The organism is Pseudomonas sp. 8 R 14, assembly GCF_900005955.1.
GTDB lineage: Bacteria > Pseudomonadota > Gammaproteobacteria > Pseudomonadales > Pseudomonadaceae > Aquipseudomonas > Aquipseudomonas marginalis.
The window spans coordinates 112,152-169,822 of sequence record NZ_CVTH01000087.1 but is presented as its reverse complement, the minus strand read 5'-3'; the positions used below and the strand labels follow the sequence as shown (position 1 = coordinate 169,822).

The 57,671-nt window shown below is 61.3% G+C and carries 51 protein-coding genes and 1 pseudogene (2 of these 52 cut by a window edge); 26 read left to right on the top strand and 26 right to left on the bottom strand.

Annotated elements, in window-relative coordinates; all coding sequences use genetic code 11:
• On the bottom strand, positions 1 to 487 hold the 5' portion of the coding sequence (deoC, locus tag BFQ01_RS26355) for a deoxyribose-phosphate aldolase (protein ID WP_065927543.1). Its footprint begins 197 nt before the window's first position; the window shows 487 of its 684 coding nt (coding positions 1-487); its start codon is at positions 485 to 487; its stop codon lies off the left edge, out of view.
• A gap of 128 nt (positions 488 to 615) precedes the next feature.
• Here deoC and deoR point away from each other — a divergent pair, with 128 nt between their 5' ends.
• Positions 616 to 1,374: a DNA-binding transcriptional repressor DeoR gene (gene deoR, locus BFQ01_RS26350; RefSeq protein WP_065927542.1), complete on the top strand. Its 759-nt coding sequence runs from the start codon at positions 616 to 618 to the stop codon at positions 1,372 to 1,374.
• On the opposite strand, the gene BFQ01_RS26345 is transcribed toward deoR, so the two are convergent.
• From BFQ01_RS26345 to BFQ01_RS33490, 5 genes and pseudogenes are all read right to left on the bottom strand, one after another.
• Positions 1,371 to 2,417, bottom strand: a complete 1,047-nt coding sequence (locus BFQ01_RS26345) for an aldose 1-epimerase family protein (protein ID WP_065927541.1) — start codon at positions 2,415 to 2,417, stop codon at positions 1,371 to 1,373. The genes deoR and BFQ01_RS26345 overlap by 4 nt on opposite strands.
• A complete protein-coding gene (fucP, locus tag BFQ01_RS26340) occupies positions 2,414 to 3,745 on the bottom strand; it encodes an L-fucose:H+ symporter permease (RefSeq protein ID WP_065927540.1) in 1,332 nt (443 codons plus the stop codon). Before fucP ends, BFQ01_RS26345 begins: the two co-directional genes overlap by 4 nt.
• 26 nt (positions 3,746 to 3,771) lie before the next feature.
• Entirely contained in the window at positions 3,772 to 4,692 is a 921-nt protein-coding gene (gene rbsK / locus BFQ01_RS26335) for a ribokinase (RefSeq protein WP_065927539.1), read from the bottom strand.
• Positions 4,693 to 4,891: 199 nt separating this feature from the next.
• Entirely contained in the window at positions 4,892 to 5,617 is a 726-nt protein-coding gene (locus tag BFQ01_RS33495) for a methyl-accepting chemotaxis protein (RefSeq protein WP_370671277.1), read from the bottom strand.
• A 132-nt stretch (positions 5,618 to 5,749) separates the two neighbouring features.
• Positions 5,750 to 6,505, bottom strand: a pseudogene (locus BFQ01_RS33490) (MCP four helix bundle domain-containing protein); the annotation flags it as partial.
• A gap of 136 nt (positions 6,506 to 6,641) precedes the next feature.
• On the opposite strand from BFQ01_RS33490, the gene BFQ01_RS26325 reads away from it, so the two are divergent.
• Positions 6,642 to 7,850: a multidrug effflux MFS transporter gene (locus tag BFQ01_RS26325; protein WP_065927537.1), complete on the top strand. Its 1,209-nt coding sequence runs from the start codon at positions 6,642 to 6,644 to the stop codon at positions 7,848 to 7,850.
• Positions 7,851 to 7,950: 100 nt separating this feature from the next.
• Positions 7,951 to 8,808: an SDR family oxidoreductase gene (locus BFQ01_RS26320; protein ID WP_065927536.1), complete on the top strand. Its 858-nt coding sequence runs from the start codon at positions 7,951 to 7,953 to the stop codon at positions 8,806 to 8,808.
• Positions 8,809 to 8,965: 157 nt separating this feature from the next.
• On the opposite strand, the gene xerC is transcribed toward BFQ01_RS26320, so the two are convergent.
• Together xerC and BFQ01_RS26310 are read right to left on the bottom strand one after the other, a co-directional pair.
• Positions 8,966 to 9,880, bottom strand: a complete 915-nt coding sequence (gene xerC, locus BFQ01_RS26315) for a site-specific integrase (RefSeq protein ID WP_027605855.1) — start codon at positions 9,878 to 9,880, stop codon at positions 8,966 to 8,968.
• A 108-nt stretch (positions 9,881 to 9,988) separates the two neighbouring features.
• Complete coding sequence (locus BFQ01_RS26310; RefSeq protein ID WP_065927535.1) at positions 9,989 to 10,801, bottom strand: M949_RS01915 family surface polysaccharide biosynthesis protein; 813 nt, start codon at positions 10,799 to 10,801, stop codon at positions 9,989 to 9,991.
• 400 nt (positions 10,802 to 11,201) lie between these two features.
• On the opposite strand from BFQ01_RS26310, the gene arnC reads away from it, so the two are divergent.
• From arnC to BFQ01_RS26255, 11 genes are all read left to right on the top strand, one after another.
• Positions 11,202 to 12,239 (top strand): undecaprenyl-phosphate 4-deoxy-4-formamido-L-arabinose transferase, encoded by a 1,038-nt coding sequence (arnC, locus tag BFQ01_RS26305; RefSeq protein ID WP_065927534.1) that lies wholly within the window; start codon positions 11,202 to 11,204, stop codon positions 12,237 to 12,239.
• Positions 12,236 to 14,227, top strand: a complete 1,992-nt coding sequence (arnA, locus tag BFQ01_RS26300; protein WP_065927533.1) for a bifunctional UDP-4-amino-4-deoxy-L-arabinose formyltransferase/UDP-glucuronic acid oxidase ArnA — start codon at positions 12,236 to 12,238, stop codon at positions 14,225 to 14,227. Before arnC ends, arnA begins: the two co-directional genes overlap by 4 nt.
• A complete protein-coding gene (gene arnD, locus BFQ01_RS26295) occupies positions 14,227 to 15,111 on the top strand; it encodes a 4-deoxy-4-formamido-L-arabinose-phosphoundecaprenol deformylase (protein WP_065927532.1) in 885 nt (294 codons plus the stop codon). The genes arnA and arnD overlap by 1 nt, the downstream gene beginning before the upstream one ends.
• Positions 15,108 to 16,763 (top strand): lipid IV(A) 4-amino-4-deoxy-L-arabinosyltransferase, encoded by a 1,656-nt coding sequence (gene arnT, locus BFQ01_RS26290; RefSeq protein ID WP_065927531.1) that lies wholly within the window; start codon positions 15,108 to 15,110, stop codon positions 16,761 to 16,763. The genes arnD and arnT overlap by 4 nt, the downstream gene beginning before the upstream one ends.
• Positions 16,760 to 17,107 carry a 4-amino-4-deoxy-L-arabinose-phosphoundecaprenol flippase subunit ArnE gene (arnE, locus tag BFQ01_RS26285; protein WP_065927530.1) on the top strand — a complete coding sequence of 116 codons (348 nt, stop codon included), beginning with the start codon at positions 16,760 to 16,762 and terminating at the stop codon, positions 17,105 to 17,107. Before arnT ends, arnE begins: the two co-directional genes overlap by 4 nt.
• Positions 17,104 to 17,517, top strand: coding sequence for a 4-amino-4-deoxy-L-arabinose-phosphoundecaprenol flippase subunit ArnF (gene arnF, locus BFQ01_RS26280; RefSeq protein WP_065927529.1), 414 nt, complete (start codon positions 17,104 to 17,106; stop codon positions 17,515 to 17,517). Before arnE ends, arnF begins: the two co-directional genes overlap by 4 nt.
• Entirely contained in the window at positions 17,514 to 18,893 is a 1,380-nt protein-coding gene (locus BFQ01_RS26275; RefSeq protein ID WP_065927528.1) for a UDP-glucose dehydrogenase family protein, read from the top strand. Before arnF ends, BFQ01_RS26275 begins: the two co-directional genes overlap by 4 nt.
• A gap of 3 nt (positions 18,894 to 18,896) precedes the next feature.
• A complete protein-coding gene (locus BFQ01_RS26270; protein ID WP_065927527.1) occupies positions 18,897 to 20,519 on the top strand; it encodes an ArnT family glycosyltransferase in 1,623 nt (540 codons plus the stop codon).
• Between the two features lie 239 nt (positions 20,520 to 20,758).
• Positions 20,759 to 21,469, top strand: a complete 711-nt coding sequence (locus tag BFQ01_RS26265; protein WP_065927526.1) for an HPP family protein — start codon at positions 20,759 to 20,761, stop codon at positions 21,467 to 21,469.
• Between the two features lie 141 nt (positions 21,470 to 21,610).
• Positions 21,611 to 22,714: an enoyl-CoA hydratase/isomerase family protein gene (locus tag BFQ01_RS26260; RefSeq protein WP_065927525.1), complete on the top strand. Its 1,104-nt coding sequence runs from the start codon at positions 21,611 to 21,613 to the stop codon at positions 22,712 to 22,714.
• A gap of 3 nt (positions 22,715 to 22,717) precedes the next feature.
• Complete coding sequence (locus BFQ01_RS26255; RefSeq protein ID WP_065927524.1) at positions 22,718 to 23,869, top strand: acyl-CoA dehydrogenase family protein; 1,152 nt, start codon at positions 22,718 to 22,720, stop codon at positions 23,867 to 23,869.
• 97 nt (positions 23,870 to 23,966) lie between these two features.
• Here BFQ01_RS26255 and BFQ01_RS26250 read toward each other — a convergent pair whose 3' ends face one another.
• From BFQ01_RS26250 to BFQ01_RS32655, 5 genes are read right to left on the bottom strand one after another with little or no spacing between them, the layout of a single operon-like run.
• Positions 23,967 to 24,740, bottom strand: coding sequence for an enoyl-CoA hydratase (locus BFQ01_RS26250; protein ID WP_065927523.1), 774 nt, complete (start codon positions 24,738 to 24,740; stop codon positions 23,967 to 23,969).
• A gap of 11 nt (positions 24,741 to 24,751) precedes the next feature.
• Positions 24,752 to 25,879 (bottom strand): acyl-CoA dehydrogenase, encoded by a 1,128-nt coding sequence (locus BFQ01_RS26245; protein ID WP_065927522.1) that lies wholly within the window; start codon positions 25,877 to 25,879, stop codon positions 24,752 to 24,754.
• 12 nt (positions 25,880 to 25,891) lie between these two features.
• Positions 25,892 to 27,076, bottom strand: a complete 1,185-nt coding sequence (locus BFQ01_RS26240) for an acetyl-CoA C-acyltransferase (protein WP_065927521.1) — start codon at positions 27,074 to 27,076, stop codon at positions 25,892 to 25,894.
• Positions 27,077 to 27,088: 12 nt separating this feature from the next.
• Positions 27,089 to 27,856, bottom strand: coding sequence for an SDR family NAD(P)-dependent oxidoreductase (locus tag BFQ01_RS26235; RefSeq protein ID WP_065927520.1), 768 nt, complete (start codon positions 27,854 to 27,856; stop codon positions 27,089 to 27,091).
• Complete coding sequence (locus BFQ01_RS32655; protein ID WP_159440246.1) at positions 27,856 to 28,011, bottom strand: hypothetical protein; 156 nt, start codon at positions 28,009 to 28,011, stop codon at positions 27,856 to 27,858. Before BFQ01_RS32655 ends, BFQ01_RS26235 begins: the two co-directional genes overlap by 1 nt.
• Positions 28,012 to 28,056: 45 nt before the next feature.
• Between BFQ01_RS32655 and BFQ01_RS26230 the strand changes: the two genes are divergently transcribed.
• From BFQ01_RS26230 to BFQ01_RS26215, 4 genes are all read left to right on the top strand, one after another.
• Positions 28,057 to 28,950, top strand: coding sequence for a bestrophin family protein (locus BFQ01_RS26230; RefSeq protein ID WP_065927519.1), 894 nt, complete (start codon positions 28,057 to 28,059; stop codon positions 28,948 to 28,950).
• A 71-nt stretch (positions 28,951 to 29,021) separates the two neighbouring features.
• Positions 29,022 to 30,080 (top strand): tetratricopeptide repeat protein, encoded by a 1,059-nt coding sequence (locus BFQ01_RS26225; protein ID WP_065927518.1) that lies wholly within the window; start codon positions 29,022 to 29,024, stop codon positions 30,078 to 30,080.
• Between the two features lie 111 nt (positions 30,081 to 30,191).
• Positions 30,192 to 31,694, top strand: a complete 1,503-nt coding sequence (locus BFQ01_RS26220; protein ID WP_027605874.1) for an ATPase domain-containing protein — start codon at positions 30,192 to 30,194, stop codon at positions 31,692 to 31,694.
• Entirely contained in the window at positions 31,691 to 33,361 is a 1,671-nt protein-coding gene (locus tag BFQ01_RS26215) for a response regulator (RefSeq protein ID WP_065927517.1), read from the top strand. The genes BFQ01_RS26220 and BFQ01_RS26215 overlap by 4 nt, the downstream gene beginning before the upstream one ends.
• A 62-nt stretch (positions 33,362 to 33,423) precedes the next feature.
• Here BFQ01_RS26215 and BFQ01_RS26210 read toward each other — a convergent pair whose 3' ends face one another.
• The 5 genes from BFQ01_RS26210 to BFQ01_RS26190 all read right to left on the bottom strand — a co-directional run bounded on the left by BFQ01_RS26210 (position 33,424) and on the right by BFQ01_RS26190 (position 39,991).
• On the bottom strand, positions 33,424 to 33,801 hold the full coding sequence (locus tag BFQ01_RS26210; RefSeq protein WP_057703059.1) for a response regulator: 378 nt from the start codon (positions 33,799 to 33,801) through the stop codon (positions 33,424 to 33,426).
• 78 nt (positions 33,802 to 33,879) lie between these two features.
• On the bottom strand, positions 33,880 to 35,073 hold the full coding sequence (locus BFQ01_RS26205; protein WP_065927516.1) for a hybrid sensor histidine kinase/response regulator: 1,194 nt from the start codon (positions 35,071 to 35,073) through the stop codon (positions 33,880 to 33,882).
• Positions 35,067 to 35,666, bottom strand: a complete 600-nt coding sequence (locus BFQ01_RS26200; RefSeq protein ID WP_065927515.1) for a chemotaxis protein CheB — start codon at positions 35,664 to 35,666, stop codon at positions 35,067 to 35,069. Before BFQ01_RS26200 ends, BFQ01_RS26205 begins: the two co-directional genes overlap by 7 nt.
• A complete protein-coding gene (locus BFQ01_RS26195; RefSeq protein ID WP_174562736.1) occupies positions 35,663 to 36,493 on the bottom strand; it encodes a CheR family methyltransferase in 831 nt (276 codons plus the stop codon). The genes BFQ01_RS26200 and BFQ01_RS26195 overlap by 4 nt, the downstream gene beginning before the upstream one ends.
• Entirely contained in the window at positions 36,494 to 39,991 is a 3,498-nt protein-coding gene (locus BFQ01_RS26190; protein WP_065927514.1) for a response regulator, read from the bottom strand.
• 219 nt (positions 39,992 to 40,210) lie between these two features.
• Here BFQ01_RS26190 and BFQ01_RS26185 point away from each other — a divergent pair, with 219 nt between their 5' ends.
• The 5 genes from BFQ01_RS26185 to BFQ01_RS26165 all read left to right on the top strand — a co-directional run bounded on the left by BFQ01_RS26185 (position 40,211) and on the right by BFQ01_RS26165 (position 48,615).
• The gene (locus tag BFQ01_RS26185) at positions 40,211 to 43,753 is read left to right on the top strand and encodes a hypothetical protein (protein WP_141691312.1); all 3,543 of its coding nucleotides are present in this window, start codon (positions 40,211 to 40,213) and stop codon (positions 43,751 to 43,753) included.
• A gap of 238 nt (positions 43,754 to 43,991) precedes the next feature.
• Positions 43,992 to 44,357 (top strand): response regulator, encoded by a 366-nt coding sequence (locus tag BFQ01_RS26180; protein ID WP_065927512.1) that lies wholly within the window; start codon positions 43,992 to 43,994, stop codon positions 44,355 to 44,357.
• Between the two features lie 198 nt (positions 44,358 to 44,555).
• A complete protein-coding gene (locus tag BFQ01_RS26175; RefSeq protein ID WP_065927511.1) occupies positions 44,556 to 45,956 on the top strand; it encodes a DUF1254 domain-containing protein in 1,401 nt (466 codons plus the stop codon).
• Between the two features lie 131 nt (positions 45,957 to 46,087).
• Positions 46,088 to 47,635 (top strand): J domain-containing protein, encoded by a 1,548-nt coding sequence (locus BFQ01_RS26170; protein ID WP_065927510.1) that lies wholly within the window; start codon positions 46,088 to 46,090, stop codon positions 47,633 to 47,635.
• Entirely contained in the window at positions 47,632 to 48,615 is a 984-nt protein-coding gene (locus tag BFQ01_RS26165) for a DUF3829 domain-containing protein (protein ID WP_065927509.1), read from the top strand. The genes BFQ01_RS26170 and BFQ01_RS26165 overlap by 4 nt, the downstream gene beginning before the upstream one ends.
• Positions 48,616 to 48,618: 3 nt before the next feature.
• Here the strand turns inward: BFQ01_RS26165 and BFQ01_RS26160 are convergent, their stop codons facing one another.
• Together BFQ01_RS26160 and BFQ01_RS26155 are read right to left on the bottom strand one after the other, a co-directional pair.
• Positions 48,619 to 49,290 (bottom strand): DUF3313 domain-containing protein, encoded by a 672-nt coding sequence (locus tag BFQ01_RS26160; protein ID WP_065927508.1) that lies wholly within the window; start codon positions 49,288 to 49,290, stop codon positions 48,619 to 48,621.
• A 134-nt stretch (positions 49,291 to 49,424) separates the two neighbouring features.
• Complete coding sequence (locus tag BFQ01_RS26155) at positions 49,425 to 49,919, bottom strand: hypothetical protein (RefSeq protein WP_065927507.1); 495 nt, start codon at positions 49,917 to 49,919, stop codon at positions 49,425 to 49,427.
• 194 nt (positions 49,920 to 50,113) lie between these two features.
• On the opposite strand from BFQ01_RS26155, the gene ccoN reads away from it, so the two are divergent.
• The 3 genes from ccoN (at position 50,114) to BFQ01_RS26140 (ending at position 52,535) form a co-directional block, all read left to right on the top strand.
• Positions 50,114 to 51,541 carry a cytochrome-c oxidase, cbb3-type subunit I gene (ccoN, locus tag BFQ01_RS26150; RefSeq protein WP_065927506.1) on the top strand — a complete coding sequence of 476 codons (1,428 nt, stop codon included), beginning with the start codon at positions 50,114 to 50,116 and terminating at the stop codon, positions 51,539 to 51,541.
• Between the two features lies 1 nt (position 51,542).
• A complete protein-coding gene (locus tag BFQ01_RS26145; RefSeq protein WP_065927505.1) occupies positions 51,543 to 51,752 on the top strand; it encodes a hypothetical protein in 210 nt (69 codons plus the stop codon).
• Positions 51,753 to 51,842: 90 nt separating this feature from the next.
• Positions 51,843 to 52,535, top strand: coding sequence for an aspartate/glutamate racemase family protein (locus BFQ01_RS26140; protein WP_065927504.1), 693 nt, complete (start codon positions 51,843 to 51,845; stop codon positions 52,533 to 52,535).
• Here the strand turns inward: BFQ01_RS26140 and BFQ01_RS26135 are convergent.
• From BFQ01_RS26135 to BFQ01_RS26110, 6 genes are all read right to left on the bottom strand, one after another.
• Complete coding sequence (locus BFQ01_RS26135; RefSeq protein WP_065927503.1) at positions 52,532 to 53,044, bottom strand: GNAT family N-acetyltransferase; 513 nt, start codon at positions 53,042 to 53,044, stop codon at positions 52,532 to 52,534. The genes BFQ01_RS26140 and BFQ01_RS26135 overlap by 4 nt on opposite strands.
• 61 nt (positions 53,045 to 53,105) lie before the next feature.
• Positions 53,106 to 54,170, bottom strand: a complete 1,065-nt coding sequence (locus tag BFQ01_RS26130) for a DUF1176 domain-containing protein (RefSeq protein ID WP_065927502.1) — start codon at positions 54,168 to 54,170, stop codon at positions 53,106 to 53,108.
• A 64-nt stretch (positions 54,171 to 54,234) separates the two neighbouring features.
• Positions 54,235 to 54,954: a hypothetical protein gene (locus BFQ01_RS26125; RefSeq protein WP_065927501.1), complete on the bottom strand. Its 720-nt coding sequence runs from the start codon at positions 54,952 to 54,954 to the stop codon at positions 54,235 to 54,237.
• Positions 54,951 to 56,225, bottom strand: coding sequence for an AAA family ATPase (locus tag BFQ01_RS26120; RefSeq protein ID WP_065927500.1), 1,275 nt, complete (start codon positions 56,223 to 56,225; stop codon positions 54,951 to 54,953). Before BFQ01_RS26120 ends, BFQ01_RS26125 begins: the two co-directional genes overlap by 4 nt.
• A 102-nt stretch (positions 56,226 to 56,327) precedes the next feature.
• Positions 56,328 to 57,467, bottom strand: a complete 1,140-nt coding sequence (locus tag BFQ01_RS26115) for a glycerate kinase (protein WP_065927499.1) — start codon at positions 57,465 to 57,467, stop codon at positions 56,328 to 56,330.
• A 91-nt stretch (positions 57,468 to 57,558) separates the two neighbouring features.
• Positions 57,559 to 57,671 carry the 3' portion of a sugar diacid recognition domain-containing protein gene (locus BFQ01_RS26110; RefSeq protein ID WP_065927498.1) on the bottom strand. The gene runs 994 nt beyond the window's last position, so 113 of the gene's 1,107 nt are visible here — the last part of the coding sequence; the start codon falls outside the window, past its right edge — the gene reads right to left on this strand; its stop codon occupies positions 57,559 to 57,561.

The following is a 57,671-nucleotide window of genomic DNA, read 5'->3' as shown; positions in this document are numbered from 1 at the left end:
TGAACCCCGTGGAGGTCTTGACGAACGCCACACCCAGGTCCCGGCAGATTTCGCAGGCCTGGACTTTCTCTTCGTCGTCCAGCAGGCAGGTTTCCAGGATGACCTTCAACGGCACGGCGCCGCAGGCCTTGTGGACCAAGGCAATGTCTTCGCGCACTGCGTCCAGCAAACCGTCCTTCAACCAGCCGATATTGAGCACCATGTCGATCTCCCCTGCCCCGGCGGCAATCGCCCGTTCGGCTTCGAAGGCCTTGGTGTCACTCAGGCCGGCGCCCAGGGGAAAGCCCACCACGGCACAAATCACCACGCTGTCGTCGGCCAGGCAGGAAGCGGCGTAAGGCACCAGCCCTGAGTTCAGGCACACTGAATAAAAACCGTGCTCCCGGGCTTCCTCGCACAAAGTGCGAATCTGCTCGCGGGAGGCGTCGGGCGCCAGCAAGGTGTGATCGATGTACTTGGCCAATGCTGCGGGTTGAAGAGTGTTCATTTAACGTGCCCTTGCCTGTATGTTGCGAATGGTCGTGTGCCGCTTGTCACAGCACCCACACTAATGCGTTATAATAATAACATTAAATGTTACTTATCTAACACAAACAATCAAGCCCTGGAATACTCGTGGACAGTAGAAAAGCCGAGCGACTCAAGCTTATCCAACAAGCCTTGCAGGACCAGAACGCCATTCACCTGAGGGAAATGGCGGCGCTGCTGGAGGTTTCGGAGATGACCCTGCGCCGCGATCTCAACCACTTCAGTGATCACCTGCGCCTGCTGGGTGGCTACATCACCCGGGTCGGCAGCGAGGTCAGCGATTACCGGGTTGCCGAGCAGGACACCCGCCACGTCGAGGAAAAGCGCCGCATCGGCAAACTCGCCGCGCGCCTGATCCAGCCCGGTGACACGGTGTTTTTCGACTGCGGTACCACCTCGCCGTTTGTGATCGACTTCATCCCCGACGACTTGGAGTTCACGGCGGTGTGCAGCTCGTTGAACGTGCTGCTCAAGCTGCATAACAAGCCCAACTGCCACATCGTGTTGTGCGGCGGCACCTTCCATCGCAAGAACCAGGTGTTTGAAAACAGTGCCGAAAGCAGCATCCTCGACAGCGTGCGCCTGACATGGGCCTTCGTGACTGCCGCCGGCGTCAGCCAGGCATTCGGCGTGACGTGCTTCAACTTCAATGAAGTCGAGGTCAAGCAAAAGGTCATGCGCCAGGCCCAGCAACGTGTGTTGCTCGCCGACTTCAGCAAGTTCGACACGGTGCGCACCGCTCACTTCGCTGCCCTGCAAGACTTTCAGTACGTGGTCAGCGACAAGAAAATCCCCCGCAGCTACAAGGACGCCATCCAGGCCCACGGCGCGCAATTGCTGGTTTAACCCAGCAACCGCTGGCGTTCCTGCGCGCTCAGGTAGCCGGTGGTGACACTGAACGAAGCGCTGGCTCCCGCCGCCAGAAAACGCACGTGGCCTTTGGCTTTCTCGGCGTTATAGCCCTCGGGTTCGCACGTCGATGGCAGCACGAACGCCGCCACTTGCTGATCCGGCGTGTGCAGGATCCAGCGTGCGGCGTGGGCGAATTGTTCGGGGCGATAGCGGGTGTAGAACGCCGCGCCATCGGGATGATCCAGCAGGAAGTGGGCCTGGCCGTTGGCGTCTGTGCCGACGCCGTCGAAGAAAAACACGATTTCAGGGTCGTACAACCCCGGCTGATCGAGACAGGCCAATTGCCCGGGTTGTTCGGCCAGTTGCGCCATGTAGGCACTCCAGTCCGGCGTCGGCTTGACGTGGTCCGGAATACTGGTGCGCAGGCGCAGGCGCTGCATGCCCCATGGCTCTACAAACCGCGCGCCGGCCACAAAGGCGTAGTTCATGTGGGCCATGTACATCAGTTCCATAGGCTTGCCGGCCAGGTTGGTCACGTCCATGTCAATATCGAACACCGCCGAATCGGCGCGCAGGGTCACGCTGGGGCACGCCCGGTAGCGATCGCCGAAGCCCTTGGCGTATTGATAGCAACCGCCCAGGCGCACAAAGCCCTCGCCGATTTCCAGCCAGGCCGAATCCATCGGCGCGCAGGGCATTTCACCATGCAGGGCATGGGTGTCATCCGGCGCCGGGCAGCCGTTGCGCAGCAGGCCACTGTGAAACATGAAGCAGCCATAGGTATCGATGACCGTCGGGCTGGGCCGGGGTTGCTCGAACAGGTTGCTCATGGTCAGGTCACAGCCGTCGAACACCGCCGACCAGATCATCTGCCCTTGATAAGGCAGCAGCACCAGGCGTCCACGACTGTTCTCCAGGCTCACGGCCAGCACGCCGGACGGATAGATCCAGGCACTGACCTTGAAATCCTCGGACTGCAACAGGATTCTCTCCTGCTCGGCAAACACCGCTGGATACAGCGCAATCCGCGTATTCATGAGGCCACCGCCGCAACAGCGCTCGACGGTAACGTGCCGGGTTGGCGCATGCACTTGACCGCGTACATCACGATCACGATAAAGCACAGCAACGGCACGCTGTAGGCCAGCTGCATATTGCCGCCGCTGGCATCGGACAACAGGCCCTGGAAGATCGGAATCACCCCGCCGCCGACGATGCTCATCACCAGCAATGAACCGCCGACGCCGGTGTCTTCACCCAGGCCATCGATGGTCAGGCCGTAAATGGTCGGCCAGCACGGGCCGAGGAAAATACTCACACCGACCGCTGCGTACACCGCCGAAATATTCGGCACCAGAATGGTGTAGGCCAGCAGCACAATGCACAGCACACCGTAGATCGCCAGGACCTTGGCCGGATGCAGGCGGCGCATCAACAGGTTGGCGATCATCTTGCCGACAAAGTAGGCGGCAAAGGTGGTCAGCAAAAACCATGAGGCGCTGCGTTCATTCATTCCGCCCATTTGCATCGCCAGGCGAATGGTAAAACTCCACACGCCGACCTGGGCGCCCACGTAGAGAAACTGCGCCAATACGCCAAAGGTAAAGCGCGGGTTACGCCACAGCCGGCCCAGGCTCTCACGCAGGCTGCCCGGCTTGCTGTCAGCAGGCTTATTGCCCTTGCAGGCGGGGAAACGGGTAATGGCGATCAGGATAAACATCAGCACCAGCACCGCAATCATCCACTTGTACGGCAACAGCGTGGACTGGATCATTTGCAACTGCTGCACAGCCGCCTCGGTGGCGCTCATCTGTGTCAGCTGTTCGGTGGTGGCGTCGGTGTCCTTGAACATCACGAAGCTGCCGACGTACACCCCGGCCATCGCACCGAAGGGGTGGAACGTCTGCGAGATGTTCAAGCGCCGCGTCCCGGTTTCCCGTGGCCCCATCAGGGTCGAGTAGGTGTTGCAGGCGGTTTCCAGGAACGACAGGCCGGCCGCAATCACAAACAGCGCCAGCAGGAACATGCCGTACTTGGCCGTCGACGCCGCCGGGAAAAACAGCAGGCAGCCGAACATGTACAGCAGTAACCCGATCAGGATCGTGCTCTTGTAGCTGAAGCGGCGCACCACCATTGCCGCCGGAATCGCCACGAAAAAATAGCCCAGGTAAAACGCCGACTGCACAAAGGCGGTCTGGAAATCACTGAGCAAAAACGCTTTCTTGAAGTGTGCGATCAGCACGTCATTCATGCTTGCCGCCGCCGCCCACAGCGCAAAGATGCTGCACAGCAGGATAAAGGCGAACCAGGGAGTGCGGTTCAGGTAGAAACCATCGGGTGTCTGTTGCAGCGCAGGTTTGTTCATTATTGTTCTCCGGGCTGGTTTGGGGATTACGGCTGTTGCTGGAAACGAGCGAACGCCTCGCTGTCGGGGTATGACGTCTGGGTGCCCAGGGCCATGACCGAGCAGGCGGAATACGCCACGGCCTGTTCCATGGCCTGCCGGATACCGCCGTCGCGGCTCCAGTGCTGGATGAAGCAACCGATAAAGGCATCGCCGGCGCCCGTGGTGTCCCGTGCCACGACCTTTCGGCCCGGCACCCGGAATTCGCCCTCCTCTCCCACGTACAACGCACCGTGTTCACCGAGGGTGACGATCACGTGGCGAATGCCGCTGGCCACCAGCGTGCGCGCGGCGCGTTGGGCGGCGTCCGGCGAGTCCACGACCTGGCCGCTGATCAACGCCAGTTCCGATTCATTGGGGATCAGGAAATCCAGCTGTGCCAGGTGCTCCCCGCTCAGGCCGGCCAGGGCCGGTGCCGGGTTGAGCAGCACCGCGATGCCGTGCCGGTGCGCAAATTCGATGGCGTAGTAGACCGTCTCCAGATTGATCTCCAACTGCAGCACGATCAGGGTGCACTCGCGCAGGTCGGCGGCCGCCGCGTCGATGTCCGCCGGCAACAAATGCGCATTGGCGCCTTTGACGATCAGAATGCTGTTGTGGGAGTCGGCCCGCACAAAAATCGGCGCGACACCGCTGGAAACCCCAGGCACCCGCTGCACATGACGGGTGTCGATACCAAAACGTTGGAAGTTGGCCAGGGTGTTGTCGGCAAACATGTCGTCGCCGACCTTGCTCAACATCAGCACCTGCGCCCCAAGCTTGGCGGCCGCCACCGCCTGGTTCGCCCCCTTGCCGCCACACCCGAGGGCAAAGCCAGGCGCTTCCAGGGTTTCGCCCTGGGCCGGCATGCGGTCGATGTAGGTGATCAAATCCACCATATTGCTGCCGATGACTGCGATCTTGCTCATTGCTATTCCACCTTGTTGCACCACGACCAGGCAGGTCGTGGCGCTCTTGTTTTGTTATTTAAATAACATTGGGTGTGAATATTCAATCTTTTTTTGCGGTGCCCGGTCAACGAGCCCTGCGGGTGGGCCGGTGGACCGGGCAAAAAAAACCGACCCACAGGGGGCCGGTCCATAAAGCGTGTATCAGGTCTGTGCGGTGTTACAGGCTGAAGCGATCCACGGATTGCGACAACTTGCCGGCCAACCCGGCCAGTTCATCGGTGGTCGAGGCGGTTTCGCCGATGATGCGGCTGTTGTTTTCCGACATCCCCGCAATCATCTCCACCTGGTGGGAGATTTCGTTGCTGGCCAAACTCTGTTCACCGATGGTGCGCGAGATGTCGTTCACCAACTCGGTGGTATTCAGGGTGGCTTGCAGAATATCGCGGATCGCTCGCTCCACCTCGGCAGTCACCGCCATGCCTTTATCCACTTGGGTGACGCCCTCCTCCATGCTGGTCACCGCTTCCCGGGTGTTCTGCTGGATACGCCCGACCATGCTGGCAATTTCCTGGGTCGAGGCGCTGGTGCGGCCCGCCAGGCTGCGCACTTCATCGGCGACCACCGCAAAGCCGCGTCCCTGTTCGCCGGCGCGGGCGGCTTCAATCGCGGCGTTAAGGGCCAACAGGTTGGTTTGGTCCGCGATGCCCTTGATCACTTGGATAATGCTGAAGATCGCCTCGGACTCCTTGTCCAGCGTACGAATGACCTGGGCCGATTGCTGCGCTGAGCGGGCAATGCCATCCATGTCCTTCACCACCTGGTGGATCACCCGGCCGCCGTCCTTGGCCAGGGCTTCGGCCTGGTTGGCCATATCCAGGGCGCGCCCGGCATGCCGGGTGATCTCTTCGATACTGGCGGTCATTTCACTGGCCGCCGCCGCCATGGTGCTGGCGGCCGCGCTTTGCTGCTGGCTGCTGCCGGCGACGTCATGGCAGCCCTGGCTCAAGCGTTCGCTCATACCATTGACGCCATGGGCATTGCTGCGCACCACCTCGATCATGCCGCGTAGATCTCGCTGCATGGTGGCAAGGCTGCGGATCAACGAGCTGGCTTCGTCCTTGCGCTTGGGTTCGACAATCGGCTCGCTCAAGTTGCCCCGGGCGATACTGTCGGCAATACGGCTGGCGGCCTGCAGCGGCGCCATGATGCTCGACAACACCCAGCGCCCCTGGGCCAGCAGCAGCAACAGGCTGGCGAGCAATACGGCGCCCAAGGTCAAATTGGCGTGGCTGATGGTCTGCCGCGTGCTGGCGCTGGTCTCCTGGGTATTGCTTTCGATCAGCTCGCTCATCGCCGCCATTTGATCTTCCAGCTGGGAAAACGCCTTGTTGAAGGTGTCCAGTTCCCCGCGAGCGGCCTCAGGATTCTCCAGTGCCAGCGCGACGATGCGCTCGCCGGCACTGATATAGGTGTCCAGGCTGGGTCTGATTTTTTCCAGGCCGTTCTTGATCGTGGCATCCAGCGGCAACTTGAGGTTGTCCCCCAGTACCTGACGGAAATGCTCGGCGTGTTCCTTCAACGAGGTGTTGACCTCGTCCTTGCTGCTGGTGCTTTTGCCCAACCCCACGAGCATGGCAGACAGCACGTCGGCACGCAGTGCGTCGTGCATCATGTCGGCTTCCATATGGTTGCGCAGGACCGTCATGCTCACCTCGCTATCCTGTACGGCCTCGCTCATCCGAACATTCCCCAGGTAGCCGGCCAGGCTCATGACCAGAGCCGTGAGCAACCCAGTCGCAATCAACAGCATCAAGCGTAATTTGATCGTCATGCTGACATCCCCATACCCAACCGTCGAAGCAACGTTCTTACCGTTATCGGCATCAATCCCTGTTAGTGAAGCCTAAGTTTGCGGATCTGCGCGGATCCCTTAAGCTGATCGGCTTTTGCGCTGCCGGAAACCGCCCATGTCCCGAAGTATTGCCCACCTTGCGTTACTGCTGGGGTTGATCACCGCCGTCGGCCCGTTCGCCATCGACATCTACCTGCCCGCCCTGCCTACCCTGGGCGCCAGCCTGCACGCCTCGCCGGCGGCGGTACAGATGAGCCTCACGGTGTTCTTCATGGTCATTGGGGTGTGCCAGCTGTTCTACGGCCCGATCAGCGATGTGTTCGGGCGCAAGCCGCCGATTTACGCCGGTCTGCTGATCTTTGCGGTGGGCAGCGTCGGCTGCGCGCTGGCGCCCACCATTGAAGTGCTGATCGGCTTTCGTGCCGTGCAGGCCTTCGGCGCCTGTGCCGGGATGGTCATTCCCCGGGCGATCGTGCGTGACCTGTACACCGGCCATGAAGCCGCGCGGCTGATGGCCTTGCTGATGCTGGTGATGAGTGTGTCGCCGATTCTCGCGCCACTGGCCGGCAGCCTGGTGATTTCGTTGTGGAGTTGGCGCGAAGTGTTCGCCGTGCTCGCGGTGGTGGCCGTGCTGTGCCTGGTGATGACAATTGTGCAGCTGCCCGAAACCCATCCCACCGAGCGCCGGCTGGGCAAGACCTTGGGCACGGCGTTCAGCAGCTACGGCGCACTGCTGCGTGACCCGGTCTTCATCGGTTTGTCGGTGGTGTGCGGGTTCGGGCTGGCGACGTTCTTCGTGTTTATCGGCAGTGCGCCCTTCGTGTATATCGAATACTTCGGCCTCACGCCTACCCAGTTCAGCCTGTGTTTCGCCCTGAACGCCGCGTCGTTTTTTGCCATGAGCCAACTCACTGCACGCTTGAGCGCACGCTTCGGCCTGGCGCCACTGATTCGTTGGTCGGTGGTCGCCGTAGCCGCCGTTATGGTGCTGCTGGCCGCGACCACGCTGTGGGTCGACAGCCTGGCCTTGATGATGGCGTTGCTGTTTATCGGCTTCGGTTTCCTCGGCCTGTTGTTGCCGGCGGCGGGCGTGTTATCCCTGGAAGATCATGGTGCTGTGGCGGGATCTGCCTCCGCGCTGTTGGGGGCCATCCAGATGATCACCGCTGCCGTGTCCATGACCCTGGTCGGAGTGTTTGCCGACCACACGCCGGCGCCGATGCTCATCGGTATCGCGCTGTGTGCGCTCGCGGCGATGTTCACCACGCTGTGGACCTTGCGCCGCCTGCCGGCGCACCTGGCGAGCGCCCCACCCCACGGCTGAGCGATACCGCTCGTCGGGCCTGGCCGGCATCCATTACAACTATCGCCGGCCATGAAACTACTAATCCCATAGCACCGTTCGAAACCTATGGAGATTGGAAATGACTGACTACCCACGCCCGCCCTTCGCCCCCCAGGCGCAAAACGTGCCCGGTACCCAACGCACGATGGACCCGTACCCGGACTGTGGGGAACAGAGTTACAAGGGCTCCGGCCGGCTGGCCAACAAGATCGCCCTGATCACCGGCGCCGACAGCGGCATTGGCCGCGCAGTGGCCATCGCCTTCGCCCGTGAAGGCGCCGATGTGGCCATCGCCTATCTGGACGAACACGAAGACGCCAGGGAAACCGCGCGCTGGGTCGAGGAAGCGGGCCGCCAATGCCTGTTGCTGCCCGGTGACATTGCGCAAAAAGCCACCTGCCAGGCGCTGGTCGACAAGACCGTGGAACAGTTCGGGCGCATCGACGTGCTGGTGAATAACGCGGCATTCCAGATGACCCACGAAACGCTCGAAGAGATCGAGGATGAGGAATGGGTCAAGACCTTCGATATCAACATCACCGCGATGTTTCGCCTCTGCAAGGCTGCGCTGCCGCATATGAAGGCCGGCAGTTCGATCATCAACACCAGCTCGGTGAACTCCGACATGCCCAAACCGACCCTGCTGGCCTATGCCGCCACCAAGGGCGCAATCGCCAACTTCACCGGCGGCTTGGCGCAATTACTCGGCAGCAAGGGCATCCGCGTCAACAGCGTCGCGCCCGGCCCGATCTGGACGCCGTTGATCGTGGCGACCATGACTGATGAAGACGTGCAGAACTTCGGCAGCGAAACCCCACTGGGCCGCCCCGGCCAACCGGTGGAAGTGGCGCCGATTTATGTGCTGCTGGCATCGGACGAGGCCAGCTACATCTCGGGTTCGCGTTATGCGGTCACCGGTGGCAAACCCATTCTCTAAACCCACCGATCAATTAAGCGTACTTGCCTTTTGTAGGAGCGAGCTTGCTCGCGAAAAACGTCTACGGTAACGCGTGCATTCTGGATAAATGCGGTGCCTGTGAGCTCTTCGTGAGCAAGCTCGCTCCTACAGGGCCTAGTAATATCGCGCTGATCGCCTATAAATCGAACCGGTCCACCGCCCGCCTCCGCTCATTGTCGTCACGCACGTCATAACTGGCGGTGGTCTGGATATTGGTGTGGTGCGCCAACTTCTGTGCAATCGACAGGTCATGCTCCTCGATCACCCGCGTGATGAACGAGCGGCGAAAATCGTGGGGCATGATCTTCACCCCGACCTGCTCACCCCGTTGGCGCGCGATGTAGTAAATCGCGTGCTTGGTGATACGTTCGCGGGTGATATGGCTGCCCCTTCGTATGCGGTTGAACAGGAAGCTGTCGTCCTGCTCGCCTTCCTTGAGCTGTTCGCGCCTGAACGCCAACCAGGCCTGCAACTTGGCGAAAGCCCAGTCCGGTGCATACTTGACCAGCTCCTTGTTGCCCTTGCCGATTACCCGCAAGCTGCGTTCATCGAAGTTGATCTGCGCCAGGTCGAGGTTGACCGACTCGGACTTGCGCATGCCCGAGCCATACAGGATGCCGATGACCGCTGCATCACGCAGGCCTTGGGGGCGAGGGTCGGCGGCGCAGACTTCCATCATTTCCCGGATCAACGTGCGCCGCAGATTGCGGCCCTGGCCCAGGCGCGTGCCGGGCGTGGCCTTGACCGTGCGCATTTTCAGGAGATGTTCCTGGCTGATCAGGCTCATGCGCCAGGCTTCATTCATCACCCCGCGCACGGCATTCACGTACAGGGATGAGGTATTCGGCGCGTAGCCGTCTTCACGCAACGCTGCGACCAGGGCGATGACATGTTCGGGTTGCAGCAGGTGCCAGTCGATGTCTTCGAGGTTGATGTCTTCGAAGCCCAGGCGGTCGGCGGCGTCCTGCAGCACGTAGCGCATGGTCAGTTGGCTGGAGGGGGCCAGGCGGGTGAGGTAGAGGGTCAACGGGTTACGGATAGACTCGGTCAAGGTAGATCAGCCTTTGGATTAAATACCTCGAACAACTCATTGTTTAATCGAGGTATTTAGTGAATTGGCGAAGACCGAGTCTAACCCAGGAAAAGCCCTGGCACAAAATCACGGTGCCGTGTCTTCATCCTCGGTGGGCGCCTGGGGCTGGGTCTGGGCCTGACTCCATTCGGCATCCTGCTTCTGCATCAGTGCGAACCAGTGCTGACGCATAAAGGTCAGGTAAGCGTCCGGCGCCTTGGCAAAGTCCTTCTCATCGCCATAGCAACCCGGCAACGGCAACTCCGTGCCCTGCTCCTTGTACTGGCTGACCAGCGCCTGCTGCCCGGCCACGCTACAATCCTTGGGCAGCGGCATGCCACGCAGGGCCCCGGCCTCTTCATCCCACCAGGCTGCGCCGACCCGGTCGACCCCGCGCAGGCGGTACTTCTGCGACTTGCCGACATGCATGATCAGCTTGAATTCGTTGGGGCTGACATCGCTGGTGCAGGAGCGCGAATAGCCCACGGTGGCCTGGGTGACGCCATCGCCGGTGAGGTCGGTGACCTTGGTCGCGGCCATGTCGAAGCGCAGCGCCGCATCGAATTGGCAATGCTGCACGTCGTCGTAGAGCATCCACATGCGCTTGGGACGGTCACCGTCGATCAGGTATTGGGCCGCATAGACAAACGCCGACTGGGTACCGTCATCCTCGCGTTCACTGACCTGCTCGGAGAGCACCAGCAGGTTCTTGCCCTCGCGGTCGTCCCAGGTATAGGCGGCGACCTGCCTGCCGCGCACTTCAACACCCTCAGGCACTTGGGCGAGCGCGGTGAGCGCCACGCCATCATCTGCCCGCACGGTCGTGACGCAGGCCGCCGTCATCAACAATCCGATCAAAACGGGCCGCCATTGGCCGCTTATACGCTGCACGCTATTCATCCGAGTACCCTGGCAAGAGATGGCTTACTTTACCGGCACTTGAAGCGCATTGCAGAGAAGATTCTTCAATTAAGACCAAGGGCTGGCGGATTAAAGCGCCTCACCTGCAGACAACGCCTATTCAGCCTGCGGGCCTTACCCTGCCATACCTTAGTTGCGTAGCTGAACCCTAGCTGTCTACCTGTCAAATAAACGAGTTTTTCATCTGCCTTTCATATCTGTTGCACATTTTTGCGCTTAATCTTGAACGTGAAACTTCAGAGCGAGTCCCACAACACCAGCTAACCTGTTGATTAAACTTCAACTTTTGCGCCGTTTTTTACCTGCGAGCCCTACGTTTGCCCAATGATCACTGCTGTTTTTACGCTCCAAGTTGCTCTAGCCCCGAGGTCATGAATCTTTGAAACCCTACCCTATTCATTGCGTGTCGATCGTTATCCCGGTCTACAACGAACAAGAAAGCCTGCCTGAACTGCTGCGTCGCACCACCGCCGCCTGCAAGCAACTGGCCTACGAATACGAAATCATCCTGGTGGATGACGGTAGCCGTGACAACTCCGCCCAATTGCTCGAAGACGCCGCCGCGCAAGACGGCAGCAACGTGGTGGCGGTGATCCTCAATCGCAACTACGGGCAGCATGCGGCGATCATGGCCGGTTTCGAGCAGTGCCGGGGCGAAGTGGTGATTACCCTCGATGCCGACCTGCAGAACCCTCCCGAAGAAATCCCGCGCCTGGTGGAACAGGCCGCCTTGGGCTACGACGTGGTCGCCACGGTGCGCAACAACCGCCAGGACTCGGCCTTTCGCCGCTGGCCTTCGCGCCTGATCAACCTCGCCGTGCAACGCTCCACCGGCGTCGCCATGAGCGACTACGGCTGCATGTTGCGCGCTTACCGGCGCACCATCGTCGACGCCATGCTCGCCTGCCGCGAGCGCAGCACCTTCATCCCGATCCTGGCCAACGGCTTTGCCCGTCATACCACCGAGATCCTGGTGCACCACGCCGAGCGTGAACACGGCGAATCCAAATACAGCGCCATGCGCCTGATCAGCCTGATGTTCGACCTGCTGACCTGCATGACCACCACCCCGCTGCGCCTGCTGTCCATCGTCGGCTTCAGCCTCGCGGGCCTGGGCGTGCTGTTCGCCTTCGCGCTGATCATCCTGCGCCTGGCCTTCGGTGCCCAATGGGCCGGAGATGGCATGTTCGTACTGTTCGCGGTGCTGTTCGTGTTCACCGGCGGCCAGTTCATCGGCATGGGCCTGCTGGGCGAATACCTGGGGCGCATGTACAGCGACGTGCGTGCGCGCCCCCGCTTCTTTATTGAAAAAGTGCTGCGCAACCAACCGGCAGCACCGGCACCCGTGGTCGTCGTCGACGGCCTGGTGTCTTCCCATTCCACCACTACTTTTCCTTCCGATCAGGTTTCGTCATGAATTCAAAAGCCGTTGTCTTCGCTTACCACGATATTGGCTGTGCGGGCATTGAAGCCCTGCTGACTGCCGGCTACGACATTGCCGCCGTGTTCACCCATGCCGACGACCCCAAGGAAAACAATTTCTACGCTTCCGTCGCCCAACTCTGCGCGCGCAACGGCATCCCGGTACATGCGCCGGAAGACGCCAACCACCCGCTGTGGATCGAGCGTATTGCCAAGCTGAACCCGGAATACATCTTCTCCTTTTACTACCGCAACCTGCTGAGCGAGCCGCTGCTGGCCACCGCCAGCAAAGGTGCGTTCAACCTGCACGGCTCGCTGCTGCCTAAATACCGTGGCCGCGCACCGGCCAACTGGGTGCTGGTCAACGGCGAAACCGAAACCGGCGTGACCCTGCACCGCATGGTCAAGCGCGCCGATGCCGGGGCGATCCTGGCCCAGCAAAAAGTCGTGATCGAGCGCACCGACACCGGCCTGACCCTGCACGCCAAGCTGCGTGATGCGGCCACCAGCCTGCTGCGCGACGCCCTGCCGCAACTGGCTGCGGGCAAGCTGACCGAGACTGCTCAAGACGAAAGCCAGGCCACCTACTTTGGTCGCCGTACGGCAGCCGACGGCAAGCTGGAGTGGAAAAAACCCGCTGAAGAGCTGTTCAACCTCGTGCGTGCGGTGACTCAACCGTACCCGGGCGCCTTCTGCGCCGTCGGCGAGCACAAGCTCATCGTCTGGCAAGCCGAAGTGGTCAAGGGCAATGAAGGTCTGGCACCGGGCCGTGTGATCAGCGTCAACCCGCTGCGCATCGCCTGCGGCGAAGACTCTCTGGTGGTCAAGTTCGGCCAGCGCAACGACAACGGCCTGTACCTGGCCGGCCCATCACTGGCCAACGAACTGGGCCTGGTCGACGGCTCCGTGCTGCGCGGTGCCGAGTCCGGCCGCAAGCCGCGCCGGACCCGCGTGCTGATCCTCGGTGTGAACGGCTTTATCGGTAACCACCTGTCCGAGCGCCTGCTGCGTGACGACCGTTATGAAGTCTACGGCCTGGACATCGGCTCTGACGCCATCGAGCGCCTGCGCAGCCACCCGAACTTCCATTACGTCGAAGGCGACATCAGCATCCACACCGAGTGGATCGAGTACCACATCAAGAAGTGCGACGTGGTCCTGCCGCTGGTGGCCATCGCCACACCGATCGAATACACCCGCAACCCGCTGCGCGTGTTCGAGCTGGACTTCGAAGAAAACCTCAAGCTGGTGCGCTACTGCGTCAAGTACAACAAGCGCGTGATCTTCCCGTCGACCTCCGAAGTCTATGGCATGTGCCAGGACCAGTACTTCGACGAAGACACCTCCAACCTGGTGGTTGGCCCGGTCAACAAGCAGCGCTGGATCTACTCGGTCTCCAAGCAACTGCTGGACCGCGTGATCTGGGCCTACGGCGCCAAGGGCCTGAACTTCACCCTGTTCCGTCCGTTCAACTGGATGGGCCCGCGCCTGGACCGCCTGGATTCGGCGCGTATCGGCAGCTCCCGGGCGATCACCCAGCTGATCCTGAACCTGGTGGAAGGTACGCCGATCCGCCTGTTCGACGGTGGCGAGCAGAAGCGTTGCTTCACCGACATCGCCGACGGTATCGAAGCCCTGGCGCGCATCATCGATAACGAGAACGATGCCTGCAACGGCCAGATCATCAACATCGGCAACCCGGAAAACGAAGCCAGCATCCGCCAGTTGGGCGAAGAGCTGCTGCGTCAGTTCGAGGCGCACCCGTTGCGCGGCAACTTCCCGCCGTTTGCTGGTTTCCGCGACGTCGAGAGCAAGGCGTTCTACGGCACCGGTTACCAGGACGTGGCGCACCGCAAGCCAAGCATCGAAAACGCCAAGCGCCTGCTGAACTGGGAGCCGACCGTGGAAATGAGCGAAACCATCGGCAACACGCTGGACTTCTTCCTGCGTGAAGCCATGCTCGAAATCGCGGACAAAAAGTAATGAAGGCAGGCTTGCGCATCGACGTCGATACCTACCGCGGCACCCGTGAAGGCGTGCCACGGTTGCTCGAATCCCTGGATGAGGCCGGGGTCAAGGCGACGTTCTTCTTCAGTGTCGGGCCGGACAACATGGGGCGCCACTTGTGGCGCCTGATCCGCCCGCAGTTCCTGTGGAAGATGCTGCGTTCCAACGCGGCCGGCCTGTACGGCTGGGACATCCTGCTGGCCGGCACCGCCTGGCCAGGCAAGCCGATCGGCCGTGACCTGGGGCACTTGATGCGCCAGGCCAAGGCGGCGGGGCATGAAGTCGGCCTGCACGCCTGGGATCACCACGGCTGGCAGGCCAACACCGGGCGTTGGAGCGATGCACAGCTGGTCGAGCAGATTCGACGCGGCGTGGAGACCCTGAGCGACATCCTCGGCGAACCCATCGACTGTTCGGCGGCCGCCGGTTGGCGTGCCGATGAGCGTGTGGTGCAAGCCAAGCAAGGTTTCAACTTTCGCTACAACAGCGATTGCCGGGGTACCAGCCTGTTTCGGCCGACATTGGCCGATGGCAGCGCGGGCACGCCACAAATTCCGGTGGACCTGCCGACCTTCGACGAAGTCGTCGGGCCGGTGGTGGCCGCCAAAGACTTCAACGGCTTCATTCTTGACCGGTTTGCCGAGTCGAAGCTCAACGTCTACACGATCCACGCAGAAGTAGAAGGGATTCTGATGGCCAATGATTTTCGCCAGTTGCTCGCCCAGGCAGGGCAGCGCGGCATCGACTTCAACCCCCTGGGCGACTTGTTGCCTGCGGACCTGACCACCCTGCCCCGGCAACACCTGGTGCGCGGCGCCTTGAGCGGCCGTGAGGGGTGGCTCGGAGTGCAGCAGGCATGATCCGGCGTTGGGCCTTGCCCCTGCTCCTGCTGGCGTTCGGTGTGTTTTACCTGTTGCCGCTGACCACCCACGGCCTGTGGATTCCGGATGAAACCCGCTATGCACAGATCAGCCAGGAAATGCTGCTGACCGGCAAGTGGGCCTCGCCGCACTTCATGGGGATCCGCTATTTCGAAAAACCGGCTGCCGGTTACTGGATGATCGCGCTGGGCCAGGCGATCTTCGGGCAGAACCTGTTTGGCGTGCGCTTCGCCTCGGCGCTGAGCACCGGCTTGAGCATCCTGCTGGTGTACCTGGTGTCGCGCCGGCTGTGGAATGACCCGCAAAAAAGCCTGGTCAGCAGTGTGCTGTACATGAGCTTTGTCAGCGTGGCGGCACTGGGCGGCTATGCCAACCTCGATCCGCAGTTCACGTTCTGGGTCAACCTGACCGGCGTCGCCCTGTGGTTCTGCTTCGACAGCACCACCCGCAACCGCCGCCTGGGGGCCTGGGCGCTGCTCGGTTTTGCCTGTGGCATGGGCTTTATGACCAAGGGCTTCCTGGCGTGGCTGTTGCCGGTATTGATCGCCCTGCCCTACGCGATCTGGCAGAAGCGCTTTCGCGAACTGCTCGGCTACGGCCTGGTCGCCGTGGTCGTGGCCATTGTGGTGAGCCTGCCGTGGGCCCTGGCCGTGCACCTGCAAGAGCCGGACTACTGGAACTTCTTCTTTTGGCACGAGCATATCCAGCGCTTTGCCGGCGACGATGCCCAGCATGCGGAACCGTTCTGGTATTACCTGCCGCTGCTGATTGCCTTCTGCCTGCCGTGGGTGGCGCTATTGCCGTCGACCCTGAAACAGGCGTGGCAGGAAAAACGCGCGGCGAAAACCGCCTTCCTGTTGCTGTGGCTGCTGATGCCGCTGGCGTTTTTCAGCCTGGCCAAGGGCAAGTTGCCCTCCTACATCATGCCGTGCCTGTTACCGCTGGCGTTGTTGATGGGCCATTCCCTGGCCGACAAACTGGCCCAGGCCCGTGGGCGCGTGTTACGCATCAACGGCTGGCTGAACCTGGTCATCGGCGTGCTGGCCTTGCTCGCGCTGACGTGGGTCCAACTGAAAAAACCGGTGTATGAGCACGGCAGTGAAACCCTCAGCCTGGTGCTGGTGTTTATGTTCCTGTTCGGCTGGATCGTCGCCAACCTGCTGCAAGCGTCGCGCCCGCTGCGCTTGTGGGCGGCGCCGGCGATCGGCAGCTGGTTGCTGGTGGCGCTGGTCCCGGCCGCATTGCCCCATTCGGTGGTTTATAACAAGACCCCGGACCAGTTCATCATCGATCACCTCCAGGAGTTGAGCCAGACCAGCGCGTTGCTGAGCAACGACCTCGGCGCGGCCTCCGCCCTGGCATGGCGCGTCAAGCGCCCGGACGTGACCCTCTATAACACCGTCGGCGAAGTGAAATATGGCTTGGCCTTCGACGATGCGGCCCATCACAAGGTCGACACCACACAGGTCCAGCAATGGATGAGCGACGCGCGAAAACACGGCGCGGTCGGTGTGGTGATGCGCGTCAAGGGTGACGACGAACTCGCCGAAGTGGACTTGCTGCCCAAGGACGGCAAGCGCTACGAGCAAGGCAATATCGTGATCCTGGTGTTCCCGCAGGTTGCGCCATGATCACACTGCTCCTGTTATTGGCGGCCTGCCTGCTGACATGCATGGGCCAGGTCTCGCAGAAATTCGCCGTGGAAGGCTGGCGCGGCCAGCCCGACGGTTGGGCGCTGAAACTGCGCTCACCATGGTTGTGGTCGGCCCTGCTGTGCCTGGGTTTTGGTTTGCTGGTGTGGTTGCTGGTGTTGCAGCGCCTGGAAGTCGGCATCGCCTACCCGATGCTCAGCCTCAATTTTGTCCTGGTCACCCTGGTGGCACGCTGTGTATTCAACGAACCCATCGACACACGGCATTGGCTGGGTGTGGTGCTGGTGATTGCCGGTGTGGTGCTGCTGGGGCGCCAGGTATGAGCCGCGTGCGTGGTTTTGCCCTGGCCCTGGGCAGCGTTGGCCTGGTCAGCGCCGCCCAGTTGGGTATGCGCTGGAGCATGACGCGCCTGCCCTTACCCACCGAATGGCTGACCGCGTTCAACAGCAACGCCATCGACTTCACCGCGTTGGGCGTAGTAAGCCTGGCGATCCTGGCCTACGCGCTGTCGATGCTCTGCTGGCTCGGCGCCCTCAAGCACCTGCCCCTGGGCCGCGCCTATTCGCTGCTGAGCATCAGCTATGCGCTGGTGTACCTGCTGGCCGCCAGCCTGCCGGTGTTCAACGAACATTTTTCCCTCTCGAAAACCCTGGGGGTGGCCTTGGTCATCCTCGGAGTGCTGGTCATTAACTCTCGCCGTGCTAGCGCTGCAAGCGCCAGGAATGCCCCATGAAAATCAGTGTATTTGGTAGTGGTTACGTCGGTCTGGTGCAGGCCACTGTGTTGGCCGAAGTCGGTCACGATGTCATCTGCATGGACGTCGATCAGAACAAGGTCAAGCTCCTGCAGCAAGGCCATGTGAGCATCTTCGAGCCGGGGCTGGCGGCCATGGTCAAGGAAAACCTGGAGAGCGGGCGACTGCATTTCACCTTTGACGAAAAGCTTGCCGTCGAACACGGCGAAGTGCTGTTTATCGCGGTGGGTACACCGTCGGATGAAGACGGCTCGGCGGACCTCAAGTACGTGCTGTCGGTGGGCGACGCGGTAGCCCGCCACCGCATCGACCCGGTGATCCTGGTGGAGAAATCCACCGTCCCGGTGGGCACCGGCGACACCCTGCGCGCCCATATCGAAAAAGCCCTGCACCTGGCCGGCCGGCACCTGGAGTTCGATATCGTCTCCAACCCGGAATTCCTCAAGGAGGGCTCGGCCGTTGCCGACTGCCGCCGCCCGGACCGCATCATCATCGGCTGCGAGCGCGAAGAAGTGCGCGACGTGATGCGCGACCTGTACGCGCCGTTCAACCGCAACCATGACCGCATCATTTTCATGGACCTGCGCAGTGCCGAACTGACCAAATACGCCGCCAACTGCATGCTGGCCACCAAGATCAGCTTTATCAACCAGATCGCCGAGCTGGCCGAACACCTGGGCGCCGATATCGAAGCCGTGCGCCTGGGCATCGGCGCCGACTCGCGCATCGGCTACCACTTTATCTACCCCGGCTGCGGCTACGGCGGCTCGTGCTTCCCCAAGGACATGCGTGCCTTGATCCACAGCGCCAAGCAGGCCAACTGCTCCAGCGACCTGCTGGAAGCCGTGGAAGCCATCAACCAGCGCCAGAAGAGCAAGCTGTTCGAACGTATCAATGCGTTCTTCCAGGGCAACCTGCGCGGCAAGACCTTTGCCCTGTGGGGCCTGGCGTTCAAGCCCAACACCGACGACATGCGCGATGCACCCAGCCGCGTGCTGATGGAAGCCCTGTGGGCCGCCGGCGCCAATGTGCGGGCGTTCGACCCGGAAGCCATGCAGGAAACCCAGCGCATCTACGCTGACGAGGAGCGGCTGATGCTGATGGGCACGCCGGAATCCACGTTGCTCGGCGCCGATGCGCTGATCGTCTGCACCGAATGGCAGCAGTTCAAGGCGCCGGACTTCGAGCTGATCCACCAGCGCCTGAAAACCCCGGTGATCTTCGACGGCCGCAACCTGTATGACGGTGAGCGCCTGGCGCGCAAAGGCTTCCAGTATTACCCGATCGGTCGTGGCGATTCCTGCCAGTTGCCGATCCCCCAGCAACAGTGGGTGCCGCAGGTCGTGGAAGCCTGATTCGTGAACAAAGCTCAACCGTCCCTGCTCAGCCCGACGATTCGTCGCCAATCCCTCGGCTTGGGATTGCTGGCGCTGCTGTTGTTCATCGCCGGCAGTTGGCACCAGGCGATTATCGGTTTCGACTCACGCTTCGTGGTATTTGCCCAGGAGATGCTGCGCCATGGGCCGGGTTTTTTTCCCACCACCTACGGGCAGCCGTATGCCGATTACCTGGCCACCTCGACGCTGATGACCTGGCTGTTGTCCCTGCCCCTGGGCCAGGTCACCAGCCTCACGGCCTGGCTGCCCACGTCGATTGCCTCGGCAGTGATCGTCATCCTGGTGTATCGCCTGACGGCGCCCTACTCCCAGCGTTGGGGGCTGCTGAGCATCGCGCTGTTGTTGCTGAGCAGTACCTTCATCAGTGAAACCCGTGCGGTATCCCTTGACCAGATGCTCGCCGCCATCGCCCTGGCGGTGTTCTACCTCGGTTATGCCCATGATCATTTCGGTGCGGGCAGACGCCTGTACTGGCTGTACCTGCTGCTGATCCTCGGCTTTGCGATTCGCGGGCCGATCGGGCTGGTCATTCCCACGGGTGTGCTGTGCAGCTACTACCTGATCAACCGGCAATGGCGCCAACTCTTCAGTTTTGGCCTGCTGGCCCTGGCGCTGCTGGCGGCCTGTGTCGGCCTGCTGTTGCTGATGGCCAAGCTCAGTGGCGGCGAGAGCTTCATGCAGGATGTGATCCGCATGCAGTTCCTGGGGCGCATGGACGGCAGTGAAGGCTCCAGTGGCGCGTTGTATTACTTCACCAGCTCGCTGGGCAACTACGCCCTCGCCTATCCCGTGGCGCTGCTGGTGCTGCTGGCGCTTGCGGTCGGTGGGCGCCGCGTGCCGACGCCGGCGTTGCAACTGGTGCTGTACTGCGCCGCCGCAGGCTTGCTGGTGATGTTGGGCCTGTCGATTCCCCAGGCAAAGAAGGCTCGCTATGTGCTGCCGATGTTGCCGATGGCAGCGATCATTGCGGCGTACCCGTTCCAGGTCGCTGAGGGGCGGCTGTTTGCATGGCTACGCGGGCTGATGCTGGGTCTATGGACACTGCTGCCAGGCCTGCTGATCGTCGGGCTGGTATTCGCGAGGCCACGCTATCCGCAGCAGTTGAGCCAGCTGGGGCCGGTGTTCGCCGTTCTCGGCGTGTTGCAAGCCTTGGCATTGCTGGCGTTGTTCAGGGCTCGCCTACGGCCGCTGGGTCCGGCGCTTGCCGCCGTGCTTGCGGTTTGGGCAACCTATATTGCCGTGGTCGAACCGCTCGAACGCAGCGTCTACGACACCCGCACCTTTACCCTGCAAGTGCATGAGCAGGTCAAGCAACAGCGCGCCCCCGTGGTATTGCACGGCTTGGGCAAAGACGCCAAGGCGATCAAATACATGGTCAACCTCGACTGCGACCAGGTGCCGTTGTTTACCCAACAAGCTTCTGACCTGGCACCGCTGCAAGGGCCGGCGTGGCTGGTGATGAGCCAGGCGGATTTCGAAGGGCTCGAAGACCCGCGCTTTGCCTCTATCACGCCTACGTTGAGCGGTGAGTTCGACCGAACTCCCTATGTGCTGCTGCACCTGGCTAAACCTGTCCAACCTTGAGTTGCGTCTGAACCCCAACTGTAAACTCGATGGCCACATGCGGTAGCTATCTACCGCTCCGCCACGCCTTGATAAACTCATTATTTTTGTATTTAACCCTCATTAATATGCATTGGCGCTGCCATGCCGGGCGCGGCACACTGCGCGGGTTCCTCCCCCAAATGCAGGAACTTTCAAAGGGCTTTTCCGGGCAACCAGACAAGCCTTTTTTTTGCCCGCCGTTTATGGATTTCCTTTCAATGCGCTCTCGCTGGTTTCCCGCTGCTATCAACACCCGCCCCACCGAATGGAGCCGTGCCGCGATTGGCATGGCCTTGGGTACATTCTTCAGTGTGTGGCTCTGTGCCCAGGTTTTTGGCATGGAGGTGGCCCTGCACCTGCTCGGCCCGCTGGGGGCTTCGGCGGTGTTGTTGTTTGCGGTCTCATCCGGGGCGCTGGCACAACCCTGGTCGATCATCGGCAGCTACCTGTGCGCCGGTGTCGTGGCGTTGCTGGTGGCCCGCGTCCTTGGGCGCACCCTGGGCGGTGCCTGCCTGGCGGCCGGCATGGCCGTGGTGCTGATGTGCTGGTTGCGGTGCCTGCACCCGCCCGCCGGTGGGCTGGCCATGAGCCTGGTCCTGGCCGACCCTGCCTCCGCCGCCCTGGGCTGGCACGAATTGGGGGCCGTATTACTCGGCGCCGGCGCCTTGCTGGCCTGTGCATTGGCCTACAATAATGCGACGCGAACGCGCTACCCCAAGGGTGCTGTCGAGACGTCGACGACTGTCCTGCCTGACCCCAGGGCCGCCCGCGACCCCGCTATCACGGCCGCCGACTTGAAGCTGGCGCTGGCGGACATGGAGCAATTCTACGACGTGGCCCCGACGGAGCTGGAGCAATTGATCCATGCTGCAGAAACCCACGCTCGGCGCCGCAGCATCGGTGAAGTACTGGCAACCCGCGTGACCTGAACCCGCGCCCGCCACCCTGCATAAATGCAAAAACGACCTGCATGATTTCGGGTTGTACTGTGCAAATTTGCACTGGTACGATCACGGGAGTGTTTGCGCACGACCATCTTGATAAAGAACAATAAAAGCAGGGAGTTACAGATGACTGCTCAGGTTTCAAGCGAAGCAAGCAGCGCCGAGAGGCGTCAGGACGACGTACTGGCCGAAGTACGCAACCATATCGGTCACCTCACCCTCAATCGCCCCGCCGGCTTGAATGCCATCACCCTGGACATGGTCCGCAGCCTGGCGCAACAGCTGCACGCCTGGTCAGACGACCCGCAGGTGCATGCCGTAGTCCTGCGCGGTGCGGGCGAAAAGGCATTTTGTGCCGGCGGCGATATCCGCTCCCTGTATGACAGTTTCAAACGCGGCGACACCCTGCACGAAGACTTCTTCGTCGAGGAATACGCGCTGGACCTGGCCATCCACCATTACCGCAAACCCGTACTGGCCCTGATGGACGGGTTTGTCCTGGGCGGCGGCATGGGCCTGGTGCAGGGTGCTGATTTGCGCGTCGTCACCGAGCGCAGCCGCCTGGCGATGCCGGAGGTGGCGATCGGTTACTTCCCGGACGTCGGTGGCAGCTACTTCCTGCCGCGCATTCCCGGCGAGCTGGGCATTTACCTCGGCGTGACCGGCGTGCAGGTTCGCGCGGCAGACGCCCTGTATTGCGGGTTGGCCAACTGGTACCTGGACAGCGCCAAGCTGGCCAGCCTCGACCAGAAACTCGACAGCCTGCAATGGCATGAATCGCCGCTCAAAGACCTGCAAGGCGTGCTGGCCAAGCTGGCGGTGCAGCGCCTGCCCGACCCGCCGCTGGCCGCATTGCGCCCCGCGATCGACCACTTCTTCGGCCTGCCGGACATTCCGAGCATCGTCGAGCAACTTCAGGAGGTCACTGTCGCCGACAGCCATGAGTGGGCACTGAACACCGTCCACCTGATGCAAACCCGCTCGCCCCTGGCCATGGCCGTGACCCTGGAAATGCTGCGACGCGGCCGGCGCCTGCCGTTGGAGCAGTGCTTTGCCCTGGAGCTGCACCTTGACCGCCAATGGTTCGAACGCGGCGACCTGATCGAAGGGGTCCGTGCGCTGATCATCGACAAGGACAAGAACCCTCGCTGGAACCCGCCGACGCTCCATGGACTGAACAAAAGCCACGTCGACAGCTTCTTCCATCACTTCGAGCAGGTTGCGAAATAAGCCATGCAAGACATTGAATACACTGAAGAACAGGTAATGATCCGTGACATGGCGCGCGACTTCGCCCGTGGTGAAATCGCTCCCCATGCCCAAGCCTGGGAAAAAGCCGGCTGGATCGACGACGCCCTGGTGGCGAAGATGGGTGAACTGGGCCTGTTGGGCATGGTAGTGCCGGAAGAATGGGGCGGCACCTATGTCGACTACGTGGCGTATGCCCTGGCCGTGGAAGAGATCTCGGCCGGCGATGGCGCCACCGGCGCACTGATGAGTATCCATAATTCAGTGGGTTGCGGGCCAATCCTCAACTACGGCACCGATGCCCAGAAACATACCTGGCTGGCCGAACTCGCCAGTGGCCAGGCGATTGGTTGCTTCTGCCTGACCGAACCCCAGGCCGGCTCCGAGGCCCACAACCTGCGCACCCGCGCCGAATTGCGCGATGGCCAGTGGGTGATCAATGGCGCCAAGCAGTTCGTCAGCAACGGCAAGCGCGCCAAGCTGGCGATTGTATTTGCCGTGACCGACCCGGACCTGGGCAAGAAGGGCATTTCCGCGTTCCTGGTACCCACCGACACCCCGGGGTTTGTGGTCGACCGTACCGAACACAAGATGGGTATTCGTGCCTCGGACACCTGCGCCGTGACCCTCAACCACTGCAGCGTGCCCGAGGCCAACCTGCTCGGCGAGCGCGGCAAAGGCCTGGCCATCGCCCTATCCAACCTCGAAGGCGGCCGCATCGGCATTGCCGCCCAAGCCCTGGGCATCGCCCGTGCGGCCTTCGAGGCGGCGCTGACCTATGCCCGCGACCGGGTGCAATTCGACAAGGCGATCATCGAACACCAAAGCGTGGCCAACCTGCTGGCAGACATGCAAACCCGCCTGAACGCTGCCCGTTTACTGATCCTGCACGCGGCGCGCCTGCGCAGCGCCGGCAAGCCGTGCCTCTCGGAAGCGTCCCAGGCCAAGCTGTTCGCCTCGGAAATGGCCGAGAAAGTCTGCTCCAGCGCAATGCAGATTCATGGCGGCTATGGATATTTGGAGGATTACCCGCTGGAGCGTTACTACCGGGACGCGCGGATCACGCAGATTTACGAAGGGACCAGCGAGATACAGCGGATGGTGATTGCCCGGGAACTCAAAAACTACCAGCTGTAGGAGCTGCAAGTCTTAAGCTGCAAGTCTTAAGCTGCAAGCTTCAAGTAAAAGCGCATTGGCGATTACTTGCAGCTTGCAGCTATACAGCTGGCAACGGCTACTTATCCTTGAACTCAGGCGCACGCTTGGCCACAAACGCCGCCATGCCTTCCTTCTGATCCTGCGTGGCGAACGCGGCATGGAACACCCGGCGCTCAAAGCGCACGCCTTCCGACAGGCTCACTTCAAACGCACGGTTCACACTTTCCTTGACCATCATGCTGATCGGCACCGATTTGCCGGCAATCAGCGTGGCGACCTTCAGCGCCTCGTCGAGCAGTTCATCGGCGGGCACGATGCGCGCGACAATCCCGCAGCGCTCGGCTTCCACCGCATCGATAAACCGTCCGGTCAGGCACATTTCCATGGCCTTGGCCTTGCCCACCGCGCGGGTCAGGCGCTGGGTGCCGCCCATGCCCGGCAGCACGCCGAGGTTGATTTCCGGCTGACCGAACTTGGCGCCGTCACCGGCCAGGATAAAGTCGCACATCAGCGCCAGTTCGCAGCCACCGCCGAGGGCGAAGCCGTTGACCGCGGCGATGATCGGCTTGCGACGGTTGGCGACGCGGTCGCTGTCACTGAACAGGTCGTCGAGGTAGATCTGCGGGTAGGTCAGCTCGGCCATTTCCTTGATGTCGGCGCCGGCGGCGAAGGCTTTTTTCGAGCCGGCCAGCACGATGCAGCCGATTTCCGGGTTGGCCTCCAGGCCATCCAGCGCCTGGTTCAACTCGCTGACCAACTGCGCATTCAGGGCGTTCAGGGCTTGGGGACGATTGAGGGTAATCAACCCGACGCGGCCCTGGACTTCGAGCAAAATGGTGTCGTAACTCATGTATCGGCTCCTTAGAGATTGCGTGAGATGACCATGCGTTGAATATCGCTGGTGCCTTCGTAAATCTGGCAGACCCGCACATCGCGGTAGATCCGCTCCAGGGGAAAGTCGCTCAGGTAACCGTAACCGCCGAGGGTTTGCAAGGCGGCGGAACAGACTTTCTCAGCCATTTCCGAGGCGAACAGCTTGGCCATGGAAGCTTCGACCAACGCCGGCTTGCCGCTGTCCCGCAGGGCGGCGGCGTAGTGCACCATCTGCCGTGCCACGGCGATTTGCGTGGCCATGTCCGCCAGGCGAAAGGCCACGGCCTGATGCTCAATGATCGGTTTGCCGAAGCTTTCACGCTCTCGGGCGTAGTCGCGTGCAGCCTCGAAAGCGGCGCGGGCCATGCCCACCGATTGCGAGGCGATGCCGACGCGACCGCCTTCAAGGTTGGCCAGGGCGATCCTGTAGCCCTCACCCTCCTCCCCAAGACGGTTGGCCACCGGCACCTTCACATCCTCGAACAGGATCTGGCAGGTATCGGAGGCATGCTGGCCGAGCTTGTCCTCGACCCGCGCCACGCTGTAGCCCGGCGAATCGGTGGGCACGATAAACGCGCTGATGCCACGCTTGCCCGCTGCCGGGTCGGTCACCGCGAACACAATCACCACCCCGGCATTCTGGCCGGAAGTGATGAACTGTTTGCAGCCATTGAGCACGTAATGATCGCCTTCACGCCGTGCACGGGTTTTCAGGCCACTGGCATCCGAACCGGCTTGCGGCTCAGTCAGGGCGAAAGCACCGAGCATGGCGCCGCTGGCCAGGGGCTTGAGGAATTGCTCTTTCTGCTGATCGTTGCCGAAGTTCAGGATCGGCACGCAGCCCACCGAGTTGTGCACACTCATGATGGTGGAGCAGGCGCCGTCACCGGCGGCGATTTCTTCCAGGGCCATGGCGTAGGCCAGGTAACCGGTATCGCACCCGCCCCACTGTTCGGGCACCAGCATGCCGAAAAAGCCCAGTTCGGCCATTTCGCCGATGGCTTCCTTGGGAAAGCGATGTTCGCGGTCCCACTCGGCGGCAAACGGTTTAAGCCGCTCCTGGGCAAATTGCCGGGCGGCGTCGCTGATCTGCAGTTGTTCGTCATTGGGCAGCATTGGGCTCAGTCCTTAATACAGGCATTCGACGGCCATGGCCGTGGCTTCACCGCCGCCGATACAAATGGCCGCGACGCCCCGCTTGAGGCCTTTCTGGCGCAGGGCCGAGAGCAGGGTGACCAGGATCCGCGCGCCGGACGCGCCAATCGGGTGGCCCAGGGCGCAGGCACCGCCGTGGACATTGACCTTGGCGTGGGGGATTTCCAGCTTGCTCATGGTCACCAGGCTGACCACGGCAAAGGCTTCGTTGATTTCAAACAGATCGACGTCGTCGAGGCTCCAGCCGGTCTTGCTCATCAGCTTGCGAATCGCGCCCACCGGCGCCACCGGAAACAACCCCGGTTCATCGGCAAACGCTGCGTGCCCATGGATCACCGCCAACGGTTTGAGCCCCCGCTGTTGTGCCTCGGACTCGCGCATCAGCAGCAATGCGGCCGCGCCGTCGGAAATCGAGCTGGAATTGGCCGCCGTCACCGTGCCGCCTTCGCGGAACGCCGGTTTGAGGCCGGGAATTTTTTCCGGCCTGGCCTTGGGCGGTTGTTCGTCATGCAGGATGGTTTTCTGCTCTTTGCCGACGGTGACCTGTACCGGGACAATTTCGGCGCCGAAGCTGCCATGGGTGATTGCCTCCTGCGCACGGGTCAGCGACGCGATGGCAAACGCATCCTGCGCCTCACGGCTGAAGCCGTTGAGCTGCGCGCACTCCTCGGCAAAGGTGCCCATCAGGCGGCCTTTTTCATACGCATCTTCCAGGCCGTCGAGGAACATGTGGTCGATGACCCGCCCGTGCCCCATGCGATAGCCGCTGCGGGCGCGGTCCAGCAAGTAGGGCGCGTTGGACATGCTTTCCATGCCGCCGGCGATCACCACGTCGACGCTGCCGGCCAGCAGCGAATCATGGGCGAGGATCGCCGCTTCCATGCCCGAGCCGCACATCTTGTTGAGGGTGGTGCAACGCGTGGACTTATCCAACCCGGCGCCCAAGGCGGCTTGACGCGCGGGCGCCTGGCCCAGGCCGGCGGGCAGCACGCACCCAAACAACACCTCATCCACGGCGTCGGCGGCGATGCCTGCACGCTCGATCGCCGCACGGATGGCGGCAGAGCCCAGTTGCGGCGCAGTCAGGCCCTTGAGGTCGCCCTGGAACCCGCCCATGGGCGTGCGCACGGCGCTGACAATCACGATGGGATCATTCATGGCTCATCCTCCTTACTTGGCCGCCATGCGCAAGGCGCCGTCGAGACGGATCACCTCGCCATTGAGCATGCTGTTTTCAATGATGTGCCGCACCAGCGCGGCGTATTCGGCAGGCTTGCCCAGGCGCGGCGGAAACGGCACGCCGGCGGCCAGGGAGTCGCGTACTTCCGGGGTCATGCCGGCCATCATCGGGGTTTCGAAAATGCCCGGGGCGATGGTCATCACGCGAATGCCGAAGCGCGCAAGCTCCCGTGCGGCGGGCAAGGTCAGGCTGGCTATCGCGCCTTTGGACGCCGCGTACGCGGCCTGCCCGATCTGCCCGTCGAACGCAGCCACCGACGCGGTATTGATGATCACCCCGCGCTCGCCGTCGGCGTTCGCTTCCGTTTCGGCGATGGCCGCTGCCGCCAGGCGCAGCAGGTTAAAGCTGCCGATCAGGTTGACGTTGATCACCTGGGCAAAGCTGGCCAGCCCGTGGGGGCCAGTCTTGCCGAGGATCTTTTCACCGCGCACCACCCCCGCGCAGTTGACCAAGCCGTGCAAACCGCCAAACGCCGCGACCGTTGCCTGCACGGCGGTTTCGGCTGCGGCCTCCTGGCTGATATCCGCCACGGCGCTGCGGGCGTTGTCGCCGAGCTGCCTGGCCTTGGCCGCCACGGCGTCGGCATTCAAATCCACCAGCATGACCTTGGCGCCGGCCGCGACCAGCATATCTGCGGTGGCCGCACCGAGGCCGGAAGCGCCGCCGCTGACCAGAAAAACCTTGTTCTCAATCTGCATTATTGTTTCCTTGAACGGTCGAGATCGTCGAAATAGTCGCTCTGCAACGCCACGGCAGCAATGGTCAAAGCCTTCAACATGGCTGACTGGTTTGGCCAATCATCGACCGCGCTGATCGTCCGGTCAGCCCAAGCGATTGGACGTGCGTCGTGCAAGCTCCTAACCTGAGGGCCTGCGCCACCGAAGAAGTCCTCCTCGCGATGATCGTACGTCCCAAACCGAACCTGCTGGGCATCCTGTTTTCCCTAAAGGGCTCGATTGCCAAGCGCATCGCCCTGCGCAGCCTGCTGGTCACGCTGCTGGCGTCGGTGATCGTGCTGGTGGAAACCCTGCACCCGGCCTATTTCTCCAAGGTCAACGCCACGCCCTTCACATTGCTCGGGCTGTCGCTGTCGATCTTCATGAGTTTTCGCAATAACGCCTGCTATGACCGCTGGTGGGAAGGCCGCAAGCAACTGGGGCAGATGATCATCGAGGTGCGCTCGCTGATTCGCGAGACCCAGTTGCTTACTGACCCGGCGGAGCGTGGGCGCCTGCTGCGGGGCCTGGGCGGCTTCGCCCACGGGCTGGTCGCGCGCTTGCGCCACGAAGACGAAGCCCGGGCGATCCAGCCCTGGGCCAGTGTGGAAGCGAGTCATCCCAACCTGCCTGACCGGGTGCTGCAACAGATTGGCGCGGGATTTTCCGCCCTGGCCGAGCAAGGCGCCCTCAGCGAATGGCGTTACACCCAGTTGGAAACCCGTCTGGTCAGCCTCAGCCAGGTACAGGCCGCGTGCGAGCGAATCAAAAGCACGCCGCTGCCCTTCCCCTACACCTTGCTGCTGCACCGCACCATTTACCTGTTCTGCATCCTCTTGCCGTTCGCCATGGCCGAACCCCTGGGCTGGCTGACGCCGGTGTTTACCGCCATTGTCAGCTACACCTTCTTCGGCCTCGATGAGATCGGCGACGACCTGGAAGACCCTTTCGGCTTTGACGAAAACGACCTGCCCTGCAATGCGATCCTGCGCACCCTGGAGCCTGAGCTGCTCGCCGCCCTCGGCGAAACCGACCTGCCGCCGGCCCTGGAGCCAGTGGAATACGTGCTGACCTGACGCGGGTTTGACACCTGCCGTGGTCTGGCCGAAGCTTGCGGCTTTGCTTCTTCAGCTTTTCGGACGCCTGCATGTCAAAGTCACGCCGTTACGCCATCGTCGGCCTGTGCGCCCTGTTGTTGATTGTGCTGATCACCTGGTATTTCTCCCGCACCGCCCAGGTGGCCGTGCCTCCTGCCATTGCCCACGGTTACTCAAAAGCCTTGAAACAGGCGCATAACGGCGAGCCGGGCGCCGCGCGCGTGCTGTATCAGCAACTGGGCCGGCCGGACCTGTCACCCGAACGCCGCGCCGCGCTGCATGCCGAATTGCCCAACTACCCCAGCCCCCAGGCCTTGAAGCTCGCCGATAAAGACCTCACCAGCGACTCCGCGTTGGTGCGCGAAGCGGCCATCCACAGCATTGTCGGCCTGGTGCCCAGCGGCCAGCGCACCCTGCTGCTGGGCCCGGTGCTCGATGATCCCGAACAAAGCGTACGCTTTGCCGCCGCCAATGCCCTGCTCGGCCTGTCGCCCGACACCTTGGGCCTGTACTTCGGGCCATTGCAGCAGGTATTGGACGAGTTCGTGAAAAAGCTCAAGGCCCAGCCGGAAACGGCCGAAGGCTGGATTCAACTGGCGCGCCTGTACATCCACAGCGCCCTGCTGCCGGAAGCACAAAACGCGCTGGAACAGGCCATGCGCTTGCAGCCGGACAACCTGCAAGCGGTGGTCGCGCAGATCGAGTTGCTGGATAAACAGGGCAAGACCGATGAGTCCCGCCAATTGCTGGCCCGGCAATTGGCGGCGCACCCTGAGTCGGCCTACCTGCAACATGCCCTGGGTATGTGGCTGCTGCACCATGGCGAGCGCCCCTATGCGTTGCTCGGCCTGTCCAAGGCCGTGGAGCTGGAGCCGGACAATCAGGATTACCGCTACGACCTCGCTACCACCCTGCATGCCCAGCAGGAATTGGAAGCGGCCCAGCGCCAGTTGGAGGAAATCGTCCAGCGCCACCCGGCCAATCGCAAGGCGCGGGTGCTGCTGGTCAATTATTGGAAAGAAAGCGGCCAATTGCAGAATGTACAGGTGCTGCTCGCCCAGCTGGAACAGCAAAACCCTGACGATCCGGCACTGCAGCAAGGCCTGTAGGCACAATAATCGCGCATCAGTTTGAACCGCCACAAAGCGCTACGGTCAAGAGAACATGGCGCGTCCACCTGGATGCGCATCCTCTACTCGTATGTGACCTGAGGGCACTTCTTGTCTACATCCAAAGCGTTGTTAACCGAAAAAGCAGCCATCGGCATCGAAGGTCTCGACGACATTCTTGCCGGAGGGCTATCGCGCAGCCACCTGTTCCTGCTGGAAGGTGAACCTGGCACCGGTAAAACCACGGTCGCCCTGCACTTCCTGCAGGCCGGGGCGAAAGCGGGTGAGCGAACGCTCTACATCACACTGTCCGAAACCGAGCGTGAGTTGCGCCAGGGCGCCGAGTCCCACGGTTGGGACCTGGACGACAATATTCATATCTTCGAACTGACCCCGCCGGAGAGCCTGCTGGATGCCGAGCATCAGCAGAGCCTGCTGTACTCTTCGGACCTGGAGCTGGGCGAAGCAACCCGGCAGATCTTCGAAGTGGTGGAGAGGGTCAAGCCGACCCGAGTGGTCATCGACAGCCTCTCGGAAATCCGCCTGCTCGCGCAAAGCTCGCTGCGCTATCGCCGCCAGATCCTGGCGATCAAGCATTACTTCGTGCGCTACGACGCCACCGTGCTGCTGCTCGACGACCTGACCACCGAATCACTCGACAAAACCGTGCACAGCGTGGCCCACGGGGTGATTCGCCTGGAAGAACTGACCCCCAACTACGGCGCCGAACGCCGTCGCGTGCGGGTGGTGAAATATCGCGGGCAGAAATATCGGGGTGGGTTTCACGACTTCACCATCATGCACGATGGCATTCACGTATTCCCGCGCCTGGTCGCCGCCGAGCATCGTGGCGGTTACATACGCCAGACCTTGAGCAGCGGCATTCGTGAGCTGGATGCCCTGATGGGCGGCGGCGTCGAGACCGGCTCCAGCAGCCTGATTCTCGGCCCGGCCGGTACCGGCAAATCGCTGATCTCGATGATCTTCGCCGCAGCGGCGGTAGGCCGTGGCGAAAAGGCCGCGCTGTTTATCTTCGATGAAGAACTGGGCCTGCTGTTCGAGCGCATGAACAATATGGGCATCGACCTCGCCGCCCTGCAGGCAACCGGCAACCTGCTGATCGAACAGGTGGACGCGGCCGAGTTGTCCCCCGGCGAGTTTTCCCACCGCGTGCGTCGTTGCGTGGACGAGCGCGGGATCAAGACGGTGGTCATCGACAGTATCAATGGCTACCAGGCGGCAATGCCGGAAGAAAACGCGCTGATCCTGCATATGCATGAACTGCTGCTGTACCTCAACCGCCGTGGCGCGGCGACGTTCATGACCGTCGCGCAACATGGACTGGTCGGCGACATGCAGGCTCCTGTCGACATCACTTACCTGGCCGACACCGTGATTCTGCTGCGTTATTTCGAGGCGTTGGGCAAGGTGCGCCGCGCCATCTCGATTATCAAGAAACGCACCGGCGCCCACGAGTCGACTATCCGTGAATACCGTATCAGCAGCCGTGGCATGACCGTCGGCGAACCGCTGGACAATTTCCAAGGCGTGTTGCGTGGCATTCCAACCTACATGGGCGCAGGCTCGCCTCTGCTCAAGGATGAGGGCGTGTGACCACCATTTCACCCGTATCCGAACGCGCAATCGTCCTGGCGCCCATGGGCCGTGATGGTTCGTTGGCGCTGATGATGCTCAAGGAAGCCGGCTACACCGGCATGGTTGCCAGCAGCCTGCCCGCATTGTGCGAGGCCGTGGAGCAAGGCGCCGGGATGCTTATCATCGCAGCCGAAGCCCTGCGCGGCGCGGACCTGGAGCCCCTGCTGGAATACCTTCACCAGCAGCCCGCCTGGTCCGACCTGCCCATCGTGCTGATGACCCATCACGGCGGCAGCGAGCAGAACGGTTCATCCCACCTCAGCGGCCTGCTGGGCAACGTGACGTTCCTGGAGCGCCCCTTCCACCCCGTGACGTTGATCAGCCTGGTGAGCGCGGCCCTGCGTGGACGGCGTCGGCAATATGAAGCACGGGACAGGTTGATCGACCTGAGCGAGAGCGAACTGCGCCTGCAGCGCACCCTTGAGACCCTGGAGCAGCAAGTCGAGGAACGCACGGCGCAGTTGCGCAGCAATGAAGAAGCCTTGCGCCAATCCCAGAAGATGGAAGCCGTCGGCCAGTTGACCGGCGGTATCGCCCATGACTTCAACAACATGCTCACCGGTATTATCGGCAGCCTGGAGCTGCTGCGAAGACGTGTGTCCCGCGGCAAGCTGGACGATCTGGACAGCCTGATCGACCTCGGCGTGACCTCCGCCAACCGCGCCGCCGGCCTCACCCACCGCCTGCTGGCGTTCTCGCGGCGCCAATCGCTGGATTCCAAGCCGGTACAGATCAACCAACTGGTGACGTCCATGGGCGAGCTGCTGCAACGCAGCCTCAACGAAAGCATCGCCTTGGACATGCGCCTGGACACTCAGTTGTGGACCGCCGAGGCCGACCCCAATCAACTGGAAAGTGCCCTGCTCAACCTGGCGCTCAACGCCCGGGATGCCATGCCGAGTGGGGGCCGCCTGGTTGTCGAAACCTGCAACCGTCACCTCGACAGCGTCTTCACCGCCGCCTACGGCACGCTCAAGCCCGGCGACTACGTGGAACTGAGCGTCAGCGACACCGGCTGCGGTATTCCGGAAAGCCTCATGGGCCGGGTATTCGACCCCTTCTTTACCACCAAGCCCATTGGCCAGGGCACCGGCCTGGGCTTGTCGATGATCTACGGTTTCGCGCGCCAGTCGCGCGGCCATGTAACCCTCCACAGCGAGGTAGGCAAAGGCACCACGGTGAGCCTGTTCCTGCCGCGTTTCGTCGGCGAAATCACCCCCGATGTGACCGTGGACCCTGCCCTGTTGCCGATCGCCAACAGCGGGGAAACCGTGCTGATCGTCGAGGACGACCCGGCGGTGCGCGTGCTGGTCAGCCAGGTATTGAGTGAGCTGGGCTACGCCTTTGTCGAAGCGGGCGATGCCGATGGCGCACTGCCGATTATCGAATCCAGCCAGCGCATTGACCTGATGATCAGCGACGTCGGCTTGCCCGGCATGAATGGACGCCAACTGGCAGAGATAGGCCGGCAGGTTCGTCCGGACCTGAAGGTGCTGTTCATTACCGGATATGCCGAGCATGCGGCGGTGCGTGGGGGGTTCCTGGATCCGGGGATGCAGTTGATCACCAAGCCATTTACCTTTGATTTGTTGACGGCGAAGGTGCGGGAGATGATTCGGGCGTAAATGGCCATTAGCCAAGCAGTGTCATTCAGGCTCAGGAAGAGCCTGATGCACCACCTGGCCCTTCAGGCCAACAACCGCTGTATATGCTCCTGCAAGGTATCCAGGTCAAACGGCTTGGCCAGGATCGGCGCATTGCGCGTGATCGGGCTGTTGCAGTCGAGAATCTCCTGCGGGTAGCCGCTGATAAAGATCACTTTCAATTCCGGGCGCAACTTGAGCGCGGGCTCAGCGATCTGCACGCCGGAAATCCCACCGGGCAAACGGTAGTCGGTGACCATCAGGTCCAAGTGCGGCTTGGTGGCGAGGATTTCAAAGGCCTGCTCCCCGTTGATCGCCTTCAATACCCGATACCCCAGGCCGGCCAGGTACTCACCCAGCACAAACATAATGGATTCGTCGTCCTCGACGATCAGTACGACATCTTGTGCATCTTCACTCATGGGAAGCCTTTGTCCGGTCAATTGCTGCAATTACGACCATGGGGTCACGTAGAGGTTGCGTCGGGGTGACGATTGATTTCATGCCGACGGTTCAAGGGGCAGGCACACCCGGAACAAGGCGCCCTCGCCTATCTGGCTCTCGACCTCGATGGTGCCGCCATGGGCGGCTACGATCTGCTCGGAAATAAACAACCCAAGGCCCAGTCCCGCGGCAACCTGGCTGGCTGACACACGTTCGAACTGCTGGAAAATACGCTTCTGGTTCTCTTCGCTGATGCCGATCCCGTGGTCACGCACTTCTACCCTGGCTTCGCCATGCTCGGTATACACGCGCACCTCCACCGGGCTCTTGGCCCCGTAGCGCAGGGCGTTGGTCAGCAGGTTGGTGACCACCTGTTCGATACGAAACTCATCCCAGTTGCCCACCACCGGCCCCTCGGCCGCGAGGTGCATCGACGATTCGGCGGCAGCCACCTGCGGTGCGAAATTCTCCACCAGGTTGCTCACCAATTGCGCCAGGTCGAAGCGCCCCGGGCGTATCGACAGTTTGCCGGTGCGGATACGCGAGACGTCGAGCATGTCTTCGATCAGGCGGATCAGGCTCTGGATCTGGCGCTCATCGCGGTCGACCATGGCGTGCATCTTGTCCAGGGTGAACGCGGCGGCGTTATCCCGGGCCAGGTGCATCTTGCGCAGCTGGGTTTCGAGAATCAGGCCGTTAAGGGGCGTACGCACCTCGTGGGCGACGATCGACATGAAGTCGTCGCGCATGCGCACCGCCTGCTCCAGCTCGGCCTGGGTGGCCTGCAGGCGCGTGAGCAACAGCTCCTGCTCGCGGCGGCTGCGCTCCAGGGCTTCGACTTGCTGCTTCATCGCCTTGCTCTGACGGTACAGGTCGACAAACACATTGACCTTGCTCTTGACCGCGTGGATATCCAGCGGCTTGTGCAGGAAGTCCACGGCGCCACTTTCATAGCCCTTGAACGCATAATTGAGTTCACGGCCGGCGGCGCTGACGAACACAATCGGAATGTTTTTGGTTTTCTCGGTGCCGCGCATCAGCTCGGCCAGTTCGAACCCGTTCATGCCGGGCATCTGCACATCGAGAATCGCCATGGCGAACTCGTGCTCCAGCAACAGGGACAAGGCCTCATCGGCGCTCAAAGCCTTGAAGACCTGACGGTCCTCGCGCTTGATCAACGCTTCGAGGGCCAGCAGGTTTTCCGGCAGATCGTCGACGATCAGCAGTTTGGCCTGGACAGTACTTAACATGGGGAGGATTCCAGGGAAGCCAGCAATGCGGCAATGCGGCTCAGGGTCAGAATATGATCAGGGGTGTGCAGGGCCAGGGCCGCCCGCGGCATCACGGCAATCCGCGCTTCGCTGGGGTCCTGGACCACCGTGGTGCCGCCCGAATGCTTGACATGGGCCAGCCCGTGGGCGCCGTCCTGGTTGGCCCCCGTCAACAAAATCGCCAGCAGGCCCTGGCCATAGGCATCGGCGGCGGAGGCAAACAGGTAGTCGATCGCCGGCCGGGAATGGTGTACCCGCTCTTCCTGGCTGAGGGACAGGCTGCGGTCATGCTCGACCGAAAGGTGATAACCAGGCCCGGCGAAATACAACGTGCCCGCCTGGATCGCTTCCTTGTCCTGCCCTTCCCGTACCGGAATCGGCAGGCGTCGCGCAAAGACTTCCGCCAGTTGGCTGCGGCGCTCATCCGGCAGGTGCAATACGGCTATGATCGGCAGGCCGAAGGTGTCGGGCAGTTCGCTGAAAATACTCAGCAACGCCTCGACGCCGCCGGCGGAGGCGCCGACGACGATGGCTTCAATCCCGCGAATCGGGTTGGCGGCAACGTCGGTCATGATTTGCGGTAGATCCGTTCCTGCTTGACCAAGGGTTCGAATTGCTTGCTGTAGGCGGAAAAGTCCAGGGTTTCCTTACTGCCCAGGACCAGGAAGCCGCGATGGCACAGCGACTCATGAAACAATCCAAACGCCCGATCCTGCAATTTTTTATTGAAATAGATCAGCACGTTACGACATGAAATTAATTGAGTTTCTGAGAATACACTGTCGGTTGCCAGGCTATGGTCGGCGAAGGTCACATTCTCCCGCAACGATTTGTCGAAGATCGCGTAATCGTAAGCCGCCGTGTAGTAGTCGGCAAATGATCGCTGCCCCCCGGCCTGCTGATAATTGGCGGTGTAGGCCCGCACATTCTCCAGGGAGAAGATGCCTTGCTTGGCTTTATCCAGGGACGCGGGGTTGATGTCGGTGGCATAGATGATCGTGCGTTCCAGCAGCCCTTCCTCACGCAACAGGATGGCCATGGAGTACACCTCCTCCCCCGTGCTGCAGCCGGCAATCCAGATCTTGATCGACGGGTAGGTCTTGAGCAGGGGCACCACTTCCTGACGGATCGCCAGGAAGTGCGACGGGTCGCGAAACATCTCGCTCACCGGGATCGTCAGGAACTGCAGCAACTGCATGAACGCCGCCGGGTCGTGCAGCACCCGCTCCTGCAGCGCTGAAATGGTGGCGCAGTCGAACTGGCGCAAGGCATGGGCCACGCGGCGTTTGACCGACGCGCCGGAGTAGTCGCGAAAGTCGTAGCTGTACTTGAGGTAAATCGCCTCGATCAACAGGCGCAGCTCAATATCGCTGCTCTTCTCCAAAAAACGTTGCTCCACTTAAATGCGTTCCATCTTCGGTAGCCACACGCGAATCAGCGAGAACAGGCGATCCAGGTCGATCGGCTTGGCCAGGTAGTCGTTGGAACCCGCCGCGAGGCAGCGCTCCTGGTCGTCTTTCATGGCCTTGGCCGTCACCGCGATGATCGGCAGTTTCTTCCAGCGCGGGTCCTGGCGGATCAAGGCGGTGGCCTCGTAGCCGTCCATCTCCGGCATCATCACGTCCATCAGCACCAGGTCGATATCGTCGACTTCATTGAGTCTCTCGATGGCTTCGCGGCCGTTACGCCCGATCACCACCACGGCACCTTTGTGCTCCAGGGCGCTGGTCAGGGCGAAGATGTTACGCACATCGTCGTCCACCAACAGGATCTTGCGCCCCTCGAAGACCTTATCGCGGCTGCGAGCGGTCTTTAGCATCTTCTGGCGGTCATGGGACAGCTGGGATTCGACTTTGTGCAGAAAGAGTGTGACTTCATCGAGCAGGCGCTCTGGCGAGCGGGCGCCCTTGATGATGATCGAGCGCGAATACTTGCGCAGTTCGGCCTCTTCATCGCGGGTCAGGTTGCGCCCGGTGTAGACGATCACCGGCGGGAACGAGCAGATATCTTCGGTGGCCATGCGCTTGAGCAACTCGTTGCCCAGCATGTCCGGCAGCTTGAGGTCGATGATCATGCAGTCATAGACGTTGGTGCGCAGCAGTTCCAGGGCGGCCTGGGCATAGCCGACATCGGTGATCTCGATGTCATCGTCGCCGATCAGGCGGGCAATGCTGTCGCGCTGCAGGTCATCGTCCTCCACCAGCAGTACGCGCTTGACCTTCTGGGTCAGCTTGGCCTCAAGGCGCGCAAACACGTCCTTGAGCTCTTCGCGCGTCGTCGGTTTTACCGCATAGCCGATGGCGCCCATATGCATGGCGGCTTCGACACGGTCCTCCACGGAAATCACGTGCACCGGGATATGGCGCGTGTTGGCGTGCTCCTTGAGGCGTTGCAGCACGGTGAGCCCGGAATGGTCCGGCAGGCGCATGTCCAGCAGGATCGCATCGGGAATGTACTCCTCGGCCAGGCTGTAGCCCTCGTCCGCGCCGTGGGCCACCAGGCACTGGTAACCCAGCTCATGGGCCAGGTCGAACAGGATGCGGGCAAAGTTCGGTTCGTCCTCCACCACCAGGATGCAGCGGGTGGTGAACGGCGCCTTGTCGCGGTCATCGGCGAAGCGCGGGATCTGCCTGGTGTCGGCCACCGGCAGCGGCGAAATTGCGATGGGCGTGGGTGCGGGTGCGGTAATCACCTGGCGCGGCGGCTCGATTGGCGCGGCATCTTCCTCGCGTTCGACATACTGCTCCGGCAACACCAGGGTGAAGGTGCTGCCTTTGCCGGGCTCACTGGTCACGCTGATATAGCCGCCAAGCAACGCGGCCAGGTCGCGGGAAATCGACAGGCCCAGGCCAGTGCCGCCGTAACGGCGGTTGGTGGTGCCATCGGCCTGGCGGAACGCCTCGAAGATGCTTTCCTGCTGGTCCGGGGCAATCCCGATGCCCGAATCGCGCACGGTAAAGGCGATGCCTTCCCCCGGCGCGCGGGACACCGACAGGCTGACCTCGCCTTGCTCGGTGAACTTGATCGCGTTGGAGAGCAGGTTCTTGAGGATCTGCTCCAGGCGCTGGCGGTCGGTGAACAGCATGATCGGTGCATCGGCCTGCACCTGTACCTGAAACCCCAGCTTACGGTCGGCGGCCAACGGCTCGAACATCCCGCGCAGGCCATCGACCAGGCGCGTGACGCTTGAATTTTCCGGCCGCACTTCCAACTTGCCGGCTTCCACCTTGGAAATATCCAGGATGTCGTTGATCAGGTTGAGCAGGTCATTGCCCGCCGAATAGATCGACTCGGCAAACTTGACCTGTTCGGCGCTGAGGTTTTCCTGGGGGTTTTCCGCCAGCAACTTGGCCAGGATCAACGAACTGTTCAGCGGCGTGCGCAGTTCGTGGGACATATTGGCGAGGAATTCGGACTTGTACTTGCTGGAGCGCTGCAATTCATCGGCGCGATCTTCCAGCTCCAGCTGGGCCTGGTTGAGTTCGACGTTCTTGCGGTCCATGGCGTCGCGCTGTTCGGCCAGGGTCTGGGTCTGTTCGGCCAGTTGCTCGTTGGTCTGCTCCAGCTCTGCCTGCTGGGTTTCCAGGTGAGCCTGAGACTCCTTGAGAATGCGCGACTGTTCTTCGAGTTCTTCGTTGGCGGTCTTGAGTTCTTCCTGCTGGACCTGCAGTTCTTCGTTGAGCTGCTGGGTTTCGGCCAGCACTTCCTGCAGGCGTTGGCGATAACGGGCGGCTTCGATGGAGGTGCCGATATTGCCGGCGATCAGCTCCAGCAGTTCGACGTCGCGCTCCTCCAGCGGGCGCAAAAAGCCCAGTTCGATCACACCGTTGACACGGTCGTCATCGCTGGTGGGAACCACCAGCACGCTGCGGGTCGAGCCTTCCCCCAGGCCGGAGCTGACCTTGAAGTAGTCCACCGGCACGTCGTCCAGGCGAATCAGGCGATCGAGCTGGGCGGCCTGCCCGACGATGCCCTCATCGCTGTAGATCGACTGCTCCAGCTGTTCCTGCTCGCGGGAGAAACCATAGGTGGCCACGCGCTTGAGGCCGCCGTGCTCTTCGCGGACATACAGCGCCGCCACCGCCGAGCCCATGTACTGGGCAAAGAACTGCAGGATATTGCGTCCGAGCATGTTCAGGGTGAGTTGGCCGAGCACTTGTTCGGCCAGTTCGGTCTGGCCGTTACGCAGCCATGCCTGTCGCTCCAGGCGCTGCGCGATCTTCTGTTGTGACGCGAGGTTTGCGCTGTAACTATCTGACAGGGAAAGTAAATTTTTTCTACCGATATACGCCAGGATCCCGCTCAGGCCGAGAACGAACAACAGATAGAGGGTGACGCTGATCACCGTGGTGCGCGTGACTTGTTCGTTGCGAGTGATCCGGAACTGCTGCTCCATCGCCACCGCGTCCTCGTATTCCTTGCGAATTTCGTCGGTCAGGCGCTTGCCCCGGCCGGACTTGACGGCGTTGCGGTAGTCACCGCTTTCGCGCTGCAGGTCGATCATCGACTGGGCGTATTTGTTCCATTCGGCTTGCAAGGCTTCCAGGCGTTTCAGGCGGTCCACCTGTTGCGGGTTGTCCGCCACCAGCTCCTGCAAGTTACGCAGGTCGGCAATGATGCGCGGCTTGGCCACTTCGTACGGGTCGAGGAAGTGCTCATCCCCGGTGATCAGGAAACCACGCATGCCGGTTTCAAGATCGACGGTCAGCTTGGACGACTCGTTGAGGTTGTTGATGACCCGGTCCGTGTGCTCCACCCACTGGATCACCGCAAGCAAATAGGTGATCAGACAGACGAAAAACACCGCGCTGAGCACGCCCACACCCAGGGGCAATGCCACGTTTCGGCTGAGCAGTGTACGAAAGCTCTTTTCATCGACGGACGACGCGGGAGTCATGGGCATGCCTTGGCCAAATAGGGAAAAACCGGGAGTTTGCCCCAAAGTGCCGGTAGAGGGCTACGTTTCTGACGCGAAACATATTCACATCCCAAACTTGCCACCGCCGATGCCCGACATTTATGGAACCAATGCCGGAGGAACACCTTTGTGCGCTCCCGACACTCAACGGAGGTCTGAAGCAGGTCCAGGGAGGACCAACAACCAAAGGTAATGAAAATGTCATCCTCATTGAGCGTCCAACCACGCCCCTCGGTTATAGATCACTCCATTGCATCGACGCCTGCTCAGTCGCAGGCCACCCCTGGTAACACCCTGTCCATACACAGCGACCCAGCTTCAACACCTGCACGACGCTCCTCGGATGAATCGCAGCCTCTTTCACCCCAAGCACGCGCGCAGGCAAACGCACAGAACTGGAAGAACCTCGCGCACCAGCTCACCGAGGCGACGAAGAGCCTGGGAGAGGACGCGACTCCAGCAGCCGTGTTGTCACATTTGAAAACCACTCAAACAGTCATTGATCCACACTCGGCCTTTCACCCGTCCGGCATGCCGGGCAGCGAGTCCGCCGCCAGCCTGGAAAGCTTTATCAAGCATCACGATTTACCTATCCCTGAAACCCGAGCTGACCTGGTTCACTTGGCAGATGCCGCTAACGCTCGGGCCCTGGAACCGCCGCTGGGTGATCTAGGAGGTGGCTTATCCTGGCCCCTTCCCCTGACCCAGGAACAACGGCGCAAGATACGGGTCATCGTCGAGTCCAGCATCCTGCGCAGCAATATCCGGACAGAGCCCTCCTTAGTCCGGGCGGAGCTGGCCAAAGCGGCGCTGGGTGCGCTTATCAAGGCCAGCGCTCTTTCGGATGTCGAACTGCAAGACCCGGCCAGGGCGCTGGACACCCTGCTCAAGTCCCCCATGGCCCAGAAGATAGGGCAAGGGATCCAGGACGGGCTGAATGGTATCGACACGCCAACCAGCATCAGCGATTACGTGTTGGCCGCCCTTCACATCGGTCTCGATCGTGAATCCGTCGTGTTGCCTGTGAGAAATTCAATCGCCGGCTTTGACTTGAGCCATCAAGACTATTGGGGCCTGCCACCGTCAGCCATCGTCGAGGGGCTCAGTAAACATCTGGTGACTAAAGGCAGGGCCACGCCGGCCACGGCCAAGCTGGCCACCCACCTGTTGCTGTCACGCACAGCCCCCCAGTTCCTGGTCAAGGATATTCCCGACACACTGGTGAACGGCAGCCAGGCCTGGGTGAGTTTCTGCCTTGCGGTGGCCAAGGTCGAAGCGAGTGCGCCGGGGACCGCATCACAAATGAGCTACGGCCAGGTCATGAGTGCCGCACAAGCCTTGAATGGTCCTGCGGAACACGCCATCACGCCGTTGTTACTGGATTGGGGCGTGTCCAATGGTTTGGTCGAAAAGAAGGACGATGCCCTCTACACCCCTGAGGAAGTGGACAGCATCCGGACCGCGTTCAATGAGCAGTTAAGTGCCAGAATCAAGGCCTCCCAATCACTCACTGCCGAGATTCCAAGTAGAAAAGCCATCGCCCTGGAAAAACTCAAGGAGCATTTTGGCGAGCGCACTGACTTTGAGTCGAAAAGTCTCTCAACCGTCTCCGATGACAAAGCCAAGCAACTGGATGGCAAGCACTCGATGCTGGACATGGCCATGATGGGCATCAACGTCAACTGGAAAACCGACGACCCTGGCCTTCCTATCCACGCGATCAACCAGCAACCCAGGCTCAACGTCAATGGGATATTCCTGGGGCAATACGAATCGGCAATCGAATCACTCAAAGATGGCATTGAGACCCAGGTAAAACACATGATTTCCGAGCTGCCACTGGAAGATCGGAAAAACCTGGAGTTCGGTAAAATCGAATTATTTCAATACAACCAATACAAGATTGGCAGGGGTTTCATAAACCCGGCCACTTTCCAATCCAAGCTCAATGAATTGCTGGTAAGAACCGAAAGGCAGGTTGACGGAAAAACCGAGGTCAATGTTTATGAGATCGATGTCCGGAACAAACGCATCGTCAAGCGACAGAGTGAGGCAGCCATTACGCGGGGTGGATGGCGCGACGCGAATATATCGACCAAAGTGGAAAATGAGCACAAGGACCGGCTCGAGCGAGAACAGCCGCCGGAGGACCCTTCTCGTCCCCCATCGAGTTTCACCTCTACCCGAACACACGACCTGGCAGGCGCTTTTTTTGAGCACCTTGGTATCAGGAACCAATGGCAACAAGCCAGGGGAAGCACGACATTCGATCAGCAGAAAGAAAGTAATGAGCGACTCAGGCAGTTTTTTCTCAACTTGATTCCCTTGAGATCGGCCATTGTCAACTTTCGTGACGGTGACTATGAAGCCGGGCTTTTGGACCTCGGCCTGGATGCTCTCGGGCTGCTGACCATGGGTTACGGTGCTGCCCCAAAGCTCGCCAAGGTGGCTTCATCCTCGGCGTCCACTGCCGTAAAGGCATTGCAGGCGGGTCGCGTCATCGGCAGTAGCCTTATCAGCTCGCTCAACCCGTTGAGCGGAGTGAGGGGCGCGGCGACGGGAGGCGCCAAGCTGGCCACGCGCGGCGCAAAATTTCTCGGCGACTCCGGGCAGGTACTGATCAACAAGGTGCGTGGCGCATCCGGAAGCTATGACCTGTTGAAGGCGGCAAACAAGCAATATGGCCCGACGCTGATAGGGTCTTATAAGGTCGGAGAGCAAAGCGTCGAAGGCTTTGCCGTGTTGAAAAACGATCAGTGGTTCAGTTATGACCCTGTCCGGAACCTGCCCTATGGCCCGCCAATCGAGGATTTCTCCCCCCTGCGCGGCAGTCTGTTCGATAGCGTCGCGGATATGCACCTGACGAGTGTAGGAACGAATATCGCTAAGGCGAGGACCTCCAACGCACTTCCAAAATTCAACCAGGGTTATCGAAGCGGTGCATTGGATGACCTGTCGGATTACGCTGGAGAGCGCAGTTTCGAAGCGTTGGTGGCACTCGCCGCAAAACCTGGCAGGACACCGGAAGAAATGGGGATTCTGGCCAGGGAGTTGAAGACCAGAAGAATTGAAGACGGCGAGTATTTCACCGCGCTGCTTGCCAGCGACGTCGGGAATCCCGGGGTTTCCATCAATCGCTTTGCCCAGTCGGACTACCTCGGCCGTGTCGATCTGACCTCCAAGGGCGATTGCGCCGGGCTATCGAATGCCATGGCGCTCGCCTTGCATCGAGGCGACGAAAAAATATTCCTCGACAATCTTCGCAAGGCGTCCACGACTAAATCGCCCTCTTCGCTGCATGACAAATTCAATCGCGATATAAAAACACTGCAGTACGCCGTAAACACAAAGGACACCTTCCATATAAACGCCGCCCCTTCACTGATCAATCATCAGTCCATCATCGACGACCTGAGCAAGTCCACTGCGTCAAAATACCTGAGAATCAGCACGGAAGATCACGCCATGCTGGCGGGTGTCAGAGTCAAGGATGGCCAAAAAGAGTGGTTTTTCTTCGAACCCAATGGCGGGCTGGTCAGTTTTGACAACGTAGAGTCCATGCGCGAAGGCATCGAAAAAATCCTCAGCAGCGGCGGTGTCAGCGCGACCTTGAAGCCTAAGGTTTCGCCGGCGGGCAAAAAGGAATTCCACGTGAGCGCTTTCCATCCCGATGACATCGTCACAGACAAGGTCGACAGTTTTGCGGTTTCAATCATGGTGTCCACGCCCTTGCCGTCTTGATGCATGGGACTGCCCCGGCCCCCGGCAGGGTTGGGGCTCCTGAAAAAGCAAGGCGTTGAACGGTGCGCAGGAGGGCGCCACTGACCGCTCGCGGCCCCTCGTGGTTAACGCGACATTTTCCTCCATTCCCGTCACAATGCCCGCGCCAACGGAACTTGCCGAGATTGACGCGACTCATTAGAGAATGGTCTTTCAACCGCTAAAGACCTGCACCTCCATTTTTTCGGGAACCCTCATTATGTCCGCAGCCCCCTCCACCCTCCTTGTCGTCGAAGACGATGCCATCGTGCGCATGTTGATCGTTGATGTGCTCGAAGAGTTGGAGTTCCTGGTGCTTGAAGCTGCCGACGCTGAAGAAGCCTTGAAGATTGTCGAAAATGCCGCGCAGCACATCGACCTGATGATGACCGACGTCGGCCTGCCGGATATGGACGGTAAGCAATTGGCAGCCAAGGTGCGTGAAGTGCGGCCCACCCTGCCGATCCTGTTTGCCAGCGGCTATGCCGAGAACATCGATGTGCCCGCCGGCATGCAGGTGATCGCCAAGCCGTTCTCCATCGATCAATTGCGCGACAAAGTCAAATCGATGCTGCCTGCCGCCTGACCACCCCTCTTTTACACAGTGCCGCCCATCGAGGCGGCTATTTGTGCGTCTTTACCCACAGGTTCAAGCCGCCGTACGGATCGGCATTGATGAGTTCGCATAATTCGCAGGGATTAACGTGACGTTCGGGAAATAAAACAGGAAACTCATCGCCTTTATTCCCCGTCAGTCAAACGCACTTTGGAAGGACGCGACAACATGATTGGAAAACCGACGCGCCTGCTGTTGGCGAGCCTCTCGATACTCATGAGTACCGGCGCCTGGGCCGATTTCACCGCCACCCCCAGCGAAGCCCGGGCCATCGCCAAGGAAGCCTACCTGTATGGCTACCCAGTGGTGGAGATGTACAAGACGCTCTACACCCAGGCCGTCGACAAGGGCGGCGCCAACTTCAAGGCACCGTTCAACCATATCGGCAATACAGCTCAGGTGTTCACCCCCAAGGACACCGCGGTCGTCACCCCGAACCTGGACACGCCCTACTCCTTCGTCTGGCTGGACCTGCGCAGCGAGCCTCAGGTTCTGACACTGCCCAGGATCGAAGACAACCGTTATTACTCGGTGCAGTTGATCGATCTCTACACACAGAACATCGCCTACCTGGGCACCCGCAGCACCGGCAACAACGGCGGCCACTACATGATCGCCGGCCCTGACTGGAAAGGTCAGCAACCGGTCAACGTGGACCGTGTGGTGTACAGCGAAAGCAACATCGCCTACGCCCTCTACCGTACGCAGTTGTTCGACGAGAAGGACCTGAACAAGGTCAAGCAGATCCAGAACGGCTACAAAGTGCAGTCACTGAGCAGCTACGTGAAGCAAGCCGCGCCGGCCAAGGCTCCGAAAGTGGAGTGGCCCAAGCCCATGGCGACCATGACCGAAGGTCCGCAACTGTTTCGCTACCTGAACTTCATGCTGGCCTTCGCCGCGCCCCAGGACAGCGAGAAAGACCTGCTGGCGCGTTTCGCCAAGATCGGTATCGCCCCAGGCGCGCCCTTCAAGGTCAAGGCGTTGACCGCTGAACAGCGCAAGGCCCTGGAAGACGGTATCTCCGATGCCCGCGCCGAGTTTGCCGCGTTCAAAAAGGACAAGGTCGACACGCATCAAGTCTCCAGTGCCGATTTGTACGGCAGCCGCGACCACCTGAACAACAACTACCTGTACCGCTACGCCGGTGCGGACATGGGGATTTTCGGTAACTCCGGCGATGAGGTCGCGTACCTGAGCTACGTCATCGACAGCGAGGGCAAGCCTGCCAACGGCGCACGCCACAGCTACACCGTGCATTTCGCCAAGGACCAGTTGCCACCGGCCGATGCGTTCTGGTCCCTGACCATGTACGACGCCAAGACCAAGCAACTGGTACCCAACCACAAGAAACGCTACCTGATCAACTCGCACATGCTGTCCGGCCTCAAGCGCGACGCCGATGGCGGCCTGACCCTGGCCCTGCAGCACCACGAGCCGCCAAAAGCCGAGCAGAGCAACTGGTTGCCGGCCCCACCCGGTCCGTTCTACGCAATCCTGCGGATTTACCTGCCCACGCCTGAGGTGGGTAACGGCCAGTGGAAACTGCCGCCGTTGACGCCGCTCAAGTAACACCGCGTGCCCGGTCGCCGCAGGGCTGGACCGGGCCAGTCCTACCACGAGCCCTACCCCCTACTACCGCTGGTTTATCAACCTGTAAAACGGGTAACGTGCGCGCGATTGTCTATGGAGTTGCACTGCACATGACTTGCTGGAATGTCCTCGGCCTGGCCCCGGATGCCGATAGCCGCGCGATCAAGCGCCAATACGCCGCCCTGCTGAAGAAAACCCGGCCGGATGATGACCCCGAGGGTTTCCAGCGCCTGCGCGAAGCCTATGAGGCCGCGCTGGAGTGGAGCCAGGGGCAGCAGGAAGCTGACGAAGTGGTCATCGACATCCTGGGCGACGGCCTTGCCGACCACTACCTGGCAGCCATGGCCCATGGCAATGCGCTGCACTTTGAAATCCAGCTGTTGTTACGCGACATCGAGGGGCATCTCAACCCCGAGGACACCCGCTGGGCCTTTGAAACCTTCAACTGGCTGACGGCCTGGCAGCGCCTGGAGTTGCCCGGCGAGCTGATCGAAAGACTCGAGCGCAAGCACCGCAGCGCGTTGCAGCAACCCTTTCGCCAGGCCCTTGAGCAAAAGGACGAGGCCGCTTTCCTGGCTGCCTATGCCGCACGTTCCGAACATCCCTGGGTGAACAATCATCCCCATGCCGAGTGGTTCAACCAATGGCTGGCCCGCCTGCTTGCACAGAGTCACTACTGGTCGAGCGCAGTGTTCGACGCGGTGTGCGCCGGCCAGCACTGGCATGGCGGCGCCGGTCATGACTGCCCGGCGGGGGATTGGGCGCGGCTGTTGCAACGCCAGCAAGGCCCGGTCTTCATGGCACGCCAACGGGCACTGGCCACCGAAGCGCCCAACAGCCCCCAACAACGTGCCGCCCGGCTGCTATTGGCTCCGATGAGCCTGGGGCAGCGCCGTGCCTTCGCCCAACGCTTCGATGAACATGACTGGAAAGCCTGCCAGGCACTCAGCGCAGATATCTACGCCGACCATGTGGCCGAAGCCGAAGCGATGCCCGGCGGTACCGTGTATTTCTGGCAAGGCTGGGACACGACCATGGACACCTGGCCCTGGATTGTCGCACTGGTATTGAGCTGCCTGGTGGGCGTGCTGGTGAATGCCGAGCCCCTGGCCGGCAATGTGCTGCCGACCTTGGGCTACGGCCTGCTGTGGGCGTTGGGCGCCGTGATAGGCGCCGGATTGGCTTGGCAGGTCTGGCGCCCGCTGGCTCATCAGTACCGCGTGCTCGATGAACGACTCAGTGAGCACCTGCCGCGCTGGCTCAGCCCTACTCACCTGCCGTTGTTGCCGATACGGGACCTGCTGCCAGGGCTGGTCCTTGCCGCAGCGCTGGGTTACGCCTTCGGCCCGTTTGCCAGCCTGGCGCTGGTCGCGACCCTGGCGGTTATCGGCGTCATCAAGCGACCCTTCATGAACAGCCACACCCCCTGGACCGCCCGCCACCCGCGCTGGACGGCCCTGGGCATGGTGCTGTTGGTCACCAGTGGGATTGTGCTGTACGCCGGCTTGAAGGTGCTCGACAACCAGCAACACGTGACCCGTAACCAGGGCCTGCAACAGTGGCCCGAACGCCTGTGCAGCCGCATGCCTCGCACCGCCCCCGACTGTCAGGCGCCCGCCACCCAGGCACAGTGGTATGGCCAGGAGGCCGCGCAATGAATCCGAAATGGTTGTTACCCATCAGCCTGGTATTGGGCCTGGGATTGCTCGGTGTGGCCGGCGCCACCAAACCCCTGCAACGCGTGCAATTATGGCTCGACCAACGGGACAGCCCTTCCACCGCAACGGCCAGCGCACTGGCCCCGATCATTGACTGCGTGAACCGCATTGATCGCGATACGCGCCTGGCGTACTACCGTATGCGTTCGACACAGCCCGAAGCACCCACCCAGGATAAATTTGGCGACCGTGATGAGCCTGAACCGCGCCTTATCCAAGCGGCGGTCTGTTCGCAGTTGTACACACTCAAACTGGAGCGCCAGCAGCCCGGAAGCCACCTCGGTACTCTCGCCACGGTGTATGCCGACAAGCTGAATAAATTCACCTCGCTGGCAGACATGGTTGACCCGATACAAACCGAAGGTATGCCGTCGAACATACGCCAGTTTGTGGCACAGGCCATGAACAAGAGTCTGGAGGAGCAACTGGCCCAGCGGGGCGAAGAATACCTGCGGGCATCCGCCGAATTACGCAACTATTTGCAGGACGAAGACCTCCGTTTGCGCCCGGCACAGCTGGAGCGACTCGAATCGCGCTTCGGCCGGGACCTGCATTGGCACCTGCTCAACCATATGATCGCCGCCCGCCAGGCGATGAACCAGATTGACCAGGGTGTACGCGACGCCAGCCTGACGCCTCAGCAACTGCTCAGCTTGACCGAGACGCTGCAACAGGCCAGCGATGCCAGCAAGGACTTCCTGGTGAAAATGCCGCGCAGCAAACGGGAGGATGAAGCCACTCACCTCTGGTACGCCACCCGCGCGTCAGCCGACGCGTACCTCCAGGCGTTGCGCACCCTGCATCAGGACTGGCGGGAACACGCCCCACCACAGCAACTGAGCGATGACTACTACCTCATCACCCGTCGCTACGACGCCCTGCTCAGCTACTACAACAAACCCGCCAGGAATGCGTTCTAGTCCCTAGTGTTTTTTCAGCTTCACATACGACTGATGCAGGTCCGACGCCCAGCCATCGATCACGCCTTTCACGTCATCGGCCTTCATCACCTGCGAGTCGTTGGACAGCGGCTTGCCCGTGCCCTTGCGCACCACTTGGGCGAGCACCTTGCCACTGGCACCATCGAGGAACTGCGCCTCGGTACCCAGGGTGGTTTCCTGGTCTCGGATGCCGGTACCGGTACTCACCGCTGCCGCCACCAGGGCCACGGGCACGAATTCATAGGGTTTGAGGCCTTCGGTCTTGCTGCTGACGGCGGTGATCGCCGCACGTACCACCATCACACCGGGGCCGGGCCCGTTGGCCAGGGGCAGTGATTTGCCCAGCTCACGCTTGAGCGCCTGGTTGAAGTAGGTGTTGATGCCATTGAGGGTGCTGTCGGGGATTTTCGTGGTGGCCTGGGGCTTGGGGTAGAACTGCGTCGGTTCGATATACACCGCGGTATAGCGGCTCAGGTCGAGTTGGGGGTCTACCCAGCGCATCACCTCGCCCCCCGAAGGCGACTTGGCTTCCTTGAGTTGGCTGTAGTCGGACAGAAAGCCTGAGTACTCGTCCGGTTGGGTGACCTTGCTGGCGCAGCCGGCCATTGCGATGGAGGCCACGCACAGCGTACTGATCATTAGCCTTAGTTTCATCATTGAACTCCCTGGCGATCATCATCGAAACATGGAGCTGTAGGTATAGCCAATCCTGGGAAAAAAATGCGTATTTCCACCCAGTGTCTGACACACCGGCGTCCCCCATCGACGTTGCGCGAAGCGGGAGCCCCTCAGCCGCGTTCGCGCGGGATCAGGCTCTGCAACTGCGTAGCCAGGAAATTGGCGTCAAAGCCAAAGGTGTCCGGGTCTTTGAGGCCATTTGTTTTCTTCCACAGCCAGTCGTTTTTGTCGGCCGGCAGCACCAGCGACACACTGCCGTGGCGGGCAGCGGTCAAGCCCATCACCGACACCGAGATCAAACCGCCCACGCCCATGACTTCAGGCACGAACTCCACGGTCTTACCGGTGATCTGCACCAGCAGCTTTTCGGTCTTGAAGGTCGAGGTCTCCACCGGTACGCCCGGCCCGCTGGCGACATAGGCTTCACAGTGCACCTCCAGCAGGCCGACAGTCTTGACCGGCTCCAGCCATTGCTCGATCTGCCCGAACAGCTCGTCGAGCTTGTGCGTCCAGCGCGCCGACTGCACATCGAACTGCTGCTTCTTGTGCGCTTCGCTATCGGCGTAATGACGAAGCATCTCGCCCAGTTGCTGTACATCGTCCATTGCAGATTTCCTTGGGTGTGCCAGGTTGCGATGCCCGATCATGGCAGATGCGGCCACTCACCGTACGATTAACGCTGACAGGCCAGTGGGCGTGCTTGTCGACTGATCCGCTGTAATGAGGTTTTTCTGAGCCTGTTTTGTTTTTCCCGCGTTTCCTACAGTGCCCGCCACTTGGAACCGTGGGAGGACTAAGCATGAGCACAGCAATAACCGGGCAGGCCTATAACTATAAAGTCGTCCGCCAATTCGTGATCGCCACCCTTGTGTGGGGCGTGGTGGGTATGGCCATGGGCGTGTGGATCGCCTCGCAACTGGTCTGGCCGCAGATGAACCTGGACCTGCCCTGGACCACGTTCGGCCGGTTGCGGCCGTTGCACACCAGCCTGGTGATCTTTGGCTTCGCCGGCAGTGCGCAATTTGCCGCCAGCTACTATGCGGTGCAACGGACCTGCCAGGTGCGCCTGTTTTCCGACCGCCTCGCCGCGTTTACCTTCTGGGGCTGGCAGTCGGTGATCGTGATCATGCTGGTCAGCCTGCCCCTGGGCTACACCACCACCAAGGAATACGCCGAGATCGAGTTTTCCGGCGCGGTGTGGATGACCGTGGTGTGGGTGGCCTACGCCATTGTGTTCTTCACCACGGTGGTAAGGCGCAAGACCCGGCATATCTACGTGGGCAACTGGTTTTTCGGCGCGTTTATCCTGGTGATCGCCATGTTGCACGTGGTCAATCACCTGGCGATCCCGGTGGATTGGTTCAAGTCCTACCCGGTGTATTCCGGCGCGACCGATGCCATGGTGCAGTGGTGGTACGGGCATAACGCCGTGGGCTTTTTCCTCACCACCGGTTTCCTGGGGATGATGTATTACTTCGTACCCAAGCAGGTGGGCCGGCCGGTGTACTCCTATCGCCTGTCCATCGTGCACTTCTGGGCGCTGATCACCCTGTACATCTGGGCCGGCCCGCACCATTTGCACTACACCGCCTTGCCCGACTGGGCGCAGTCACTGGGCATGGCCATGTCGCTGATCCTGCTGGCCCCGAGCTGGGGCGGCATGATCAACGGCATGATGACCTTGTCCGGTGCCTGGCATAAGCTGCGCACCGACCCGATCCTGCGCTTCCTGGTGCTGTCCCTGGCGTTCTATGGCATGTCGACCTTCGAAGGTCCGATGATGGCGATCAAGACCGTCAACGCCCTCTCCCACTACACCGACTGGACCATCGGCCACGTACACGCCGGTGCCCTGGGCTGGGTGGCGATGATCACCTTTGGCTCGCTGTACCACATGATCCCCAAGCTGTTCGGCCGCGAGCAGATGCACAGCGTGGCGCTGATCAACCTGCACTTCTGGCTGGCAACCATCGGCACGGTGCTGTACATCGCCTCGATGTGGGTCAACGGCATCACCCAAGGCCTGATGTGGCGCGCGGTAAACGACGACGGCACCCTCACCTACTCGTTTGTCGAAGCCTTGCAGGCCAGCCATCCGGGGTTTGTGGTGCGGTTTGCGGGGGGCGTGTTTTTCCTCACGGGCATGTTGCTGATGGCCTACAACACTTGGCGCACGGTGCGGGTCGCAGACTTGAACGTGGCCCGGCTCGATGCGCGGATCGCCTGATATGTGGAGCGTGCTGATCGTGGTGTGCCTGTACGCTGCGCTGGAGTATTGCCTGCGCGGGCAGTCCGAGACGAGCCTGGACGAAGCCAGCATGTTGCCGTTCGCCGACGACCCGGAGGTGGCGCGGCGCGTGGAGCAGGCCACGGGTAAACCCATCCACGCCATTGCCGCGGAGCAACCCCGGCCGGGATGGGTCAACCTGGACATGTGAAACTGCTCCGGTCATTTGGCGGGCAACTGCGTATGACTATTCAGCGGCTGATGGGTAAGGTGAAGCGACTTTCCCTGTCAGGAGCATCGCATGCGCACCATCGGCCTTATCGGCGGCATGAGCTGGGAGTCCAGCGCCGAGTACTACCGCATCATCAACCAGCGCGTGCGCGACCAGCTCGGCCCGCTGCGCTCGGCCCAGGTGTTGATGTACAGCGTGGACTTCGGCCCGGTGGAACAGGCCCAGCACGCCGGGCGTTGGGATGACACCGCGCTGATCCTGGAAGACGCCGCGCGCCGTTTGCAGGCCGGCGGCGCCGAATGCGTGGTGTTGTGTACCAACACCATGCACTTGGTGGCGCCGCGTATCGAGGCGGCGGTGTCGATTCCCTTCCTGCATATCGCCGATGCGGCCGCTGCGGCGGCGGTGGCAGCCGGCACCCTGACCGTCGGCTTGCTCGGCACCGCGTTCACCATGGAGCAGGATTTTCTCACGTCGCGCCTGGCCGCCCAGGGCCTCACTGTGCTGGTGCCGGACGCGGAGGAGCGCCGCGCCGTGCACCGGATCATCTATGAGGAGTTGTGCGTCGGCGTGATCAGCGATGCATCACGCCAGGTTTATCTGCGGGTCATCGAGTCCCTGGCCGCACGGGGTGCCCAGGCGGTCATCCTCGGTTGCACGGAAATCAGCCTGTTGGTCAAGCCCGAACACAGCGACCTGCCGCTGCTGGACACCACCGAGCTGCATGCGCAGGCTGCGGTGGCGTTTGCGCTGGAGGGTTAAGCCGACTGGCGCAGGCGCGCCATGCTCAGGGTGTCGACAAACACCCCATCGCGCAGGGCGTAGTCACGCAAGCGCCCTTCGACCTCGAAGCCGAACTTGCGGTACAGGTGGTGCGCGGCTTCGTTGTCGGCGTACACCGTGAGTTCCACCCGGTGCAGGTTCATCCAGTTGTCGGCTACGTCCAGCGCGGCCGTCAACAGCCGCGAGCCTACGCCCTTGCCCTGCCAGGCCGTCGCCACGCCCATGCCGAACGAACCGACATGGGCCTGGCGCACGCGCAGGTACTGTTCCAGGCCCAGTTGGCCGATCACCTCGCCGCCGTGCACCGCCACCAGTTGCAGGCGCCGCTCGTTGTCGGTGACCAGGCGTTTGCGCCAGACATCCACCGACTGGAACGGCATCTGCAGCACCTGCCGGCACACGGCCGGTTCGTTATAGAGCGCCGCCACACCGTCAAGGTGGGCCTCGGTAAAGCGCTGGATCACGATATGGGGTTCAGGTGCGTGCATGGTGTTTCATCCTTTGAAAGACACGTGGCCGACCAGTGTAGAGGCCGTGCCTGCTCCCTGGCTAGGGCGCCGGCACGGTCGTCCATAACGACGGCCAGTCGCCGTAACCGACACCGGTGCAGCGCGGCATGCTATGAAATTCACTGAGCTGGAACGCCTTGCCGTCAAACACCCAGACACCACCGCCGCCACAGTCACCGATGCCACGCTGCTTGTAGAAATAACTCAAGGTGCCGGTGGCTTCGTCATAGCCCACCGAGCCTTGCAGCGCGGCGCCGTCCAACGGCAAGGGCTCAAGCGCCAGCGGCGTTTGCGCATAGGGCGCCTGACGCTGGCGGCTGGTCACGTCGAACTCACAGTTGTAGGCCGCGCAGTCGTAACGCACCACCGTCATCGCCTGTTGCGCCGTCAGCGCCCCGGCCTTTGCCTCGGGCTCACCCTCCTCCGGCGTCACGGCCTGCACTGCAGCGGCCACCAGGCCGGCCTGTTCCTGCGCGGTCAACGCCGGCGGCGCAGGAAACTTGCGCAACACCGGTGTCGGCAAACGTGGCGGCACCTCACGGGCCGGCGCTTTTCCGGGGCGTGCCAGGGCCGTCACGTTATCCACCCGCCCCTGCACCGCATCCATCAACAGCAGCGAAGCGCTCAGGCCGCTCAGCGACACATGGGCCTGTTCGTCGCCCGGCAATTGCAGGCGCTGGCCATTGCGCAAACGCTGCAACCAGCGCCGCGCCGCAGCGTCCTCGATCACGCCGTAAGACTGCACCTCGGGATCGCCGCCCTGATCGTCCAGTTCCACATGCAGATCCCGGGTCAGCTCCAGGCCCAGCGGCTGACCGTCCAACAGCAAGGTCGACAAGTCCAGCGCTTCGCCGCGGTGGTCGAAGCGCAAGCGCAGATACCCTTCGGGACCGGCCTGATGCCAGATATGTAAGGTCAGGGAGCTGTAGTCTTCTTCATCGACGCCACTGGGCGCGCTGAGGGCGTGGCAATTGCGCAGGTTGTCGCACCCGGTGACCCAGTTCTTGATTTCCCGTAGCAGCGGTACGGTTTCAGCGGGCGGTTGAGCGAAGGCCTGGGTGGCGCTGCCGGTCAGCAGCAGGGCCAGGAGTACGGGGCGCAGCATGGGGACTCTCCGTGTCGAAAAATGACGCGGATTGTCCCATGTTCACTGTTTAAGACGGTAGTACTCAGGGCCTGGCTTGGCCACGAACACGGGCTGCGTACTTTTCGAGACGCTGTGCGTGACGTTCGGCCTGTTGCTTGAGTGCCTGGCAGTATTCGGGGAGGCAATGCTGGGCATCGGGTGAGTTGACTTCGTCTGCCAGCCGCCGGGCAGCAGCGGCAGTGATCGGAGTACCACGTGGTCGCAATCGGCCTCTGACAACGGCGGCCCTATCGTTTACCAGCGTCGGGTGATTGAGCTTAAGGACCTCGACGGTGGCAACAGCGTCAGGCGTCAGACCTTCTACGTAGCCATCACTGGAATATCGAAACTGGCGCTCGACATTGGCTGACAGCGGAGAAACGAAGGGCTTTCGGGCCACGTCGTAGTCGGCTTTTTCCACGGCACCATAACCACAAGCCATTTTGGTCTGGCTGGAGGGGTAACACGCTACCAAATTGTCGTAGGCGATGCTGTCAGCCTCGTGATGCGTTTGTGCAAGGACATGCTCAATGTGGCAACTGAATTGTGTGCCCTGCCCCTTTGTTTGGCATTCGGTCGCAGTGGGCAACCGCCGCAAGGTGTACGCGCATAAATGGAACTGCTCCTTCAAGAGCGCCTGGCGAACGGGCTCGCTCGGAAAGCTGCTTCCCTTGCCGTAGTAAAGGTTATGCGGCGTATTGCGGTTTTCTCTTTTCCATTCAATCAGCGCCCGTGGCTCGGCGCCTTTTTTGATAGACCTCACGCGCCGCCCTCTTCTAGCGACCTCAGAGAGTCAATACTGGCTTGGGCTTCAAGGACATCAGGGATTTTGCCGACCTGTTCGCGCAGTTTCGCGAGTTTAGCCTGGGCGGATTCAAGATTGTCGTCGTCGAGGTCACGGTAGATTGTTCTGAGTTGCTGGCTGACGTTTTGGTTTTGGGCCAATTCCCCCATCAGTTCCTCTATGACCTCACCACTTCGAAGGCCCAGTGAGCGCTCCGGATGACCGATATACTTGCCTTCCTTGAGCAGCATCACCGCCTCAGCAGGAAGTTCACCCAATATTTGCGGGGAGTGGGTGGTAATGATGAATTGGCAGTTGGGAAATGTTCGTTCCAACTTGGCGACAACGGTGCGTTGCCAACCTGGATGAAGGTGAAGATCCAACTCGTCAATAAGGACGACACCTTTGCCCTCCAATGGGTCAGGCACTTCGCGATTTAACAATGTAAGTCTTCGAGCCAAATCGCCAACCATTGCCAACAAGCATTTCTCTCCATCCGAAAGCTGCAGGACGTTGAATTCGAGGTTACCTTTGAGAACGGTCATCCTAAGTGTTGGCTTGCGACGTACTCGAATGTCCTTGAATCCTGTGAATATTTCAATTGCTCGCCGAACTGCTGAAAGCTCATGGTCACGGAATCCTGGAAGGTCTCGACTAATTTCATTTTCGAGATCTTCCTGGTTGCGAAACCAGATGAAAAATCTTTTAAAGTCAGCGCCGCCATGACCAAGTGCGTCGTCGTAACCTTCATCGATTGTGTTCACCAAACGCTCACGAACACGTAATGGAACATCTAAAACAGCCCGATGAACGTCGTAATAAACTGCAAGAGGCAACTGAATAGGCTTGTCACCAATGAGCTCGTAGTGAAGGGCATTGATTTCAAAAGACGCAGCCGTCTCTTTCACCAAAGCCAAATCACTACTACGTTCCTTGGGGTGTTTTCCTGATTTTCGGTTAAGTGCTATTGCCCAATCGACATCGTGCTCATCTTGGAACCCGACGACAACCTTCAGTCGTGTGTATTCAGCGCCAGTCTTGATGTCATCTTTTGATATTGCTCTGGACTTCGAAGCCTGATTAACAATCCGCGCCGTCAAATTCGAAAGCGTAATCGCCAACGCATCCAGAATCGAAGACTTGCCCACCCCATTGACGCCCACCAAAGCGACAGTCTTCTTACCCTCGAAGTCGAGTTCCATGTGCTCGATGCCGCGAAAATTGACGAGAGTAAAACGCTTGATCTGCATGATCGGCTTCCAACGTGTCCGGCCAGGTCAGCCAGTCTTAAAAGAATGCACGGATCATAGTAATTATCGACAGCTGTGTCACGGCGCCGAGGGCTGCCTCTATCAGCCCCGCGCAGCCACACGCCACACCCGCGCAATATCCGCCGCGCGCTCGCGTAGCAAACGCGGTGCCTCACTGCAGGCCTGCTCCAGGCTTATCGGGCCGCTTGGCAAGGCAAACGCCGCTGCCACGCCATGGGCGTACATCTGCTCGTAGCCGTCGCCCAGGGTGCCGGCGATGACAATCACCGGTACGCCGTGTTGCCGGGCGATGCGGGCCACGCCGAAGGGGGTTTTGCCGCGCAGGGTCTGGGCGTCGAAGCGGCCTTCGCCGGTGATGACCAGGTCGGCGCCGCGTACGGCTTCGTCAAGGCCCACCAGTTCGGCAACGACTTCCACGCCCGCGCGGAACTGCGCGCCGAGGAACGCCTTGGCTGCGAAACCCAGGCCACCGGCGGCGCCGCTGCCGGGCTCGTCGCGCACGTCCTTGGGCAGGACCTTGGCGCAGTGATCGGCGAAGTGGCCGAGGGCGGCGTCCAGTTGTTGCACCTGCCCGGGGCTGGCGCCTTTTTGCGGGCCGAAAATCGCCGAGGCGCCGTGGGGGCCGCACAGTGGGTTGTTCACATCGGCGGCGATTTCAAAGCGTACCTGGGCCAGGCGCGGGTCGAGTTTTTCCAGGTTGATATGCGCCAGCCGTGACAAGGCCAGGCCTCCGGGCGGCAAGGCCTGTTCCGCAGCGTCGAACAGTTGCACGCCCAGGGCTTGCATCGCCCCCGCGCCGCCGTCGTTGGTGGCGCTGCCGCCAATTGCCAGAATGATGCGCTGGGCACCCAGGTCCAGGGCCGCGCGAATCAGCTCGCCGGTGCCGTAGGTGCTGCTGGTGCACGCATCGCGCTGGCCTGGCGCTACCAATTGCAGGCCGCTGGCTTCGGCCATTTCGATGATCGCGGTGTGGCTGTCAGCCAACCAGCCCCAACGTGCTTCAACCGTACCGCCCAGAGGGCCACATACCGCCTGGCGGCGCAATTGGCCGTTACAGGCGGCGAGCACCGCGTCCACCGTGCCTTCACCACCGTCCGCCATCGGGCACTGGATCAGCTGTGCGTCCGGCCAGACCTGCGCCAACCCTGCGGCAATGGCCTGGGCGACGCCCTCGGCACTCAGGCTGTCCTTGAACGAGTCGGGTGCGATGATGATTTTCATGGGCTTTCTCCGGTTTTTATCACGCCCATGCTGCCAGTTGGCACCGCCGCTGACGCCGGTCCGATGCACAAGTACGAGTAAGGTTTGTTGTTCATTCCGACAAAGCCTGGGGCAATAGCTGCACGCCGAGGTACAGCGCCAACATCCCATCCAGGGTCAGCGGGTCGACGCCGCTGAGTTCGGCGATGCGCTCCATGCGGTAAC

Coding starts and splice junctions, on each gene's coding strand:
- BFQ01_RS26255 (WP_065927524.1), top strand. CDS start 22,718: ATGCAAGACATTGAATACACTGAAGAACAGGTAATGATCCGTGACATG.
- BFQ01_RS26265 (WP_065927526.1), top strand. CDS start 20,759: ATGCGCTCTCGCTGGTTTCCCGCTGCTATCAACACCCGCCCCACCGAA.
- arnD (WP_065927532.1), top strand. CDS start 14,227: ATGAAGGCAGGCTTGCGCATCGACGTCGATACCTACCGCGGCACCCGT.
- BFQ01_RS26165 (WP_065927509.1), top strand. CDS start 47,632: ATGAATCCGAAATGGTTGTTACCCATCAGCCTGGTATTGGGCCTGGGA.
- BFQ01_RS26175 (WP_065927511.1), top strand. CDS start 44,556: ATGATTGGAAAACCGACGCGCCTGCTGTTGGCGAGCCTCTCGATACTC.
- BFQ01_RS26245 (WP_065927522.1), bottom strand. CDS start 25,879: ATGCTGCCCAATGACGAACAACTGCAGATCAGCGACGCCGCCCGGCAA.
- BFQ01_RS26205 (WP_065927516.1), bottom strand. CDS start 35,073: ATGTTAAGTACTGTCCAGGCCAAACTGCTGATCGTCGACGATCTGCCG.
- arnF (WP_065927529.1), top strand. CDS start 17,104: ATGAGCCGCGTGCGTGGTTTTGCCCTGGCCCTGGGCAGCGTTGGCCTG.
- BFQ01_RS26225 (WP_065927518.1), top strand. CDS start 29,022: ATGTCAAAGTCACGCCGTTACGCCATCGTCGGCCTGTGCGCCCTGTTG.
- BFQ01_RS26320 (WP_065927536.1), top strand. CDS start 7,951: ATGACTGACTACCCACGCCCGCCCTTCGCCCCCCAGGCGCAAAACGTG.
- BFQ01_RS26145 (WP_065927505.1), top strand. CDS start 51,543: ATGTGGAGCGTGCTGATCGTGGTGTGCCTGTACGCTGCGCTGGAGTAT.
- BFQ01_RS26250 (WP_065927523.1), bottom strand. CDS start 24,740: ATGAGTTACGACACCATTTTGCTCGAAGTCCAGGGCCGCGTCGGGTTG.
- ccoN (WP_065927506.1), top strand. CDS start 50,114: ATGAGCACAGCAATAACCGGGCAGGCCTATAACTATAAAGTCGTCCGC.
- BFQ01_RS26120 (WP_065927500.1), bottom strand. CDS start 56,225: ATGCAGATCAAGCGTTTTACTCTCGTCAATTTTCGCGGCATCGAGCAC.
- BFQ01_RS26325 (WP_065927537.1), top strand. CDS start 6,642: ATGTCCCGAAGTATTGCCCACCTTGCGTTACTGCTGGGGTTGATCACC.
- BFQ01_RS26240 (WP_065927521.1), bottom strand. CDS start 27,076: ATGAATGATCCCATCGTGATTGTCAGCGCCGTGCGCACGCCCATGGGC.
- BFQ01_RS33495 (WP_370671277.1), bottom strand. CDS start 5,617: ATGGCGGCGGCGGCCAGTGAAATGACCGCCAGTATCGAAGAGATCACC.
- BFQ01_RS26170 (WP_065927510.1), top strand. CDS start 46,088: ATGACTTGCTGGAATGTCCTCGGCCTGGCCCCGGATGCCGATAGCCGC.
- arnE (WP_065927530.1), top strand. CDS start 16,760: ATGATCACACTGCTCCTGTTATTGGCGGCCTGCCTGCTGACATGCATG.
- arnA (WP_065927533.1), top strand. CDS start 12,236: ATGAATTCAAAAGCCGTTGTCTTCGCTTACCACGATATTGGCTGTGCG.
- BFQ01_RS26140 (WP_065927504.1), top strand. CDS start 51,843: ATGCGCACCATCGGCCTTATCGGCGGCATGAGCTGGGAGTCCAGCGCC.
- BFQ01_RS26275 (WP_065927528.1), top strand. CDS start 17,514: ATGAAAATCAGTGTATTTGGTAGTGGTTACGTCGGTCTGGTGCAGGCC.
- BFQ01_RS26180 (WP_065927512.1), top strand. CDS start 43,992: ATGTCCGCAGCCCCCTCCACCCTCCTTGTCGTCGAAGACGATGCCATC.
- BFQ01_RS26345 (WP_065927541.1), bottom strand. CDS start 2,417: ATGAATACGCGGATTGCGCTGTATCCAGCGGTGTTTGCCGAGCAGGAG.
- arnT (WP_065927531.1), top strand. CDS start 15,108: ATGATCCGGCGTTGGGCCTTGCCCCTGCTCCTGCTGGCGTTCGGTGTG.
- fucP (WP_065927540.1), bottom strand. CDS start 3,745: ATGAACAAACCTGCGCTGCAACAGACACCCGATGGTTTCTACCTGAAC.
- BFQ01_RS26135 (WP_065927503.1), bottom strand. CDS start 53,044: ATGCACGCACCTGAACCCCATATCGTGATCCAGCGCTTTACCGAGGCC.
- BFQ01_RS26190 (WP_065927514.1), bottom strand. CDS start 39,991: ATGACTCCCGCGTCGTCCGTCGATGAAAAGAGCTTTCGTACACTGCTC.
- BFQ01_RS26115 (WP_065927499.1), bottom strand. CDS start 57,467: ATGAAAATCATCATCGCACCCGACTCGTTCAAGGACAGCCTGAGTGCC.
- BFQ01_RS26155 (WP_065927507.1), bottom strand. CDS start 49,919: ATGGACGATGTACAGCAACTGGGCGAGATGCTTCGTCATTACGCCGAT.
- BFQ01_RS26210 (WP_057703059.1), bottom strand. CDS start 33,801: ATGAGTGAAGATGCACAAGATGTCGTACTGATCGTCGAGGACGACGAA.
- BFQ01_RS26230 (WP_065927519.1), top strand. CDS start 28,057: ATGATCGTACGTCCCAAACCGAACCTGCTGGGCATCCTGTTTTCCCTA.
- BFQ01_RS26160 (WP_065927508.1), bottom strand. CDS start 49,290: ATGAAACTAAGGCTAATGATCAGTACGCTGTGCGTGGCCTCCATCGCA.
- BFQ01_RS26200 (WP_065927515.1), bottom strand. CDS start 35,666: ATGACCGACGTTGCCGCCAACCCGATTCGCGGGATTGAAGCCATCGTC.
- BFQ01_RS26310 (WP_065927535.1), bottom strand. CDS start 10,801: ATGAATAGCGTGCAGCGTATAAGCGGCCAATGGCGGCCCGTTTTGATC.
- BFQ01_RS26130 (WP_065927502.1), bottom strand. CDS start 54,170: ATGCTGCGCCCCGTACTCCTGGCCCTGCTGCTGACCGGCAGCGCCACC.
- BFQ01_RS26260 (WP_065927525.1), top strand. CDS start 21,611: ATGACTGCTCAGGTTTCAAGCGAAGCAAGCAGCGCCGAGAGGCGTCAG.
- rbsK (WP_065927539.1), bottom strand. CDS start 4,692: ATGAGCAAGATCGCAGTCATCGGCAGCAATATGGTGGATTTGATCACC.
- BFQ01_RS26185 (WP_141691312.1), top strand. CDS start 40,211: ATGTCATCCTCATTGAGCGTCCAACCACGCCCCTCGGTTATAGATCAC.
- BFQ01_RS26235 (WP_065927520.1), bottom strand. CDS start 27,856: ATGCAGATTGAGAACAAGGTTTTTCTGGTCAGCGGCGGCGCTTCCGGC.